The 54,722-nt window shown below is 64.6% G+C and carries 59 protein-coding genes (1 of these 59 running past the window's edge); 22 read left to right on the top strand and 37 right to left on the bottom strand.

The features are described from left to right. The 4 genes from GJ668_RS05855 to ndk form a co-directional block, all read right to left on the bottom strand. Positions 1-823: the 5' portion of a RodZ domain-containing protein gene (locus GJ668_RS05855; protein WP_155449214.1), read on the bottom strand. Its footprint begins 227 nt before the window's first position; 823 of the gene's 1,050 nt are visible here — the first part of the coding sequence; its start codon is at positions 821-823; its stop codon lies beyond the left edge, outside the window. A 112-nt stretch (positions 824-935) separates the two neighbouring features. Continuing rightward, positions 936-1,718 (bottom strand): type IV pilus biogenesis/stability protein PilW, encoded by a 783-nt coding sequence (pilW, locus tag GJ668_RS05850; protein ID WP_155449213.1) that lies wholly within the window; start codon positions 1,716-1,718, stop codon positions 936-938. Beyond that, on the bottom strand, positions 1,715-2,812 hold the full coding sequence (rlmN, locus tag GJ668_RS05845; RefSeq protein ID WP_155449212.1) for a dual-specificity RNA methyltransferase RlmN: 1,098 nt from the start codon (positions 2,810-2,812) through the stop codon (positions 1,715-1,717). The genes pilW and rlmN overlap by 4 nt, the downstream gene beginning before the upstream one ends. A 20-nt stretch (positions 2,813-2,832) precedes the next feature. After that, positions 2,833-3,261 (bottom strand): nucleoside-diphosphate kinase, encoded by a 429-nt coding sequence (ndk, locus tag GJ668_RS05840; RefSeq protein ID WP_155449211.1) that lies wholly within the window; start codon positions 3,259-3,261, stop codon positions 2,833-2,835. A gap of 425 nt (positions 3,262-3,686) precedes the next feature. On the opposite strand from ndk, the gene prfB reads away from it, so the two are divergent. Beyond that, positions 3,687-4,785 (top strand): peptide chain release factor 2 gene (prfB, locus tag GJ668_RS05835; protein WP_155449210.1). Its coding sequence is split into 2 segments (ribosomal slippage): positions 3,687-3,761 and positions 3,763-4,785, totalling 1,098 coding nucleotides; the frame shifts between segments, so codons are not numbered across the junction. A gap of 31 nt (positions 4,786-4,816) precedes the next feature. After that, positions 4,817-6,334 carry a lysine--tRNA ligase gene (lysS, locus tag GJ668_RS05830; protein WP_155449209.1) on the top strand — a complete coding sequence of 506 codons (1,518 nt, stop codon included), beginning with the start codon at positions 4,817-4,819 and terminating at the stop codon, positions 6,332-6,334. Here the strand turns inward: lysS and GJ668_RS05825 are convergent. From GJ668_RS05825 to ygfZ, 3 genes are all read right to left on the bottom strand, one after another. Continuing rightward, positions 6,331-6,600 carry a Txe/YoeB family addiction module toxin gene (locus tag GJ668_RS05825; RefSeq protein WP_155449208.1) on the bottom strand — a complete coding sequence of 90 codons (270 nt, stop codon included), beginning with the start codon at positions 6,598-6,600 and terminating at the stop codon, positions 6,331-6,333. The genes lysS and GJ668_RS05825 overlap by 4 nt on opposite strands. Then, positions 6,597-6,848 carry a type II toxin-antitoxin system Phd/YefM family antitoxin gene (locus GJ668_RS05820; RefSeq protein ID WP_155449207.1) on the bottom strand — a complete coding sequence of 84 codons (252 nt, stop codon included), beginning with the start codon at positions 6,846-6,848 and terminating at the stop codon, positions 6,597-6,599. The genes GJ668_RS05825 and GJ668_RS05820 overlap by 4 nt, the downstream gene beginning before the upstream one ends. Positions 6,849-6,989: 141 nt before the next feature. Then, positions 6,990-8,015, bottom strand: a complete 1,026-nt coding sequence (gene ygfZ / locus GJ668_RS05815; RefSeq protein ID WP_155449206.1) for a CAF17-like 4Fe-4S cluster assembly/insertion protein YgfZ — start codon at positions 8,013-8,015, stop codon at positions 6,990-6,992. Positions 8,016-8,090: 75 nt separating this feature from the next. Here ygfZ and GJ668_RS05810 point away from each other — a divergent pair, with 75 nt between their 5' ends. Continuing rightward, the gene (locus GJ668_RS05810) at positions 8,091-9,917 is read left to right on the top strand and encodes a ribonuclease catalytic domain-containing protein (protein WP_155449205.1); all 1,827 of its coding nucleotides are present in this window, start codon (positions 8,091-8,093) and stop codon (positions 9,915-9,917) included. 6 nt (positions 9,918-9,923) lie between these two features. Here the strand turns inward: GJ668_RS05810 and mepK are convergent, their stop codons facing one another. Next, entirely contained in the window at positions 9,924-10,466 is a 543-nt protein-coding gene (mepK, locus tag GJ668_RS05805; RefSeq protein ID WP_155449204.1) for a peptidoglycan L,D-endopeptidase MepK, read from the bottom strand. A 345-nt stretch (positions 10,467-10,811) separates the two neighbouring features. Between mepK and GJ668_RS05800 the strand changes: the two genes are divergently transcribed. Beyond that, on the top strand, positions 10,812-11,477 hold the full coding sequence (locus GJ668_RS05800) for a lytic transglycosylase domain-containing protein (RefSeq protein WP_246194647.1): 666 nt from the start codon (positions 10,812-10,814) through the stop codon (positions 11,475-11,477). Between the two features lie 15 nt (positions 11,478-11,492). Here GJ668_RS05800 and GJ668_RS05795 read toward each other — a convergent pair whose 3' ends face one another. Beyond that, entirely contained in the window at positions 11,493-11,711 is a 219-nt protein-coding gene (locus GJ668_RS05795) for a hypothetical protein (protein ID WP_155449202.1), read from the bottom strand. 42 nt (positions 11,712-11,753) lie between these two features. Further along, positions 11,754-12,608: a pentapeptide repeat-containing protein gene (locus GJ668_RS05790; protein WP_155449201.1), complete on the bottom strand. Its 855-nt coding sequence runs from the start codon at positions 12,606-12,608 to the stop codon at positions 11,754-11,756. A 51-nt stretch (positions 12,609-12,659) separates the two neighbouring features. Here GJ668_RS05790 and holA point away from each other — a divergent pair, with 51 nt between their 5' ends. Beyond that, entirely contained in the window at positions 12,660-13,670 is a 1,011-nt protein-coding gene (gene holA / locus GJ668_RS05785) for a DNA polymerase III subunit delta (RefSeq protein WP_155449200.1), read from the top strand. 64 nt (positions 13,671-13,734) lie between these two features. Here the strand turns inward: holA and GJ668_RS05780 are convergent, their stop codons facing one another. Next, on the bottom strand, positions 13,735-14,010 hold the full coding sequence (locus GJ668_RS05780; protein WP_155449199.1) for a hypothetical protein: 276 nt from the start codon (positions 14,008-14,010) through the stop codon (positions 13,735-13,737). A gap of 232 nt (positions 14,011-14,242) precedes the next feature. Here GJ668_RS05780 and GJ668_RS05775 point away from each other — a divergent pair, with 232 nt between their 5' ends. The 12 genes from GJ668_RS05775 (at position 14,243) to GJ668_RS05720 (ending at position 24,867) form a co-directional block, all read left to right on the top strand. After that, positions 14,243-15,817, top strand: coding sequence for a sigma 54-interacting transcriptional regulator (locus GJ668_RS05775; protein WP_155449198.1), 1,575 nt, complete (start codon positions 14,243-14,245; stop codon positions 15,815-15,817). Between the two features lie 191 nt (positions 15,818-16,008). Then, a complete protein-coding gene (locus tag GJ668_RS05770) occupies positions 16,009-17,808 on the top strand; it encodes a DUF1538 domain-containing protein (protein WP_155449197.1) in 1,800 nt (599 codons plus the stop codon). Further along, positions 17,805-18,179 carry a P-II family nitrogen regulator gene (locus tag GJ668_RS05765; RefSeq protein ID WP_155449196.1) on the top strand — a complete coding sequence of 125 codons (375 nt, stop codon included), beginning with the start codon at positions 17,805-17,807 and terminating at the stop codon, positions 18,177-18,179. The genes GJ668_RS05770 and GJ668_RS05765 overlap by 4 nt, the downstream gene beginning before the upstream one ends. A 17-nt stretch (positions 18,180-18,196) precedes the next feature. Beyond that, positions 18,197-18,574 carry a hypothetical protein gene (locus GJ668_RS05760; RefSeq protein ID WP_343032181.1) on the top strand — a complete coding sequence of 126 codons (378 nt, stop codon included), beginning with the start codon at positions 18,197-18,199 and terminating at the stop codon, positions 18,572-18,574. 7 nt (positions 18,575-18,581) lie between these two features. After that, positions 18,582-20,252, top strand: coding sequence for a SulP family inorganic anion transporter (locus GJ668_RS05755; protein ID WP_155449194.1), 1,671 nt, complete (start codon positions 18,582-18,584; stop codon positions 20,250-20,252). Between the two features lie 40 nt (positions 20,253-20,292). After that, positions 20,293-20,700, top strand: coding sequence for an antibiotic biosynthesis monooxygenase (locus GJ668_RS05750; RefSeq protein WP_155449193.1), 408 nt, complete (start codon positions 20,293-20,295; stop codon positions 20,698-20,700). Then, entirely contained in the window at positions 20,697-21,542 is an 846-nt protein-coding gene (gene ppk2, locus GJ668_RS05745; RefSeq protein ID WP_155449192.1) for a polyphosphate kinase 2, read from the top strand. The genes GJ668_RS05750 and ppk2 overlap by 4 nt, the downstream gene beginning before the upstream one ends. Positions 21,543-21,547: 5 nt before the next feature. After that, positions 21,548-22,036 (top strand): hypothetical protein, encoded by a 489-nt coding sequence (locus tag GJ668_RS05740; protein WP_155449191.1) that lies wholly within the window; start codon positions 21,548-21,550, stop codon positions 22,034-22,036. Between the two features lie 3 nt (positions 22,037-22,039). After that, the gene (locus tag GJ668_RS05735) at positions 22,040-23,269 is read left to right on the top strand and encodes an HlyD family secretion protein (RefSeq protein ID WP_155449190.1); all 1,230 of its coding nucleotides are present in this window, start codon (positions 22,040-22,042) and stop codon (positions 23,267-23,269) included. Between the two features lie 70 nt (positions 23,270-23,339). After that, positions 23,340-24,134, top strand: a complete 795-nt coding sequence (locus GJ668_RS05730) for a DUF2092 domain-containing protein (protein ID WP_155449189.1) — start codon at positions 23,340-23,342, stop codon at positions 24,132-24,134. Positions 24,135-24,149: 15 nt separating this feature from the next. Continuing rightward, positions 24,150-24,629, top strand: coding sequence for a hypothetical protein (locus GJ668_RS20520; protein WP_186342911.1), 480 nt, complete (start codon positions 24,150-24,152; stop codon positions 24,627-24,629). A 55-nt stretch (positions 24,630-24,684) separates the two neighbouring features. Beyond that, the gene (locus GJ668_RS05720; protein ID WP_155449188.1) at positions 24,685-24,867 is read left to right on the top strand and encodes a hypothetical protein; all 183 of its coding nucleotides are present in this window, start codon (positions 24,685-24,687) and stop codon (positions 24,865-24,867) included. Positions 24,868-24,920: 53 nt separating this feature from the next. On the opposite strand, the gene GJ668_RS05715 is transcribed toward GJ668_RS05720, so the two are convergent. The 9 genes from GJ668_RS05715 to ilvD all read right to left on the bottom strand — a co-directional run bounded on the left by GJ668_RS05715 (position 24,921) and on the right by ilvD (position 33,533). Beyond that, the gene (locus GJ668_RS05715; RefSeq protein ID WP_155449187.1) at positions 24,921-25,925 is read right to left on the bottom strand and encodes a hypothetical protein; all 1,005 of its coding nucleotides are present in this window, start codon (positions 25,923-25,925) and stop codon (positions 24,921-24,923) included. Between the two features lie 55 nt (positions 25,926-25,980). Next, positions 25,981-27,342, bottom strand: a complete 1,362-nt coding sequence (locus GJ668_RS05710) for a DegQ family serine endoprotease (protein WP_155449186.1) — start codon at positions 27,340-27,342, stop codon at positions 25,981-25,983. An 86-nt stretch (positions 27,343-27,428) separates the two neighbouring features. Then, entirely contained in the window at positions 27,429-28,913 is a 1,485-nt protein-coding gene (locus GJ668_RS05705; protein WP_155449185.1) for an FAD-linked oxidase C-terminal domain-containing protein, read from the bottom strand. A 93-nt stretch (positions 28,914-29,006) separates the two neighbouring features. Further along, positions 29,007-29,294 (bottom strand): type II toxin-antitoxin system RelE/ParE family toxin, encoded by a 288-nt coding sequence (locus GJ668_RS05700; RefSeq protein WP_155449184.1) that lies wholly within the window; start codon positions 29,292-29,294, stop codon positions 29,007-29,009. Beyond that, positions 29,279-29,551 carry a hypothetical protein gene (locus tag GJ668_RS05695; protein WP_155449183.1) on the bottom strand — a complete coding sequence of 91 codons (273 nt, stop codon included), beginning with the start codon at positions 29,549-29,551 and terminating at the stop codon, positions 29,279-29,281. The genes GJ668_RS05700 and GJ668_RS05695 overlap by 16 nt, the downstream gene beginning before the upstream one ends. A 56-nt stretch (positions 29,552-29,607) precedes the next feature. Then, entirely contained in the window at positions 29,608-29,868 is a 261-nt protein-coding gene (moaD, locus tag GJ668_RS05690) for a molybdopterin converting factor subunit 1 (RefSeq protein ID WP_155449182.1), read from the bottom strand. Between the two features lie 13 nt (positions 29,869-29,881). Next, complete coding sequence (locus GJ668_RS05685) at positions 29,882-31,135, bottom strand: molybdopterin molybdotransferase MoeA (RefSeq protein WP_425482475.1); 1,254 nt, start codon at positions 31,133-31,135, stop codon at positions 29,882-29,884. Beyond that, complete coding sequence (gene moaB / locus GJ668_RS05680; protein ID WP_155449180.1) at positions 31,135-31,665, bottom strand: molybdenum cofactor biosynthesis protein B; 531 nt, start codon at positions 31,663-31,665, stop codon at positions 31,135-31,137. The genes GJ668_RS05685 and moaB overlap by 1 nt, the downstream gene beginning before the upstream one ends. 20 nt (positions 31,666-31,685) lie before the next feature. Then, entirely contained in the window at positions 31,686-33,533 is a 1,848-nt protein-coding gene (ilvD, locus tag GJ668_RS05675) for a dihydroxy-acid dehydratase (RefSeq protein ID WP_155449179.1), read from the bottom strand. A 177-nt stretch (positions 33,534-33,710) separates the two neighbouring features. Between ilvD and GJ668_RS05670 the strand changes: the two genes are divergently transcribed. Beyond that, positions 33,711-34,337: a hypothetical protein gene (locus GJ668_RS05670; protein WP_155449178.1), complete on the top strand. Its 627-nt coding sequence runs from the start codon at positions 33,711-33,713 to the stop codon at positions 34,335-34,337. A 30-nt stretch (positions 34,338-34,367) separates the two neighbouring features. Next, a complete protein-coding gene (locus GJ668_RS05665; RefSeq protein WP_155449177.1) occupies positions 34,368-34,931 on the top strand; it encodes an NUDIX hydrolase in 564 nt (187 codons plus the stop codon). 61 nt (positions 34,932-34,992) lie between these two features. Here GJ668_RS05665 and argF read toward each other — a convergent pair whose 3' ends face one another. The 3 genes from argF to GJ668_RS05650 form a co-directional block, all read right to left on the bottom strand. Then, on the bottom strand, positions 34,993-35,913 hold the full coding sequence (gene argF / locus GJ668_RS05660) for an ornithine carbamoyltransferase (protein WP_155449176.1): 921 nt from the start codon (positions 35,911-35,913) through the stop codon (positions 34,993-34,995). 26 nt (positions 35,914-35,939) lie between these two features. Next, a complete protein-coding gene (locus GJ668_RS05655; protein ID WP_155449175.1) occupies positions 35,940-37,118 on the bottom strand; it encodes an aspartate aminotransferase family protein in 1,179 nt (392 codons plus the stop codon). A gap of 149 nt (positions 37,119-37,267) precedes the next feature. Next, entirely contained in the window at positions 37,268-37,849 is a 582-nt protein-coding gene (locus GJ668_RS05650) for a superoxide dismutase (protein WP_155449174.1), read from the bottom strand. Between the two features lie 160 nt (positions 37,850-38,009). Here GJ668_RS05650 and GJ668_RS05645 point away from each other — a divergent pair, with 160 nt between their 5' ends. Together GJ668_RS05645 and grxD are read left to right on the top strand one after the other, a co-directional pair. Next, positions 38,010-39,785, top strand: coding sequence for an N-acetylglutaminylglutamine amidotransferase (locus tag GJ668_RS05645; protein WP_155449173.1), 1,776 nt, complete (start codon positions 38,010-38,012; stop codon positions 39,783-39,785). Between the two features lie 96 nt (positions 39,786-39,881). Then, a complete protein-coding gene (gene grxD / locus GJ668_RS05640; protein WP_155449259.1) occupies positions 39,882-40,211 on the top strand; it encodes a Grx4 family monothiol glutaredoxin in 330 nt (109 codons plus the stop codon). 4 nt (positions 40,212-40,215) lie between these two features. On the opposite strand, the gene rnt is transcribed toward grxD, so the two are convergent. Beyond that, positions 40,216-40,896, bottom strand: a complete 681-nt coding sequence (gene rnt, locus GJ668_RS05635) for a ribonuclease T (RefSeq protein WP_155449258.1) — start codon at positions 40,894-40,896, stop codon at positions 40,216-40,218. 118 nt (positions 40,897-41,014) lie between these two features. Here rnt and GJ668_RS05630 point away from each other — a divergent pair, with 118 nt between their 5' ends. Then, the gene (locus GJ668_RS05630; protein ID WP_246194646.1) at positions 41,015-41,767 is read left to right on the top strand and encodes an MlaA family lipoprotein; all 753 of its coding nucleotides are present in this window, start codon (positions 41,015-41,017) and stop codon (positions 41,765-41,767) included. Between the two features lie 25 nt (positions 41,768-41,792). Here GJ668_RS05630 and pyrC read toward each other — a convergent pair whose 3' ends face one another. From pyrC to GJ668_RS05565, 13 genes are all read right to left on the bottom strand, one after another. Beyond that, on the bottom strand, positions 41,793-42,839 hold the full coding sequence (gene pyrC / locus GJ668_RS05625; protein WP_155449172.1) for a dihydroorotase: 1,047 nt from the start codon (positions 42,837-42,839) through the stop codon (positions 41,793-41,795). 3 nt (positions 42,840-42,842) lie between these two features. Beyond that, a complete protein-coding gene (pckA, locus tag GJ668_RS05620) occupies positions 42,843-44,444 on the bottom strand; it encodes a phosphoenolpyruvate carboxykinase (ATP) (protein ID WP_155449171.1) in 1,602 nt (533 codons plus the stop codon). Between the two features lie 84 nt (positions 44,445-44,528). Next, a complete protein-coding gene (locus GJ668_RS05615) occupies positions 44,529-45,320 on the bottom strand; it encodes an ABC transporter permease subunit (RefSeq protein ID WP_155449170.1) in 792 nt (263 codons plus the stop codon). Then, positions 45,317-46,249 (bottom strand): ABC transporter permease subunit, encoded by a 933-nt coding sequence (locus GJ668_RS05610; protein WP_155449169.1) that lies wholly within the window; start codon positions 46,247-46,249, stop codon positions 45,317-45,319. The genes GJ668_RS05615 and GJ668_RS05610 overlap by 4 nt, the downstream gene beginning before the upstream one ends. Continuing rightward, entirely contained in the window at positions 46,249-47,385 is a 1,137-nt protein-coding gene (locus GJ668_RS05605; protein WP_186342910.1) for a polyamine ABC transporter ATP-binding protein, read from the bottom strand. The genes GJ668_RS05610 and GJ668_RS05605 overlap by 1 nt, the downstream gene beginning before the upstream one ends. Before the next feature lie 17 nt (positions 47,386-47,402). Next, positions 47,403-48,509 (bottom strand): polyamine ABC transporter substrate-binding protein, encoded by a 1,107-nt coding sequence (locus GJ668_RS05600; protein ID WP_155449168.1) that lies wholly within the window; start codon positions 48,507-48,509, stop codon positions 47,403-47,405. 108 nt (positions 48,510-48,617) lie between these two features. After that, positions 48,618-49,415 (bottom strand): MotA/TolQ/ExbB proton channel family protein, encoded by a 798-nt coding sequence (locus GJ668_RS05595; RefSeq protein WP_155449167.1) that lies wholly within the window; start codon positions 49,413-49,415, stop codon positions 48,618-48,620. After that, positions 49,412-49,810: an FHA domain-containing protein gene (locus GJ668_RS05590; RefSeq protein WP_155449166.1), complete on the bottom strand. Its 399-nt coding sequence runs from the start codon at positions 49,808-49,810 to the stop codon at positions 49,412-49,414. The genes GJ668_RS05595 and GJ668_RS05590 overlap by 4 nt, the downstream gene beginning before the upstream one ends. Before the next feature lie 6 nt (positions 49,811-49,816). Further along, on the bottom strand, positions 49,817-50,668 hold the full coding sequence (locus GJ668_RS05585) for a PP2C family protein-serine/threonine phosphatase (protein ID WP_155449165.1): 852 nt from the start codon (positions 50,666-50,668) through the stop codon (positions 49,817-49,819). Beyond that, positions 50,665-52,284, bottom strand: coding sequence for a VWA domain-containing protein (locus GJ668_RS05580; protein WP_155449164.1), 1,620 nt, complete (start codon positions 52,282-52,284; stop codon positions 50,665-50,667). The genes GJ668_RS05585 and GJ668_RS05580 overlap by 4 nt, the downstream gene beginning before the upstream one ends. Then, positions 52,265-52,879: an FHA domain-containing protein gene (locus tag GJ668_RS05575; RefSeq protein WP_155449163.1), complete on the bottom strand. Its 615-nt coding sequence runs from the start codon at positions 52,877-52,879 to the stop codon at positions 52,265-52,267. The genes GJ668_RS05580 and GJ668_RS05575 overlap by 20 nt, the downstream gene beginning before the upstream one ends. Before the next feature lie 39 nt (positions 52,880-52,918). Next, entirely contained in the window at positions 52,919-53,572 is a 654-nt protein-coding gene (locus GJ668_RS05570; protein ID WP_155449162.1) for a YfaP family protein, read from the bottom strand. Further along, complete coding sequence (locus tag GJ668_RS05565) at positions 53,569-54,312, bottom strand: PP2C family protein-serine/threonine phosphatase (protein WP_155449161.1); 744 nt, start codon at positions 54,310-54,312, stop codon at positions 53,569-53,571. Before GJ668_RS05565 ends, GJ668_RS05570 begins: the two co-directional genes overlap by 4 nt. Between the last annotated feature and the right edge of the window lie 410 nt (positions 54,313-54,722).

Below are 54,722 nucleotides of genomic sequence, written 5' to 3'. Positions count from 1 at the left end.
TGAATTCGAGCACGACCTCGGTAGAGGTTGTCTGGGGCGCCGGTTCGTCTGCGGCGGCCGTTTCGGTTGGGCTGTCCGCGCCGTCTTCCTCATCTGACGCAACCGGGGGTTCTTCGGCCGGCGTTTCGGGTGTATCTGGGGTGCTGACGAGCGTGTTGGCGGCGACCAGGGTTTCCGCCGGTACTGTGGTTTCGGAGGTCGTGGGCGTGCCGGGACTCGTCGACGGCTCGGCGCGTCTGAGCGGGATACTCTCAGGAGGCGCGGAGAGCGTCGATTTAGTCTCGGGTTGTGGCACGGCTGTGGTCTTGGCCGTGGATGAATCCGGGGTCAGGCTCGCTGAATCCTCGACCTTGGGGAATAGGGCAAGCGCGCCCGACTCCAGTTCGGAACTGCTCTGACCTCGCAGCCAGAACGTGACGACGCCCGCCGCCAGGCCAATCAGCAGCACGCCAGCCACCCAGCCCCAGCGCCCGAGTCCGGAAGAATCCGCCGCATCATTCGCATAACTCGATGCTTCGCCCAGACTGATCTCGCGGGTTGGAACGGCGGCCCGATACGCGGCGACGATGGGCGTCGGATCCGCCCCGAGGAGTCGGGCATAATTCTTGATATACCCCACGACGAACACGGGGGCCGGCAGACGCTCGTATTGATCGCCCTCGATAGCCTCCACGACATGACGCTGAAGATGGAGTTGAGCCGCGACCCGATCGATATCGAGCTTGCGAGACTCGCGCAGCGCGCGCAGTCGGCGGCCTGAGGTGTCGTGTGGCTCCAGCGTTTTGGGATCGTCTGAAGGCATGGTATTGATCGATGAGCTCATGGCGTGATCAGTGGTCGAGTGTCAGTAGGCGATGTCACGTAATTGGGCGATTCGCAACGTCATCCAGTGGCTTTGAGCGCCAATGGGCGAGGGCCCTGGTCAAGGTCATATCCTAGGGGGCGCGGCTCGTTGCCGTATCAGGGAAGTTCTTTTTCAACGCGTTCTGATAGAACGCGGCACGCTTGCGGTTGCCGAGCGCACGCTCGGCCTGGATACCGACCTGAAGGGCGGTACGTGAGGCCGCCGGTGTGCGAACCGTATCCGGCTTGAAATAACGGTCGATCAAATCCTTGGCGCTTTGGGCATCGCCACGCTGCATAGCCAGTTCGGCCAGACTGGCCAGGGGCGCGCCGAAGGTCGCGTTCGACTGAATGGCCGCGCGGTAGTGGAGCTCGGCCTTGGCTGTATCGCCCCCCTCGATGGCGCAGTTGCCCGCATTGGTCAGGGCGATCCAGGGCGTCGAATACACCGGATTTCCAGCGGCCTTGAGGAACTGAGCATCGGCCTCGGCATAACGGCGCTGATTGCATAGAAAAGAGCCGTAGGCATTGAGGACGTCGGGATTGTTCGGAGCGAGCTTCACAGCACGCTCATAGTGCCTGCTCGCCTCATCGGTCTGCTGCAACTGTTCGAGCAGAAAGGCCAGCCAAACATGCGCGGGCGCATAGGTTTTATCGGTCTCGACCGCCTGCTGGGCACGGCGCAGCGCGACCTCGGTCTGCCCTAGCCGGTAGTACTCCTTGGCGAGTTCGACATAGAGTTCAGCCGGACTGTCCTGTTGGCTCAGACCCAGTTCCTCGTCGCCGGTCTTCGTCGACTTGCCGCCGCAGGCGAGCAGTGACAGACAGAGACTCAGCACGAGAGACAGGCGTACCGCCAACCCCGGTATCTTCATCGCACGCTCACCCGGCTGTGGGTTTCGATCCGCACGCGCCCGAGCCGTCCGGTGCGATCCTCGACCCGTCCGACCAGTTGACCACAGGCCGCCGCGATCTCATCGCCACGGGTCTTGCGCGTCATGGTGAAGATCCCGGAGCGGGCCAGACGCTCGCGGAAGGCTTCGACCCGTTCCGGCGGCGAGGTACCGAAGTCGCTGCCGGTGAAGGGATTGAAGGGGATCAGATTGACCTTGGAGGGTATGCCTTCGAGCAGTCGGATGAGCTGCTTGGCCTGGGCCAGGCTGTCGTTGATGCCATCGAGCATCACGTATTCCCAGGTGATCTTGCGCCGTTTGTCGCCGGCGACATAGTGCTTGCAGGCCGGCATCAGCTCGGCGAGTGGATACTTGCGGTTGATCGGCACCAGTTCGTCGCGCAGTGCATCGGTCGGCGCGTGCAGCGAGACGGCCAGCGAGACATCGCTGACTTCGCGCAGCCGATAGATGTTGGGCACGATGCCCGAGGTGCTCAGGGTCACGCGGTGCTTGGCCAGCATGTAGGCCAGATCATCCTGCATGATATCCATGGCCGTGACGGCAGCCTCGAAATTGGCCAGCGGCTCACCCATGCCCATCATGACCACATTGGTCGGCGAGGCGTCGAGCTGGCGCGCGGCATGCCAGACCTGGCCGATGATCTCGGAGACGTTCAGATTGCGGTTGAACCCCTGGCGCGCGGTGGCGCAGAAGGCGCATTCGAGCGCACAGCCGACTTGCGACGACACGCAGATGGTGCTGCGCTTGCCTTCAGGGATGAACACGGTCTCGACCCGCTGCCCGTCGGTCAGCTCCATCACCCACTTGATGGTGCCATCGGCGGATGGATGGGTCTGGAGGATGCGGGGCAGCCGGATCTCGGCGGTATCGAGCAGGGCGGTGCGCAGCGTCTTGGGCAGATCCGTCATGGCGTCGAAGTCGACGACGCCATGCTTGTGCAGCCACTTGAAGAGATTACGGCCATGAAACGCCTTGAACCCCAGCGCGATCACCAGCGACTCGCAGCCGGCGAGGTCGAGGTCGAGCGGATTGGGCTTGGTTGAAATGGCGCTCATGGCGGTCCTGATCGTCTCGATCAGCGGGTGCGGGGGCAGACGCCCTCAGGGAAGAAGAACGCGATCTCGACGGCAGCGTTCTCGGGCGAGTCCGAGCCGTGCGCGGCGTTCTCGGTGAAGGAGTCGGCGAAATCGGCGCGGATGGTACCGGGCGCAGCCTGGGCCGGGTTGGTGGCGCCCATGATGTCACGATTCTTGGTCACAGCGTCCTCGCCTTCCAGCACCTGGACCATGACCGGGCCGGAGCTCATGAAGTCGACCAGTTCATCGAAGAAGGGCTTGCCCTGATGCACGGCATAGAAGGCGCTGGCCTGCTCGCGGCTCATGTGCAGCATACGCGCCGCGACGATCTTGAGGTCGGCGGCCTCGAAGCGACTCAGGATGGCGCCAATGGCGTCCTTAGCGACGGCGTTCGGTTTGATAATGGACAGGGTACGCTCAATAGCCATGCGGGCTCCTAACAAATGGGGCGTTGGTATGGATGGATTCGGAAATTCGACGCGGATTGGAACGCTGTCGGGAGGCGGCTGGTCCGGTCCGAACGCGGACTGTCCGACGGATTCCAGCGACGTTTGTGTCAGGTCGATTCCTAAGTCTAATGGTAGCGGCGTGGTCGGGCAATGGCACGATGGCTTGGATCACGGCCCGAGTCATATAAAGTCACCCTGGTTCGCGCACGCCAACCCCGGTTGAGGCCCGCTGTCAGCGCGTTCAGCGCACACAATAAGATGCGATTTTATCCGGGCTTCACAGGCGATAGGCGCTCAGAGGTCCGTCGCCTTGCCGGGCGCGCTGGCTCCACGATTTGGCGACACTGGAAACCCACTGTTACAACGGGTTATGATTCCGAACTTTTATCCGGCCGGGACTGCTCATGCTCGACATCAATCCGATCGCCAATCATATCGCCGACCTGAAGGGACGTGTCGAGTCCCTCAGGGGGTATCTTTGACTATGCCGAACGCAAAGATCGGCTGACTGAAGTCCTGCGCGAACTCGAAGATCCGACCATCTGGAACGATCCGAGCCGCGCCCAGGCGCTCGGACGCGAGCGCGCCAGTCTGGAAGCCGTGGTGCTCACGGTCGACGAAATGACCGCCGCGCTCGCCGATGCCGATGATCTGCTGGCACTCGCGGCCGAAGAGTCCGACGAGGCGACTCTTGAATCGCTCGTCGTCGATCTCAAAAGCCACGAGGGGCGCGTGTCCGAGCTGGAGTTCCGGCGCATGTTCTCCGGCGAAATGGACGCCTGCAACGCCTTTGTCGACATCCAGGCCGGTTCGGGCGGCACCGAGGCGCAGGACTGGGCCGAGATGCTGCTGCGCATGTATCTGCGCTGGGGCGAGCGTCGTGGCTTCAAGACCGAGCTGATGGAAGTCTCGCCGGGCGAGGTCGCGGGCATCAAGTCGGCGACCATCAAGTTCGAGGGCGACCATGCCTTCGGCTGGCTGCGCACCGAGATCGGCGTGCACCGTCTGGTGCGCAAGTCGCCCTTCGACTCGGGCAACCGCCGTCATACGTCCTTCTCGTCGGTGTTCGTCTCGCCCGAGGTCGACGACTCGGTCGAGATCGAGATCAATCCAGCCGATCTGCGCATCGATGTCTATCGCGCCAGCGGCGCCGGTGGTCAGCACGTCAACCGGACCGAATCGGCGGTGCGCATCACCCACAACCCGACCAATATCGTGGTCCAGTGCCAGAACGACCGTTCGCAGCACAAAAACAAGGATCAGGCGATGAAGCAGCTCAAATCCAAGCTCTATGAGCTGGAGATGCAGAAGCGCCGCGCCAGCCAGCAAGCACTGGAAGAAACCAAGTCCGACATCGGCTGGGGCAGTCAGATCCGGTCCTATGTGCTGGATCAGTCGCGCATCAAGGATCTGCGCACCGGCGTGGAGATCGCCAACACCCAGGGCGTGCTGGATGGCAATCTCGACCCCTTCATCGAAGCCAGCTTGAAGAGCGGGCTGTAAACCACTGGATCAACTGGAGCCTATCAAGCCGATGAGCGACGAGTCATCAACCGCCACCGAGGCGCTCGACGAGAACAAACTGATCGCCCAGCGGCGCGAAAAGCTGGCACGTCTGCGCGAGCGCGGCAACGCCTTCCCGAACGACTTTCGGCGTGACGCCCTGGCGGGCGAGCTGCTGGCCGAGTACGAGGCGCTCGACGCGGCTGAGCTGGAAGCGCGCGCGGTGCGCGTCAAGCTGGCCGGACGGCTGATGACGCGGCGCATCATGGGCAAGGCGAGCTTTGCCCATATCCAGGACATGTCAGCGCGCGTGCAGATCTTCGTCCAGCGCGATCAGGTCGGCGAGGAGACCTATGATCACTTCAAGCGCGAGCTGGATCTGGGTGACATCGTCGGTGTCGAGGGACAGGTGTTCAAGACCAAGACCGGCGAGCTGTCGATCCGCTGCGACAGTCTGCGACTGCTGACCAAGGCACTGCGTCCGCTGCCCGAGAAGTTCCACGGTCTGACCGATATGGAGAGCCGCTATCGGCAGCGCTATCTCGATCTGATCATGAACACGGCCACGCGCGAGACCTTCCGCGTGCGCACCGCGATCGTGCAGTTCATCCGCGACTATCTCAACGGGCGGGGCTATCTGGAGGTCGAGACGCCGATGATGCAGGTGATTCCGGGCGGCGCGGTGGCGCGGCCCTTCATCACCCATCACAACGCGCTCGACATGCAACTCTTTTTGCGCATCGCGCCTGAGTTGTTCCTCAAGCGGCTGGTGGTCGGCGGTTTCGAGAAGGTCTACGAGATCAACCGTAACTTCCGAAACGAAGGACTCTCGACCCGGCACAACCCCGAGTTCACCATGCTGGAGTTCTACGAGGCCTATGCCGACTATCACGATCTGATGGATCTGACCGAGGACATGCTGCGCCGTCTGACCACCGAGGTGCTGGGCACCACCCAGATCCAGTATCAGGGCGCGAGCTACGACTTTGGCCAACCCTTCGCGCGGCTGAGCGTGCGCGAGGCGATTCTTCAGTTCAATCCCGACCTGAGCGACGCGGATCTCGACGACCTGGATCGCGCGCGGTCAGTGGTCGAGCGTCACGGTATCACGCCCAAGCCGGGCTGGGGTCTGGGCAAGCTGCACATCGAACTGTTCGAGCACACGGTCGAGAGTCGGTTGATGGACCCGACCTTCATCACCCGTTATCCGACCGAAGTCTCACCGCTGGCGCGGCGCAATGATGACGATCCCTTCGTCACCGACCGCTTCGAGTTCTTCGTCGGCGGGCGCGAAATCGCCAACGGCTTCTCGGAGCTGAACGACGCCGAGGATCAGGCCGAGCGCTTCCGCGCTCAGGTGGCCGAAAAGGAGGCCGGCGATCAGGAGGCCATGTACTATGACGCCGACTATGTCCGCGCCCTGGAGCATGGCCTGCCGCCGACCGCGGGCGAGGGCATCGGCATCGACCGGCTGGTGATGCTCTTCACCGATTCGCCCTCGATCCGCGACGTGCTGCTGTTCCCGCACATGCGCCCGGAGTCGATTTAAGTGTTGCGGTCGGTGTAGTGGTAGCGCAGTTGAGCGATCAGGATGGCCTCGTCGACGACTGTGTAGATGATTCGGTGCTCAGCATTGATGCGCCGTGACCAATAGCCGGACAGCCCGTGCTTCAAGGCTTCCGGTTTGCCGAGACCTTCGAAGGGTGTGCGCTGAATGTCTTTGATCAGGGCGTTGATGCGCTTGAGCATGGCTTTGTCGGTCTGCTGCCAATAGAGATACTCGTCCCAAGCGTGGCTGGAGAAAGTCAGCTTCATTCAAGGAGGTCTCGCTCGATTCCCTGTCCTGATTCCAGTTGGGCGATGGAGTCGAGCAGCCGGCGCGCATTGGCCGGCGAGCGCAGCAGATAGGCTGTTTCCTCCATGGACTGGTAGTCTTCGAGCGAGATCATAACCACGGGGGATTCGCTTTTGCGCGTAATAATGACGGGCGTGTGGTCGTTGCAGACCCGCTCCATGGTTTTGGACAGGTTGGCGCGCGCGGCGGTATAGCTGATGGCGTCCATGTAAAGGCTCCGAGACATGTCGGTACAGAAAAGCGTACCAGAATGAGAGGCAGCCATCACAGATAACGTCAACGCACGCCTGTTTTCTGTGCGCACGTTCACAACTCAGTGTGATGGTCGCCTGTCGGTCCTGCCGCGTGGCTAGGCCGGAAACCCATAGGGCGGTTCGCGCAGACTCAGCACAGGTCCATCCGCGCCCAGCCGGATCTCGCCCGCGTCGACGGCGGCGATCTCGGTGACGGCCAGCAGGGCGTGACGCGCATCACCGAGCGGGCAGGCGTCGACTACCCAGCCATCGGTCTGTTGCGAGGCGCTGGACGCATTGAAGAGTTCCTCGCCCGGTTGGGGCGGCGTGTCGCGCTCGACCTCGGCCAGATACATCCGCCGCTTGAGCTTGCCGAGAAACTGCATCCGGGCGACGACTTCCTGGCCGGTATAACAGCCCTTATTGAAGCTCACACCGTCGATGAGTTGCAGATTGAGCATCTGCGGTACGAAGGTCTCGACCGTCCGGTCATAGACGTTCGGCAGACCGGCCTGAATGTCGAGCCGGGTCCAGTCAGCGGCATTGGCGGGCGCGGCCTGGGGCGCGAGTGCTTCCCAGAGCGCGCGCAGCGGCGCGAAGGGGCCGAGGATTTCGAAACGGGGCGTGGCACCCGGAATCCGGATCACGGCGATCTCGTCGGACTGAGCCAGGCCGTTGTCCAGTTCAGGCGCCGGCAGACCCTGAGCGGCGAGCAGATCCGGGGCCGTCTCGCCCGCCAGCCCAAGGCGCACCAGCTCGTCACTGGCGTCGCTCAGCGTGACCTTGGCGCGCAAGATAAAACGGCTCAAGTGCTGGAGACTGGCCGCCACGCGCTCCAGCGGCGCCTGGAGATAGACGGTCTCGCCCAGACGCATGGCGCGGAACAGCGTCAGGATGCGCCCCTTTTGATTGCAATGCGCGCTGAGCTGGGTGTGACTGGCCGACAGCTCGCGGATGTCGTTGCTGAGCTGTCCCTGCAGAAAGCTGACCGTGTCCGCGCCGCGCACGGCGATCAGCCCCAGATGCGAGAGATCGAACAGCCGGCAGGCCGTGGGTGTCGTCGGCTCTGTAAACTGGAGGCGCCCCTCAGCGTCGCTGTAGGCCGCGCCAGCCGTCAGGAAGTCTCGCCATTGATTCGTCATAATACATAGACCTCGAAAATAGACATCTAAGCCGCGTCCAGTATGCCATGCGGTTTCATGGGAGATAACAGCGCTTTGCCGACACATCAAGTGACACCGCCCCTCGATAGCCTGGTGCTCTACAAGACCAAACCGGCGCGTGTGATCGCGCTCGGCGAGAAGATCGAGATCGAGCTGGAGGGTGGTCAGACCAAGCGCGTCCGGCCCAAGGACATCGAGCTGCTGCATCCGGGACCGCTGCGTCGGCTGTCCGAACTGGTGCCGCTCGCAGGCGAGCTGAACGCGGCCTGGGAGCTGCTGGAAGGCGGCGAGACCACGCTGCGCGAGCTGGCCGAGCTGGCCTTCGACGACTATACGCCGGTAAGCGCCTGGGCTGTCTGGCAGCAGGTCGCCGAGGGGCTGGCGTTCGTCGGCACGCCCGACGCGATTCAGGTCCGCTCGCGCGAGGTGGTTGAGCGCGAACAGGCCGAGCGCGCCGCCAAGGAGGCCGCTGAGCGCGACTGGCGCGAATTTCTGGCGCGTCTGGCCGCCGCGCGTCCGGCGCCCGAGGATGTCCCGAGGCTCGGCGAAGTGGAGCGTCTGGCACTCGGTCAGTCCGAGCACAGCCGCATTCTGGAGGCGCTCGGCCATCCGCAGACTCCGGAGAGCGCCCATCGCGCCCTGATCCAGGTCGGACACTGGCCCGAGCGTCACAACCCGCATCCGCTCCGCTGCGGCGCGCCGATGGCCGACATCGCGCTGCCGGTCCCGGAGCTCAACGAAGAGACGCGGCTCGATCTTACCCATCTGCCGGCCTATGCCATCGACGACGAAGGCAATCAAGACCCTGACGACGCTCTGACCCTGGACGGCGACCGTCTCTGGGTCCATGTCGCTGATGTCGGTGCGCTGGTGCAGCCGGACAGCGAGTTGGAGCGCGAGGCGCGCGCGCGCGGCTCGAACCTTTATCTGCCCGAGGGTGTGGTCAACATGCTCCCCGGTCTGGTGACCGAGCGTCTGGGTCTGGGGTTGCAAGAGGTCTCACCCGCGCTCTCGTTCGCCATGCGCTGTAGCGCCGATGGCGAGATCCAGGATATCGAGATCCATCGCACCTGGGTGCGTGTCACGCGTCTCAGCTATGAGTTCGTCGAGCAGCGGCTGAACGAGCAACCCTTCGTCGCCCTGCGCGCCTTCACCGACCGCTTCCGTACCCGGCGCTTCGCCCAGGGTGCCAGCCGTCTGGCCCTGCCCGAGGTCAGCGTGCGCGTCGAGGACGGCCGGGTCAGCATCCGCCCGCTGCCACGACTCATGAGTCGTGAGCTGGTGACCGATGCCATGCTGATGGCCGGCGAGGCGGCGGCGCGCTTCTGTCTGGAGCACGAGATTCCCATTCCCTTCGCCGTCCAGCCGCCGCCCGATTCGACTGAGGAAAGCACGGATCTGGCCAGCATGTATGCCCGTCGGCGCGGATTCAAACCTACACGCTTGGTGCTGGAACCCGACCGGCATGCCAGTCTGGGGCTGGAGCACTACACGCGCGCGACCAGTCCGCTACGGCGCTATTCTGATCTCCTGGTCCATCAGCAGCTCCGCGCCTGGCTCGACGGTGCACCGCCGCTCGATCGCGCGAGTGTGCTGGAACGCATCGGCGAGGCCGAGCAGTCGGCCATCGCCGTGCGCCGGGGTGAACGGCTCTCGAACCAGCACTGGAAGCTGGTCTATCTCAAGGAGAATCCGGGTTGGAAGGGTCAGGGCGTGGTGGTGGCGCTCGAAGAGCGCCGTGCTGTGATCCTGGTGCCGGAACTGGCGCTGGAAACGCGCCTGCGGGTGCGCGATGCCGTGACGCTCAATCAGCCGCTCAAAATCGCCGTCAACGAGGTCGATCTAGCGGATCTCAGCGCCAGTTTCCGTCTGCTCGGTTGAATCGAATCAAGCGCCCCAGGAGCGGACCGCCCCCGTGTCGAGATGGACGAAATCGGAGCGTCGGTAATAACCCACGCCGCCACGTCCGAGTGACACGGCGGCATCACGCAGCCGACGGGTCGAGAGATCGGGGAAGCGCACATCGATGGCCTGGCCGCGCAGATGCAGGCTGCGCTTGGCGACGCCGCTGGACGCTTTTCTGAGTCGGGCGTTGGTTGCCGGCGAGCGGTAGGCGCTGATGACATCAAAGCGGGCGTCGCTGTCACCGAGCCGCAGCTTCAGATCGTAGAGGATGTCGAAGAGTTGCGGGTCCATGTTCGTGACGTCGCCGGTGCGGAAGTCACGGAAGAAATAGTTCAGTCGCTGCAGGGCGGATCGCTGGTAGCTGTCGCCGATGCGATAGGTGATGTCGACCAGCTCATCGGTATGCAGATGTCGGAACGACAGGACGCGCGGACGTTCAGTCGAGCGGCGTGAGAAAAAAGATGAGGCCGCGGTAGGAGCGGCCGCCGCGGACAGGGCCATCCCTAGGAAGTAACGTCGGTTCATGTTCCCCCCGGTACATTGGTGACGTTAGTCATTTGGAGGCTCGATTATAGTGCGCTCGGCGGTCGAGGCAAATGAAAATTTGTCCGATCTCAATTTCGGTCCATTTTTTATACTTGACACTAAAAAGAAATCATAACTATCGAGATTCAAAGCAAACCCTAATCAGCCGCGAGCACACTATGATTGCACGTCAAGCGACTTTGAGATCAGGCGGTTGGCACTTGTCATGACGTGCCTGGATGGAGTAATGCACGCTGATTTCGGGGCGCGAATGGACTATGCTATACCTGATTTTCGAATCTCGAAGGGGGGTGAGGGATGCGCGAAACGCTGAGGACGGCCTTGATGCTCAGTGCCGTTGCGCTCGTGTCCTGGGGAACGGCCCGGGCCGATATCTACAAGTACGTCGATGCGGCGGGTAACGTTTACTTCACCGATGCGCCGCTACAGGGCAGCCGCTACACGCTTGAATGGCATCGCGAGTCGCGCAAGATCGCGCGTGAGGTCAAGCCACGGGTGGAGTCGAGCATTGCCGCGCGCGGGCGTGTCATCACCAGCAAGCCCGCCCCGAAGCTCAGTCAATCGCAATCGCAGCGGCGCGAGCGCTATCATTCTCTTGTTCTGGCCAACGCGCGCCGTTACGGACTCTCGCCGAGTCTGCTCCATGCCGTCATCCGCGCTGAGTCGGCTTACAATTCCACGGCCGTCTCGCGTGCCGGTGCCCAGGGGCTGATGCAGCTCATGCCGGGCACCGCCGCGCGCTATGGCGTCAGGGACAGCTTCGACCCGGCCGAGAACATTCGCGGCGGTTCAGCCTATCTGCGCGATCTGCTCGACATGTTCGATCAGGACGTGAAGCTCGCGCTCGCCGGCTACAACGCCGGCGAGGGCGCGGTGATCAAGCATGGCCGCCAGATCCCGCCCTATGCTGAGACTCAGGACTATGTGCGCAAGGTCTTGCGCTTCTATGCCGCCGAGCGGCCGAACAGCTTCATCATGTCGGCTCGCTAGCACTTCCAGGCCGCCTCAATCTTCGCCGATGACGCGCGTTTCACGCGGGGTCGAGAGCAGACGCTCGGCCTCACCCTGCTGGCGCGCAAAGATCAGGCGATATTCCACACCGGTCTCGCGCGGTTCACTCTGACGACGCTCGCGCACCAGTTCGCGCGCGCGCTGATATTGATCGACCGTGTCGAGATGCTCCAGTTGGCGGGGTGGGGAGATCTTGTAGACGAAGTACGGCATGTCTCTGATTCCTGGTTCGATCGCAAATGCGGCGATCGGTGTTTAGCGAAGATTCTGCTTGTAGCTGGGAACCTGGGCGTTGCGCGCCTTGGAGATGTTGGCGAACTCCAGGGTGACGCTGGCCAACTCGACGCCCGAGAAATCGGCGTTGGTCAGATCAGCGCGATGGAGGATGGACCCGCCGAGGCTGGCATTGGTCAGGTCGACGTTGGTGAGATTGGCATGCCGGAAATTGGTATCCTGAGCCAGGATGCCGCGCAGCCGGGCGCCATTGAGATTCGCCCCTTCCAGATTGGCCAGATTGATCACGGCAAATCCATCGGCGGTGGCGCTGGTCAGATCGGCCTGGCTCAGATTGGCGCGTACCAGATTGGCGTCGTTGAGATGACAGTCGCGCAGATCCGCGTCCGAGAGATCGGCTTCGCGCAGATTGGCCCGGATGAAGAGGGCGCTCGTGGCTTTGACCGAACGCAGATCACTGCCGTGAAAATCGGTTCCGCGCAGATCGGCATGGCTCAGATCCGCGCCCTGGAGGTTGGCGTAGCGGATCTCGACGCCGCGCAGATCGGCCTGGGCGAGCCGGGCGCCGGCGAGGTTGGCGTGATTGAGCATCGCCGAGCGTGCCGGATGTTCGGAGCCGAGCCGGGCGCGGGTAAGATCGGCGTCGCTCAGATCGGCCTGTTTCAGGTGGGCGCCGATCAGGATGGCATCGACCAGACGCGCACCGGCCAGACAGGCACCATCGAGGTCGCTCGATGTCAGATTGGCGCCGCTCAGATCCAGCCCGCGCAGATCCGCGCCGCTCAGTTGCATGTCGCGCAGATCCGCGCCGACGAGCGAATCAGCGGCGATGGTTTCCAGGGTCGCCCCGGTTTCGCGATGTTTGATCTCGACCATGTTCCTGTGTTCTCCACGGGGTGACGGGTTTTGGTTGGCTGAAAATATATCATGGCTATTCGTTTCAACGAGCTTGAGAGCAAGCTCAAGGCCGGACTCGCTCCGGTCTATCTACTGTGCGGCGATGAGCCCTATCAGTTCGGTGAGGCCGCGCGCCTGGTGCGCGAGGCCGCACGCCGTGCCGGATTTGACGAGCGCGAAATCCTCGACGCCGAAGGTCAGTTCCAGTGGAGTGCGCTGGCGGCGACGGCTGATTCGATGTCGCTGTTCTCGTCGCGCCGGCTCATCGAACTGCGCGTGACCAATGGCAAGATCGGCAAGGACGGCAGCGAGGCGATCCGCGCCTATTGCGAGCGTCCCTGTCCGGACAATCGGCTGCTGATCCTGGCCCCTGGCATGGAGCGCAAGGAATTGCAGGCGGCCTGGGCCAAGCGCGTCGAGTCGATCGGGGCCGTGATCCAGGTCTGGCCGCTGAAGGAACGCGAGCTGGAAGCCTGGCTGGCGCAGCGGCTCCAGTCGGTCGGTTTTCAACCGGGTGCGGGTGTAGCGGCGCTGCTGGCCGAGCGTTCCGAGGGCAATCTGCTGGCGGCGGTGCAGGAGGTCGAGAAACTGCGTCTGCTGCACGATCCAGGCCCGCTCGCACTCGACGACCTGCTCGGCAATCTGGCCGACAGCGCCCGGTTCGACCTCTTCGCCCTGACCGATGCGGCGCTGAACGGCGATCGGGCGCGGGTGCAGCGTGTGCTCTCGGTGCTCAGGGCCGAGGGCACGGCCGATGTGCTGGTGCTCTGGGTGCTGGCGCGCGAGCTGCGGATGCTGGCCGAGGCGGCGGGCGCTGTCGCGCGCCGGACCTCGCCTGACGCGATCTATGCCAAGCATCGCGTGCCACGGATGCGGCAGGAGACACTTGGGCGTGCTCTACGGCGGCTGTCATCGGGGCGTTTGCGCGAACTCCTGTCGCAATGCGCCGGCGTCGATCGTGCCATCAAGGGCATCGAGCCGGGCGACTCCTGGCATCGGCTCGCGCTCATCGCCGACGGGCTGAGTGGCGGGCAGGTCTGATGGCTGTGTCGAGTGAGCCACAGGCTCCGGTGCCACCTGGCAAGACGGTGGCACCGGAGACCGATCAACGCTGCTCGTTCTCCAGCGCCTTCTGGGTGATCTCCTGATAGAGCGCGATGGCGCGCATATAGAGCGGCTGGAGATCGGGCCGCTTGTCGACGAAGCGTTTGATGTCCTCAGCGTCGTCCATCACCTGCTTGAGATGAGCGATGTCGCTGTCGTCGAGACAGTCGCCACGCTCGACCTTGGCTTTGATGTCGAGTGCTCGTGGCAGGCGGAATTTCTCGAAACGGTCGATAATGGCGACGATGACGCCATCTTGCGATGAAACCTGGCTCATGCGTGGCTCCGGATGGTTGAAGGCGAGTGGATCGGTTTATTCTAGAGGCTGTCCAGCGCGACGCGCATCCGCTGATCATGCCGGACATGATTCCCAAAGCAAGAAACCGGCCGTTCTAAAGACTCGCCGAGTCGCTGGAAGAACCGAGGCATCGCCCATGGCTTGAGTTGCACCGACGATTGGCGCTCGGTCACGAACGCTGCCAACCATCCTCCGAAATAGTGGGTTTTACATGGACAGGCGTCAGGCATCGACCAAGGTCTCGCTCGCCGAGCGCCTGGCTTTCGAGCGTTTGCTGGGTGATCTATCGGCCCTGTTCGCCAACATCCCGCCCGAGCGGGTCATCACTGAAATCGAAGCGGCCTTGGCGCGCTTGGTGGATTTTCTTGGATTTGATCGCAGTTCATTCGGCGAATTCAGAGACGAAGCGTCCCCGGTCGAGGTGCTCTGCTCGGTGGCGCGCAATGGGATCGAACCCAGTCCACTGGGCGCGGGACCGCCGTTGCCCTGGTATTTCGGCGCGCTGCGTGCCGGCCAGCTGCTCGTGCTGCCCGATCTCCCGACGGATCTGCCGCCTGAGGCCCAGAGCGAGAGCGAATACAGCCGTCAGACCGGATTGCGCTCGAACTTGAGTATCCCGCTGCGGGTCGGTGGGCGTGTCATGGGCGTGATCGCCTTCTCCGCCTTCCATCACACCCGTGACTGGCCGGAGGATCTGATCGTGCGGCTCAAGATCGTTGGCGAGGTGTTTGCCCAGGCGCTGGCGCGTAGCCGTCGCGAGACCGAGCTGGCCGCCGCGCTCGCCGAGATCACGCGCCTCAAGGAGCGGCTGGAAGCGGAGAACAGCTATCTGCGCCAATCCGGATGCGCCCGTCCCGCCCTGGCGCTGGCGAGCCGTTCACCCCGCTTCAATCAGATCCTCGACGAGATCGCTCAGGTGGCCCCAACCAGTGCCACTGTCCTGCTGCTCGGCGAGACGGGCACCGGCAAGGAGGTGCTGGCCGATGCCATCCATGGTCTGAGCAGCCGCCGTGAACGCCCCCTGATCAAGGTCAACTGCGCGGCCCTGCCCATCTCGTTGATCGAGACCGAACTCTTCGGGCGCGAGAAAGGCGCCTATACCGGTGCGCTAGCGCGTCAGCCCGGACGCTTCGAGCTGGCCGATGGCGGTACGCTCTTTCTCGATGAGATCGGTGAACTGCCGCCGGAGCTTCAGACCAAGCTCTTGCGCGTCCTCCAGGACGGAAGCTTCGAGCGCGTCGGCGGTACCCGGACGATCCGGGTCGACGTGCGTCTGATCGCAGCGACCAACCGCCATCTGGCAGACGCCGTTCAGGCGGGCGATTTCCGCGAGGATCTGTTCTATCGCCTGAACGTCTTCCCGATCGCCTTGCCGCCCCTGCGCGAGCGACGCGAGGACATCCCCTGGCTGGCCTGGGAGTTCATCAAACAGTTCAGCGAGTCGATGGGCAAGCCGATCGACCACGTCGCCGAGGACTCAATGCAGGCGCTGCTTGACCATCACTGGCCGGGCAACGTGCGCGAACTGCGCAACCTGATCGAGCGCGCCATGATCCTGGCGCGTGGCCCCACCTTGCATGTGGCGCTCGATCACGCGCTGGCGGCGACTACGCGCCTGACCATGACCGACACACTCGCCGACAACGAGCGCGCTCATATCCTCCAGATCCTGGAGCAGACACGCTGGCGCATCCGTGGAGCGGGCGGCGCGGCGGTGCGACTCGGTCTCAAACCGACGACGCTCGAATCGCGCATGAAGCGGCTGGGACTGAGCCGATCTGGTTGAGGTGGATCGGTGTTTCGTGTGAATTCCGAAATATCGGAGTTTCGATATCCAGTCTGTAGTTCGGAGTCGATTGCGATCTCCTTCAAGGCGCTGATTCAACAGCCGATCTGTCACCCGACCTGAATCGCCGTGTAGTTGGCGAGTTTTTTGCTGATTTCTGCGGAGAATTTCGATATCGCCGGGGAAGGTTCATGCGTCTGACGAAGACCCAGGTTCGCTATGCCGATTATCTCCGCGCCATTGGGGCGGGGCGGCGCGAGTTGAGTTTCAACGCCATCGTCCCATCCGAGGGTCAAGATGCACTTGGCCGTCCGCTGCCCAAGCCCGCGACCCGAACCATCCGGCTGCATCCGGACGAGATCCGGCGTCTGCTCCAGCCCTATGTCTCGGTCCGCTTCCTGGATCAGCTCAAGGCCGTCGTGCCCCTGGCGCTCTATCTGGCGCTCTTCCAGATCCTGATCCTGCGCCAACTGATCGCCGACTCCTGGCTGATCAGCGGTGGTCTGTTCGCGGTGATCCTGGGACTGATGTGCTTCATGGAAGGCTTGAAACTGGGCCTGATGCCCTTCGGCGAGCTGATCGGCCACCGTCTGCCGCGTAAGTCACCGCTACCCTTGGTGCTGTTGATCACCCTGCTGCTCGGCATCGGCGTGACCTTCGCCGAGCCGGCGATCGGCGCGCTCCAGGCCGCCGGGCAGAACGTCTCGCCCGAGCACGCGCCCTATCTCTGGGCGCTGCTCAACACCTGGTCGGGCGCGCTGGTGCTGGTCATCGGCGCCAGCGTCGGACTCGCCGCCGTGCTGGGTACCCTGCGCTTTCTCTATGGCTGGAGCCTCAAGCCCCTGATCTATGCCACGCTGGTCCCGGTGATCGGGCTGACGCTCTATGGCGCGAATGATCCGGAGCTGGCCAAGGTGCTGGGGCTGGCCTGGGATGCCGGAGCCGTGACCACCGGGCCGGTCACGGTGCCCCTGGTGCTGGCGCTCGGCATCGGCATCGCGGCCGCCGCCGGACGAGGCGACTCGGGTCTGTCCGGCTTCGGTATCGTGACCCTGGCCTCGCTCTTTCCCATCATCGGCGTGCTGTTGCTGGTCCTCTACATCGCCGGCACCGTCACGCCGGCGGAGATCCTCGCCACCGCGACCGCAGCGGCAGGCGCCTCGACCGGAGAGCTGGCCTGGTATGCCCGCAGCCCCTGGCTGGAGGTACTGCTGGGCATCCGCGCCATCCTGCCGCTGGTGCTGTTTCTGTTCGTCATCCTTAAGCTGGTGCTCAAGGACGAGCTACCGCATCCGCGCGAGATCTGGCTCGGCATCGCGCTGACGGTGATCGGCATGTGCCTGTTCAACCTGGGTCTGACCTATGGTCTGACGGCCCTGGGCGGGAGTGCTGGCTCCCTGGTCCCGGCAGCCTTCATGGAGATTCCGGGGGCGGAGGGTTCGCCGCTCTATCGCTATGGGGTCGGGCTGACGTTGGCGGTGGTCTTCGCCTGGGTGCTCGGCTTCGGGGCGACGGTCGCCGAGCCGGCCCTCAACGCCTTGGGCGTGACCGCCGAACAACTGACCAACGGTTTCTTCAAGAAGCGCACCCTGATCCTGGCGGTCTCGATCGGGGTCGCTTGCGGGATCGCTCTGGGTCTGACCAAGCTGGTCTTCGATCTGCCGCTGGTGTGGCTGATCGTCCCGCCCTATTTGCTCGCGGCCATCCTGACCCTGGTGTCCTCAGAAGAGTTCGTGAACGTCGCCTGGGACAGCGCCGGCGTCACCACAGGGCCGATCACTGTACCCCTGGTGCTCGCTATGGGGCTGGGGCTGGGCAATGCGACACAGGCCGTCGAGGGCTTCGGCATCCTCTGTCTGGCCTCCATTGGTCCGATCATCAGTGTCCTGCTGACCGGACTCTGGGCACGTCTGCAACTTGGACTGCAAGCGCGCGCCGCCCAACGCGCGCCGATCACTGATCCAGCACTGGAGATCCAGTCACAGCTATGAACGACGACAAGATCATCGATTTGACCGACGTAGCACTCATCACTTGCATCGTCGAGGCCGGACGCGGCGATGCCGTCATCCAGGCCGCCCAGGCGCTGGGGACAGTCGGTGCACTCGTCTACCATGCCCGCGGGATCGGGCCGCGCGAGCGCCTGGGTCTGCTCGGCATCGCGATCGAGGCTGAGAAGGACGTGGTCAGTCTCCTGGTTGCGAGCGACTATCAGGATGTAGTCTTCGAGGCGGTCTACCGGGCCGCCGACCTCGGTCGCCCTGGGGCCGGTCTGGCCTATATCACGCCCATCGAGCGGCTGGCGACCTATATCCCGCGCGAGGTGCTGGAGCGGGTGTCGGGTCCGGAGTCAGCGCCATGAGCGCCGCCGAACCGTCGGTGTCGACTCCGGTCCCCGGAGGCCCGGCCAAGCTCATCTCCTGCATCCTCCCCGATGACGGCCGTGATCGGCGCTTGCTCGCCTGGCTGCGTGACCAGCCGGGCGTGACCCGGGCGAATTCGGTCTACTGCCGCGGTCACTCGGTGCTCCAGGAGACGAGCGCACGTCATGGCCGGCTCCCCGAGCCGACACTGGTGCGACTGCTCAGCCTCGTGGTGGAGACCGCCGAGGCAAACGGGCTCTTCGAGCGCCTCTACGTACAGGCCGACATCGGTCGACCGGGCGGCGGTGCGCTCATGATGACGCCGCTCAGTTTCGCCACCCCCTTCCTGCTTCCCGAGGGTGTCCCCGACGAGCCCGACGAGCTGACGGAGTGACTCCGATATGGCTGTGATCCCGATGCGCGACTGGCTTGGCGACTACCCGCGCGGCTGGCTGCGCCTGGATCTGGTGGCGGGTCTGACCACCGCCGCCGTGGTCATTCCCAAGGCGATGGCCTATGCCACCATCGCCGGATTGCCGGTGGAGGTCGGACTCTACACCGCCTTCGTGCCCCTGGTGATCTACGCCATCCTCGGCACCTCGCGACCGCTCAGCGTCACCACCACCACCACGCTCGCGATCCTCACCGGCACCCAGCTCGCGCTGGTGGTGCCGAACGGCGATCCGGCGGCGCTGCTGACGGCCTCGGCGACGCTCGCGATTCTGGTCGGGGCCATGCTGATCCTGGCGGCGGTCCTGCGGCTCGGGGTCGTCGCCAGCTTCATTTCAGAACCGGTGCTGACCGGATTCAAGGCCGGCATCGGACTGGTCATCATCCTCGATCAGGTGCCCAAGCTGCTCGGGATCCATATCGAGAAGACCGGCTTCCTGCGTGACATCCTCGCGCTCATCGCGCAGCTGCCCGAGACCTCGCTCGCGACCCTGGCCGTCGGTGGCGCTATGCTGGCCATCCTGCTCGGGATTGAGCGTCTGGCCCCGCGCGTTCCGGCGCCGCTGGTCGCGGTCGCGCTCGGCATTGCTGTCTCTGGCCTGCTCGCCTTGCAGGATCAGGGCGTGGCCATCGTCGGCCACATCCCCCAGGGGCTGCCGGCCCTGAGCCTGCCCGATCTGGAGCTGATCGCGCAGCTCTGGCCCGGCGCGCTCGGCATCGCGCTGATGAGCTTCACCGAATCCATCGCCGCCGCGCGCGCCTTTGCAGGGCGGGGCGAGCCCCAGCCGCCGCCGAACCGCGAGCTTGTGGCGACCGGACTCGCCAATGTCGTCGGCGGTCTGTTCGGCGCCATGCCGGGCGGCGGCGGCACCTCGCAGACGGCCGTGAACCGGCGCGCCGGCGCCCGCACCCAGATCGCCGGTCTGGTGACAGCGGCGGCGGCCGTTGCGACCCTGCTCCTGCTGGCCCCACTGATGGGCCTGATGCCGCAGGCGACCCTGGCGGCCGTGGTCATCATCTATTCGATCGGGCTGATCCAGCCGGTCGAGCTCTTCGATATCCTCAAGATCCGGCGCATGGAGTTCCTCTGGGCGCTGGTCGCTTTTGCCGGCGTGGTGGTGCTCGGGACGCTCAAGGGCATCCTGGTGGCCATCATCGTCTCCCTGGTGTCGCTGGCCTATCAGGCCGCGCATCCCCGGCTCTATGTGCTGGGGCGCAAGCCGGGCACGGACATCTTCCGGCCGAGAACGGACGAGCATCCGGAGGACGAGACCGTCTCCGGATTGCTGCTGGTGCGGCCGGAGGGGCGGCTGTTCTTCGCCAATGCGCAGCGGATCGGCGAGCAGCTCTGGCCGCTGATCGAGGCCGCCGAACCGTGCGTGCTGGTGATGGACTTCAGCGCCGTGATCGACATCGAATACTCGGCGCTCAAGATGCTCGTCGAGGGCGAAGAGCGGCTGCGCGCGCGCGGTATCGAACTCTGGCTGGTGGCGCTCAACCCCGAGGTGCTCAGCATGGTTCAGCGCTCCTCACTCGGCGAGACGCTGGGTCGCGAGCGGTTGCTGTTCAATCTCCCGCTGGCCGTCGAGCGGTTTCGCGCTCGGGTCACGGCGTCTGATTGATGCATCCGCCATGCACAGTCTGCGACCTTGAGAGATTCCAATGCCGCAGCAAAACGAAAACGAATTTCCGGTTCCCTGTGGCCTTGCACGAGAGTTCCGAATGATCGTCTTTTCGATGAGCATCTTCGTTCCGTCGTCGCAACACGCCGATCTGGCGCGCACACTGGGCGCCCTGCTCGAACCCGTCCGGGTGGCACCGGGCTGTCTGCGCTGCCAGCTCTATACCGACTTCGATGACCCCAATGGGTTCATGCTGGTGGAGGAATGGGACTCGCAGGCCATGCTGGACCGGCATCTGCGATCCAATGCCTGCAAGACGCTGCTCGCGGCGATCGAGCTCTCCACCCGACCGCCCGTGATCCGCTTCGATGATGTGGCGCGGCGCGCCGGAATCGAGGTCATGGAACGCGCGCGCCATCCGACCAACATTCAGGAGATCCGCCGATGAAGAAGAACAAGACCGCCAAACCGTCCGACGCCGTCGAAGAGGCGGCCATCCAGGAACCCGAGACGCTCAAGAAGCTCAAGACCAAGACCTACGACAAAGAACTGGCCAAGCTCCATGTCGAGCTGGTCAAGCTCCAGGAGTGGGTGCGTCACGCGGGACTCAAGGTCTGCATCGTCTTCGAGGGTCGTGATGGCGCGGGCAAGGGCGGCACCATCAAGGCTATCACCGAGCGGGTCAGTCCGCGCGTCTTCCGCGTGGTGGCGCTGCCGGCGCCAACCGAGCGCGAGAAGACCCAGATCTATATCCAGCGCTACATGCGCCATTTCCCGGCGGCCGGGGAGATCGTCATCTTCGACCGCAGCTGGTACAACCGCGCTGGGGTCGAGCGGGTCATGGGTTTCTGCACCGAGGAGCAGACCGAGCGCTTTCTGAGTCTGGCGCCGATGTTCGAGCGGGCGATGGTCGACTCGGGCCTCATCCTGATCAAATACTGGCTGGAGGTCAGCCCCGAAGAACAGACCCGACGGCTGGAGGCACGCATCGAGGACGGGCGCAAGCTCTGGAAGCTCTCGCCGATGGATCTGCAATCCTACAGCCGCTGGTACGACTATTCGCGGGCGCGCGACGCCATGTTCGCCGCGACCGATACCGAGTTCGCGCCCTGGTTCGTGGCGCGCTCCGACGACAAGAAGCGCGCGCGGCTCAACATCATCCGGCATCTGTTGAGCCGGATCCCTTACGAGGAACTGCCGCGCGAGCGCATCGTCCTGCCCAAGCGTCAGAAACCGCACGGGTATCGCGAGCCTGACTATCCGTTCAAGTTCATCCCTGAAACGGCCTGATCGATATGACGGACTCTTTACACCTTCTGCATCCAGAAGCGATCCATCATCTGCCCCCCTTCGTCACGGCACCGGGGGAGACGGATGTGCTGTTCGTGGTCATGGGTATTTTCGTACTACTGGCCGTCATCGGCATCGGCCTGTTCTATTTCAAGCTCCATGCGCTACCGGAGCAGTTGGCGCATCGCGGCCAGAAGATCCAGTTCCAGCTCGTCGCCGTGCTGGGTCTGCTGGCGCTCTTCACCCACAACCACGCCTTCTGGATCGCCGGACTGCTGCTGGCCCTGGTGCCGCTGCCCGATTTCACCACGCCGCTCGGCTCGATCGCGCGCTCGCTGGAGCGGTTGGCCGATGGGGTGTCGCCGGCGTCCGCGCCGCCGCCTGAACCCAGCACGCCCCATCGAGCCGCCGCGACGCCGGCGCACGCCGGCACGTCCGCTCGGGAGGCGCCGCCAAGCGCTGCCGACCATTCAGCCGAGCCGAAGGAGGATTGAGCCATGCTGGAACTCTTTCTGTGCTCGATGCTGACGATCTTTCCCGATTTCCTCTTTCGCCGCTTCGTCCAGGGCAAGCGGCTCGGACATGAGATCAATCTGTTCTCGGTCTGGTTCGAGCTGCGCTGGGGGATCACGCTGTGCCTGATTCTGACCCTGAGCCTGATCACGACCATCTTCTATTTCCATCCCTCGACTAAGGCCGCGACCTCGGTGTTCCGCACCGTGACCGTGCTGCCGGAACGCAGCGGACGGGTGGCCGAGACCTATGTCGACATCAATCAGCGGGTGAAGGCCGGTCAGCCGCTGTTCCGGCTCGACAGCACTGAACAGGAAGCCGCCGTCGAAACCGCGCGGCGCAAGATCGCCGAGATCGAGGCGGCAATGATCGTCGCCCAGTCGCAACTGGCGGAAGCCGACGGGCGCATCGTCCAGGCGCGCGGCGGACTCCAGCAGGCTCTCGATGAGTTCAGGGCACGCGCCGAGGTACAGAAGCGCAGTCCTGGGTCGGTCGCCGAACGCGATGTCGAGCGGGTGCGGGTACAGGTCGAGACCCAGCAGGGTGCGCTCGATGCCGCCCTGGCGAGCCGCCAGTCGGTAGTCGCGGAGATCGAATTCAAGCTCCCGGCGCAGAAGGCCAGCGCCGAGGCCGCGCTGCGCGAAGCGCAGATCGAACTCGACAAGAGCCTGGTCGTAGCCGGAACCGATGGCCTCGTGCAGCAGTTTGCGCTGCGTCCGGGCGACGTGGTCAATCCCATGCTGCGGCCTGCCGGCATCCTGGTGCCGGAACGCAAAGTCACGGGCCTGATGGCCGGTTTCGGCCAGATCGAGGCGTCGGTGCTCAAAGTTGGTATGATCGGCGAGGTCACCTGTGTCGCCAAGCCCTGGCAGATCGTTCCGATGGTTGTGACTGAGGTCCAGGACGTCATCGCTACCGGTCAGGTCCGGCCCACCGACCAACTGCTCGAAGTCCAGCAAATCGCGCGTCCCGGTACCCTCACGGTCATCATGGAGCCGCTCTATAAAGGCCAGCTCGACGACCTGCCACAGGGCGGTATCTGTATTGCCAACGCCTATACCAACAACCACGAAGCACTCGCGGATCCGGATATCGGCACGCTGCGCTGGCTTGGTCTACACGCCATCGACGCCGTCGGTATCGTGCATGCCATGATCCTGCGTATCCAGGCACTGCTGCTGCCGATCAAGACGCTGGTGCTGAGTGGGCATTGAGAGAGCACGGTTGGCGGCCGGCCTGCCGGTTGCCAGATGTCAATATGAAACAATCAGGAGAGACAATGGTATGAAATCCATCGATCCACGTCCGGTCCTGCTCTTGCTGGCCGGTCTGACGCTCTCGGGCGCTGCGCTGGCCGAGAAGCCACAGGAGGCCGCCGCGGCGAATGAGGACTCGACACCCCTGATCGATCCCGCCGCCATGCAGGCGCTGGAACGCATGGGCGCCTATCTGCGCGGGCTGCAATCCTTCAGCGTGAAGGCCGAGGATACGCTCGACGAGGTGCTGGAGTCGGGCCAGAAGATCCAGCTCACCAAGACGGTTGAGATCCAGGCGCGCCGTCCCGATCGACTGCGTGCTGACGTCGAGACCGATCGCAAGGCGCGCGAACTCTATTACGACGGTCGGAATTTCACCCTCGTGGCCCCGGAGAGCCGCTACTACACCACCATCGCCGCTCCGGCCACGATCCGCGAGACGCTCGAATATCTTCAGGCCAAGTATGACGTCGAGTTTCCGCTCGCCGATCTCTTCCTCTGGGGCGAGTCGGGTGATAACTCAGGCGCGATCCAGGAGGCGATGCGGGTCGGCGCCAGCCGCATCGCCGGCCAGTTGGCCGATCACTATGCGTTCCGCCAGACCGATGTCGACTGGCAAATCTGGATCGCCCAAGGCGAGGCGCCCCTGCCGCTGCGCTATGTGATCACGAGCAAGGATGTCGAGGGCGAGCCGCAGTTCACGGCCAATCTGAGCTGGGACACCGCAGCCAAGCCGGACGAGGCCGTGTTCAGTTTCACGCCCACCAAGGACGACCATCCCATCGCCATCCTCGCGACGGATGACGCCCCGGCCACACCCTAACCCGAGAGCCTGCCCATGCAATCGCATATCCAACGATTCGTCCCGATCGCCGTGATCGCCTCTCTGGCGACCGGCCTGAGCCTGATCAGCCTGGAGACCGAGGCGCGCGGCGGTGTTCATGCCTCTGCGCGGGTCTCAGTTCATGGTGGCGGTGGCGGCGCACGTCCGCGTCCGCCGGCCGGTCGCCCTCCTGCTGGTGGCGGCGGCATGGCTCGTCCTCCCGCCGGCGGTCCGCCTCCTGGCGGTGGGCGCCCACCCGCTCCCGGCTATCGTCCGCCGCCACCTCCGGGTAACGCTTGGGCGCATCCGGTCGCCGCCGGGGTCGCGATCGCTACCACCGCCGCTGTGGTCGGCTCCATCATCTATTCGCTGCCGCCGTCCTGCAGCACGGTCTCAGTCAACGGACTCACCTATCAGCAATGCGGCTCGACCTGGTATCGACCGCAATATGTCGGGACCAGTGTCCAATATGTGGTCGTAACCTCACCCTATTGATTCGTCCCTGTACTCTTACACGCAGGGCGGCATCGCCTTCGATGCGGCCCTGCCGGTGACGAATCCGCAACTCGAGACCTCCAACCTGCTGCTGGCCTATGCGCGCGTGCTCGACCTCTGGGGCCGATCGGGCAAGTTCGATGTCATCCTGCCCTATAGCGGGCTGTCTGGTTCGGCGGACTACGCAGGTCAAGCGATGGAGCGTGTCGTCGATGGTTTCGCCGACCCATGGCCGTGATCTTCGTGGGGGCCACTATAGTATCCGCGAGGGACGCCGGATGCCCAGCCGGCTCATTGCAGATAACGCGAAGCCGCGCTCACCAGATCCTCGCGCTCGGGCAAATCCGCTGGCACGATGGTCAGCGGCAAAGCGACCACACGCCGCCCCTGGGCATTGCGCAGTTCCAGGAACTCGATGCGGCGCGCCGACGGATCATCGGGTGCGCGCTGGATGTTCATGGGATCCAGAACGAACGCAATCGGCTCGGCCCAAAGCTGGGCCGGTGCATCCGCCAGCAATTCGCCGACGATGCCCAGATGCGCCTGCAAGACATCCTGATTCGCTCCCAGCGCCCCCAGTTGCGCCGTGATGGCGTCCAGTTCCGCCACAAGCGCCGCCGGATCCTGCGCACCCTCTGCGGCCGGCTCGAAGCTCCAGCCACCGCGCTCCAGCGCTTTGAGCTTGCGGCGCAGCAGGTCGCGCTGCCGGGCCAGGTCAACCCGCTCGATCTTGGTCGCGGCGATGCGGTTCAGGGCCAGGGTCAGGAGATGATCGAAGGCGCGGCGTTTCCACAGACGCCGGCTCTCGGACTCGCTCGTCGTCGGGTCGAGCAGCCGGTGGGCTGTGAAATTGACCGTGACCTGCGGCACGTCGCGCCGGACCTGATCGCCCACCAGATCCAGTCCCAGGATATTGCGTTCCACGGGCTCGCTCATCAGCAGCGCTGTGACCTGCCCGGCGCCCGTGCCCTCTGAACCGGTCAGGAAACGCGTCAAGGCCGGATCGCGCGCGAGGATCTCCAGCATGTCGCCCGCCGAGGAAAAGACCGTCGACAGGCGCGGCTCGGTTCCATGCTGGCGAGCGCGCGCCGGCAGCGGCGCCTGGATGGCGTCGACCAGCGCGATCACATGATCGATCGCCGTGATGACCGGCGCGCGTAACCGCTTGCGATAACCCGGCAGCAGCCGCAAGCGCGAATCCGTGCCATCGATCGCACGCTCGATAGCCATCTCGATGAGTGAATCCGGATAGTGCTGGCGTGTCTCGCGGCCAAAGATCGATTGAAAGAGCTTCATGTTTCACATCTCCAGTCGATCGTCATCTGGTGGCCAATCGGTGAGACCGAGACTCTCAGCGTCGCGAGAGCAGAAGCAGATCATCGCCGCGCTGGATGCGCAGACTATACAGCCCCTTGGAGGCACGCAGAACTTTGACGATGTCGCGCGGATCGCCGAGATGTTGGCCATTGATCTGGATCAGACGATCGCCCTCACGCAACCCGGCGAGCCAGGCTGGACTCTCGGGATCGACGGTCCCCACGGGGATGGCCGGGACACCAGAGGCCGTGTCCAGTTCGCCGAACAGGGCACCGGCGAGCGCCGGCGACAGGCGCTCGCCTGGAATGTAATGGCGATAGGGATCGTCGACGCGCCCGGTCAGTCGACGTGGTTTGCCGTCGCGCAGGATATCGAGTCTGACCGACTCGCCGACCCGTAGCAGTCCAAACTGATTGCGCAGATCCGAGGAACCCCGCACCGGCTTGTCGTTGAGCTTGAGGATGACATCGCCGGCACGCAGACCCGCTTCGTCAGCCGCCGAGCCCTTGTTCACGGTCGTGATCAGCGCGCCATCGCGATGATTCATCCCCAGGGCACCGGCCAGTTCATCGGTCAGATCCTGCACCGCGACTCCAAACAGACCGCGCCGCACCGCGCCGAACTCGACGAGCTGTTCCAGGATGGCGCGTGCCATGTTGGCCGGAATCGCAAAGCCGATGCCGATGTTGCCGCCGCCGGGGGCGAGGATGGCCGTATTCATGCCGACCAGCTCGCCGTTCAGGTTCACCAGCGGGCCACCCGAGTTGCCGGGATTGATCGAGGCATCGGTCTGGATGAAGTTCTCATAGCCCTCGATGCCCAGCCCCGTGCGGCCCAGACCGCTGACGATGCCGGAGGTCACGGTCTGGCGCAGTCCGAACGGATTGCCGATGGCGACCACGAAGTCGCCGACGCGCAGCCGGTCGGAGTCGGCGAAGGGCAGGGCGCTCAACTCCTGGGCCGGGATGCGCAGCACGGCGACATCGGTCTCAGGATCGCTGCCGATCAGGGTCGCCTCCAGGGTGCGTCCGTCGTGGAGCGTTACCCGGATCGTCTCGGCTTTGGCGATGACGTGATGATTGGAGAGCACCAGTCCGCGCTTGGCGTCGACGATGATGCCCGAGCCGAGACTGCTGTTCTCGCGCTGCCGTTGCCGGCTGGGGATGTCGAAGAAGTGCCGAAAAAAGGGATCACGCAGCAGCGGATGCTCGGCCGTCTCGATGCGGGTGACGGTCGAGATGTTGACCACGGCGGGCAGGGCGCGCTCCAACATGGGCGCGAGTGTCGGCAGCGGCTGGCCGTCGACGCTCGGCGGCAGCGCGGCCCGCGCGGCGAGCGTGATACACAGGAGTAAGGGGAAGAGCACGCCGTAACGCAAGAGTCTGCTGGATGACATGGATCGATCAGAATATTTGCGATTGAATCATCGAAAAAATAACGAGTTGCGCCGATTGGCGCAACCCCTGATCGAGCCGCTGTCGCTCAGCCGTGTGAACAGCCCGGCGTCGACAACTGTCGATACTCCGAACAGCGTCTGGGAGTCGGCACGCCCTTGCCCGGATTGAGCAGGCTGAGCGGGTCGAAGGCGTCTTTGACGGCATGGAACTGGCGCAATTCCTCAGGCGTGAACTGGACGCACATCTGATTGATCTTCTCGATGCCCACGCCATGCTCGCCGGTGATGGTGCCGCCGACCTCGACGCATAGCTCCAGCAGACGTCCGCCCAGTTCTTCGGTGCGTTCCAGCTCGCCGGGTTGGTTGGCATCGAACAGGATCAGTGGATGCAGGTTGCCGTCACCGGCATGGAAGACATTGGCTACGCGCAGTCCGTATTCCTGCGACAGCTCGGCGGTGCGTCGTAGCACCTCGGGCAGGGCGCGACGCGGGATGGTGCCGTCCATGCAGTAGTAGTCCGGCGAGATGCGACCGACGGCGGGAAAGGCCGCTTTACGCCCCTGCCAGAAGCGTAGCCGCTCGGCTTCATTCTGCGATGTCCGCACCTCGGTGGCGCCGCTGTCGAGCAGCAGTGCGCGCACCTGCATGACCTGTTCGGAGACTTCCTGGTTGGTGCCGTCGAGTTCGCACAGCAGGATCGCCGCCGCGTCGGTCGGATAACCGGCGTGGACGAAGTCCTCGGCGGCCTGGATCGCCGGACCGTCCATCATCTCCAGCCCGGCCGGGATGATGCCGGCGGCGATGATGTCGCCGACCGCCCGTCCGGCGCGTTCTACATCGTCGAAGGCCGCCAGCAGTGCCTGGGCGCGTTCCGGGATCGGCAGGAGCTTGACCCGCACCTCGACCGTCACGCCCAGCATCCCCTCCGAGCCGACGAAGAGCGCGAGCAGGTCATAGCCGGCTGAGTCGAGCGCCGCCGAGCCGAGTTCGATCAGCTCGCCGTCCATCGTGACAAAGGTGGCGGCGAGCACATTGTGGACCGTGAGTCCGTACTTGAGACAGTGCACCCCGCCTGAATTTTCGGCCACATTGCCGCCGATGGTGCAGGCGATCTGGCTCGATGGGTCCGGGGCATAGTAAAGCCCATGCGGACGCGCCGCCTCGCTGATGGCCAGATTGCGCACGCCGGGCTGGACGCGTGCGGTGCGTCCGACCGGGTCGAGTTCCAGGATCTGGTTGAAGCGCGCCAGACTGAGCAGGAGTCCGTCGGGAAGGGGTAGGGCGCCGCCCGAGAGTCCGGTCCCGGCGCCGCGCGCCACCACCGGGATTCGGCGTTCATGACAGAGTCGCAGGATGCGCTGGACTTCCGCGACTGTGCGCGGCAGCACCACCAGCAGCGGCAGTTGGCGATAGGCCGAGAGACCGTCGCACTCGTAGGGGCGAACCTCCTCCTCGCGTTCCAGAACCGCCTCGTCGGGCAGAAAGGTCCGAAGCTCGGCGACCAGCGCCGCACGCCTGGTCCTGAGATCCGGGTCGTCGAAGGCTACTCGGGTGGGTTGGATCAGGCTCATCGGGTCGCCTCCGCCGGCGTGGTTGGCGCTAAAGATGTTATCGGTGTCCTGGCCGCGAACAGTCCTACTGATTGGCGCCTGATCGAAGCGTCTTCAAGCCTCGACCGCGCACGTCCCGATCACGACCCCGAGGATATGCACATCATCGCCTTGTGGCTCATAGAGCACACGCAATCCCTGAACGCCGTACTCGCGCATCCCCTCGCCTTGACCCAGCACACGTCGCTGATCGACCGTTGGTCGGATGAGCCGCCGTTCGGCCCCCTGAAAGACCTGCTCGACCAGCCGCCGCGCCTGGATGGCCGAGTCGCGGGCAAGGAAGGCGGCGATGGCCTCAATGTCATCGAGCGCCGCGCGCGACCAGATCAGCTCTCCAGCCATCGATCCAGCCGTTGCTTGGCTTCGTTGTTGAGATAACCGCGTCCCTGGGCGATGTCCTCGCGTCCGCGCTCGGCCTTCTCCATCACATAGAGGTGATACTGGATGTCTTCCAGGGTGCAGTCGTCGGGCAATTGGCGCAGCAGCTCGGTCACGGCCTGCTTGGCGCTGCGCGTGGTTGGAGTCCGCGTCGTCGTTACAGAGGCGGGCGGAGGCGTGGGAGCGCGAACACCAAGGCGAACGTCGTCGGGAATGTCCATACCTAAAAAAACCCCAGGATCTCGAATCGTGAAGCGCGTGAGTCAGCCCAACCGTTTCAGCCGCCCGTGACCGGCGGGAAGAAGGCGACTTCCTGTCCATCCTGGATCGGCGTCTCGGGTCGTGCCAGTTCCTGGTCGACCGCCGCCAGCACGGTTTCCTGGGCGCCGAGCGCCTCGGCCCAAACGCCGCCCCGCGCCGTCAGAGACTGGCGCAAGTCCGCGATGGTTACGCCGTGTACATCTGCGTCCCATTCGAGGCGTTCCTCGCTGGTAGCGAGTTGCTCGCGCAGACGGGCGAAATAGCGTATCCGGATCATCGTGCCCCCCGAATCAGTGCAGCAGTTCGCTGAATGGCAGGAACTCGACCGGATCGCCACGCTCGACGACCCGCCCCGGCTGGAGCTGGACCAGGCCATCGGCCCAGGCGACCGAGGACAGCACCGCCGATGAGCGGCTGGGATAGACCGCGACCTCCAGTTCACCATCGGCTCCGCGTTCCAGGCGCGCACGCTGGAATTCGAGCCGCTTATCCGGGCGCGGCCAGTCGAAACCGGCGCGGATCTGAAGTGGGCGCACATCCAGCGCATCCGCCATCCCCTGCAGCCGCCGGATCAGCGGTCGCGCGAACAGCACGGCAGTGACGAGCAGCGAGACCGGATTGCCGGGACAGCCGAGGAAGGCGGTGCCCTCAATCAAGCCGAAGGCCAGCGGCTTGCCGGGCCGGATCTTGACCTGATGCAGTTCGAGCCGACCGAGTCGCTCGACAGCGGGCTTAATGTGATCCTCCTCGCCGACCGAGACCCCGCCGCTGGCGATAATCAGATCCGCCTCGCGTGCGCCACGGGCCATCGCCGCGACGGTCGATTCGAGGTCATCGGCGACGATCCCGAGATCCACCACTTCACAGCCCCAGGCCTGCAACAGCCCCATGAGCATGAAACGGTTGGAATTATAGATCTGACCGGGTCCAAGCGGCTGACCGGGCAACACCAGCTCGTCGCCACTGGAGAGCATCGCCACGCGCAGTCGCCGACGCACGACGAGCCGTGCCACGCCGACCGAGGCCGCCAGCCCCAGATGCGCCGGCGTCAACCGCGTACCGGCGGCGATGACCTCGGCACCGGCGCGGATGTCCTCGCCTGCGCGGCGAACGTTGGCGCCGGCCTTGATGTCGAGCGGAATCTGCACCTGTCCGTCGGACGCTTCGCAGACCTCCTGCACGACCACGGTATCAGCGCCCTCGGGCACGGGCGCGCCGGTGAAGATTCGTGCCGCCGTGCCGGGCGCAAGCGGCTCACCGACTGCACCGGCCGGGATGCGCTGAGCGACCGGCAGCCGACCGTCATGTGCGGCCAGATCGGCGTGCCGGATGGCGTACCCGTCCATGGCGCTGTTGTCCCAGCCGGGCACGTCGATGGTGCTCATGACCGGCTCGGCCAGCACGCGCCCGAGGGCGGCTTCGAGCGCCAGGGTCTCGGTGCCGTCGATGGGTGAGACGCGCGCCGTCAGAAAGGCGACGGCCTCGTCTCTGGTCAGAGTCTTCCCACCGGCGGGTGCCGGTGCGCAGTCGTTGGGTTGAGCCATCATCGTTCGAGCAGACGCGGAATGAGTTGAGCGAAATTGCAGGGCCGGGTGCGGATGTCGAGTTGCGGCTGGAGGATGCGATCCCAGGCCGTGCGACAGGCGCCGGTCGAGCCGGGCAGACAGAAGACGAAAGTGCCGTTGGCCAGCCCGCCGAGCGCGCGCGACTGGAGCGTCGAGGCGCCGATCTCCTCGAACGAGATCTGCCGGAACAGCTCGCCGAAGCCCTCGACCTGCTTGTCGAGCAGGGGCGCGATGGCCTCGGGCGTGCTGTCACGTCCGGTCACGCCGGTTCCGCCCGTGCTCAGGATCACCTCGATCTCGGGATCGGCAATCCAGCGTGAGAAGACCGCGCGCAACTGGTAGACATCGTCGCGGACGATCTCGCGCGCGACGACTGCGTGTCCAGCCGCCTCGGCCCGTTCGCGCAACAACCGGCCGGAGGTATCGCCGGCTTCATCGCGACTGTCTGAGACGGTCAGGATTGCCAGTCGCAGCGGCCGGAATGGCTGCTCGGTGAAATGCGCGCTCATAGTGAATCCCTCGATGGTGATCAGCGCAGTTGGCTGATGTCGCGCACCGCGCCATTGGCCGCGCTGGTAGTCATGGCCGCATAGGCTTTGAGCGCGCTCGACACCACGCGCTGACGCGACACCGGCTGCCAGGCGTTCGGCCCCTTGGCGTCCATCGCCTGACGGCGCGTGGCGAGCTGATCCTCGCTGACCGCGAGCTGGATGCGCCGATTGGGAATGTCGATCTCGATGCGGTCGCCGTCCTCGACCAGGCCGATGACGCCGCCCTCAGCCGCTTCGGGCGAGACGTGGCCGATGGACAGCCCCGAGGTGCCGCCCGAGAAGCGCCCGTCGGTGATGAGCGCGCAGACCTTGCCCAGTCCCTTGGACTTGAGATAGCTGGTCGGGTAGAGCATCTCCTGCATCCCCGGACCGCCCTTGGGGCCTTCATAGCGAATGACGACGATGTCGCCGGGCTGGATGCGGTCGGTCAGGATCGCGGAGACCGCGTCTTCCTGGCTCTCGAAGATCCGCGCCGGGCCGCTGAAGCTCAGGATCTCGGCATCGACGCCGGCGGTCTTGACGATACAGCCGTCCTCGGCCAGATTGCCGAATAGCACCGCCAGCCCTCCGTCCTGGCTGTAGGCATGTTCGCGATCGCGGATACAGCCGGCGGCGCGATCCAGGTCCAGCTCGGGCCACTGGGCGTCCTGACTGAACGCGACCTGAGTCGGGATACCACCGGGCGCGGCGCGGAAGCGTTCGTGGGCGTCGCTGTCCTGACTGCGACCGATGTCCCAGCGCGCCAGCGCGTCACCCAGGGTCGGACTATGCACGGTATAGGTGTCGGTGTGGAGCAGTCCGGCGCGCTCCAGCTCGCCGAGGATGGAGAGCACGCCGCCGGCGCGGTGCACGTCCTCCATGTGGTACTTCTGCGTAGCCGGGGCGACCTTGCACAGATTCGGCACCTTGCGGCTCAGACGGTCGATGTCGGTCATGGTGAAATCGACCTCGGCCTCGCGCGCGGCGGCCAGCAGATGCAGCACAGTATTGGTCGAGCCGCCCATGGCAATGTCGAGACTCATGGCATTCTCGAAGGCGGCGAAGTTGGCGATCGAACGCGGCAGCACGCGCGCATCGTCTTCTGCGTAGTAGCGGCGCGTCAGCTCCACGATCAGCCGCCCGGCTTCGAGGAACAGCTCGCGGCGCTTGGCATGGGTGGCCAGCAGCGAGCCGTTGCCGGGCAGACTCAGACCCAGCGCCTCGGTCAGACAGTTCATCGAATTGGCGGTGAACATGCCCGAGCAGGAGCCGCAGGTCGGACAGGCCGAGCGCTCGATCTGGGCGACGTCGGCGTCGCTCTCGTTGGGATTGGCGGCGGCGATCATGGCATCGACCAGATCCAGATGGACCTCGCCCTCGGCGCGCTGCACCTTGCCCGCTTCCATCGGTCCGCCCGAAACGAACACGGCTGGGATGTTCAGCCGCAGCGCCGCCATCAGCATGCCGGGCGTGATCTTGTCGCAGTTGGAGATGCAGACCAGGGCATCGGCGCAATGGGCATTGACCATGTATTCGACCGAGTCGGCGATGATCTCGCGTGAGGGCAGCGAGTAGAGCATGCCGTTGTGACCCATGGCGATGCCGTCGTCGATGGCGATGGTGTTGAACTCCTTGGCCACGCCGCCGGCGGCCTCGATCTCGCGTGCGACCAGTTGGCCCAGATCCTTCAGATGCACATGGCCGGGGACGAATTGGGTGAAGGAGTTGACGACGGCGATGATGGGTTTGTCGAAATCGGCGTCGGTCATGCCGGTGGCGCGCCACAGGGCGCGCGCGCCGGCCATGTTGCGGCCATGGGTGCTGGTTCTGGAGCGATACTGGGGCATGAGCTGAGTTGACCTCGGGACTGATCGAAGTCGCTCAGTATATCGCTGCTGACCGCAATCCTTGAACACTTTGGGGGCGTGATCATCGCGAGGGCTTGACAATTTTTGAGTCGGCCAAGGTAATATCCCGTTCGAGGCGTGCAACACGCCCCACCAGGAGCCGAGCCAGTCCGCATCATGACCCCAAAGATCTCGCTGCGCACCTATACCTTCATCGACTCGCTGCAACCGCAGCTGGCCGCCTATATCGCCACGGTATCCCAGGGCTTTCTGCCGGTTCCCGGTGATGCCTGCCTGTGGCTCGAAGTCTCGCCCGGCATGGCCGTGCATCGCCTCACCGACACGGCCCTGAAAGCCACTCGGGTGCACCTGGCCCAGCAAGTGGTGGAGCGCGCCTACGGCTCCATGGTCATCCACCAACGCGACCAGAGCGATGTCATCGAAGCCGGCCGCCTCATCCTCAACAGCATGCAGGCCCAGCAGGGCGACCGCCAACCCTGCCGAGTGCAGTGGTCGGAGATCATCCGCGGCATGACGCCGGACCACACAGTTCTGATCAACCGCCAGGAGCGACGCGGCTCCATGATCCTGCCGGGCCAGAGTATGTTCATCCTGGAAACCGAGCCGGCCGGCTATATCACCTATGCGGCTAACCAGGCCGAGAAGGCGGCCCGCATCACGCTGATCGATGTCAAAGCCATCGGCGCCTTTGGTCGCCTGACCCTGGCCGGCAGCGAGACCGATATCGACGAAGCGGCCGCCGCCGCCATCGCGGCCGTAGCGAGTCCGCGTGGCACGCATTAGGCGCGCGGAGAGCTGGAGGGATAGAAAGCCATGCACCGCAATGAGTTGCTGAGCCTGCTGGCGGCTTATGAGACCCAGGTCATGACCGAGGCCGGCTACCTCGAGCGCATGAAAAGCTTCGTGCACGCCCACGAGGACTGCTTTCACTCGGAACTGCTGCCCGGCCATGTCACCGGCTCTGCCTGGGTGGTGAACCCAGACCGTGACCGCGTGCTGATGCTGCATCACAAGAAGCACTCGCAGTGGTTCCAGCCGGGTGGACACGCTGACTGCGATGCCGACATCCGCCGCGTCGCCCTGCGCGAGACCCACGAAGAGACCGGCATCGCACCCGAGCAGATCCGCTTGCTCAGCGAGGGTATTTTCGACATCGACATCCACACTATACCGGCCAGCCAACATGGCCCGCGCCATATCCACTACGATGTGCGTTTTCTGATCGAGATCGACGACCAGCTGCCTATCCCCGGCAACGATGAGTCCCACGATGTCATCTGGGTTCCGCTACATCTGGTGCCGCGCTACAACAACAACCTCTCCACCCATCGCATGGTGGAAAAGACCCGCCACCTGAAGAATCCGCATCGTCAGTAGGCGGGTGCGAGTAGCGCCGCGTCACAACAGGATCGCGAGCGCGTGTGGCCGATCAGCGATCTCAGTGCGCGATCAGGAATTCCAGCAGCGCCTTTTGGGCATGGAGCCGGTTCTCGGCCTCGTCCCAGACTACTGAGCGCGGGCCGTCGATGACCGAGGCCGCAACTTCTTCGCCGCGATGGGCGGGCAGGCAATGCATGAAGATGGCGTCGGCACTGGCCTGATCCATGATGGCGTCCGTGACCTGATAGCTGGCAAAGGCGGCTTTGCGCCGCTCCTGCTCTTCTTCCTGGCCCATGCTGGCCCAGACGTCGGTAGCAATCAGATGCGCGCCCTCGGCGGCCTCGCGCGGATCGCGCAGCAGGGAGCAGCGCCCGCCGCAAGCGTCCAGCAGATCAGCATCCGGTTCGAAGCCCTCGGGGCAGGCGACACGCAGTTCAAAATCGAACAATTGCGCCGCTTCCATAAAGGAGTGGCACATGTTGTTGCCATCGCCGATCCAGACCACACGCTTGCCCTGGATGTCGCCGCGATGCTCATGGAAGGTCTGGAGATCGGCCAGCATCTGGCACGGATGACAGCGATCAGTGAGACCGTTGATCACAGGCACGCGCGAATGCGCGGCGAACACTTCCACCGTCGCCTGCTCGAAGGTGCGGATCATGACCGCATCGACCATGCGCGAGATGACGCGCGCGCTGTCCTCGATCGGCTCACCGCGCCCGAGCTGGGTGTCGCGCGGTGAGAGAAAGAGCGCATGTCCGCCGAGCTGCGTCATGCCGGCCTCGAAGGAGACGCGGGTGCGGGTCGAGGATTTTTCGAAGATCATCGCCAGCGTCCGGCCCGCCAGTGGCTTGACGTCCTGACCGGCCGCGCGCTGCTGCTTGAGTTCGGTCGCGCGCGCGATCAGGGCGCGGGCCTCGTCGCGGCTCAGATCGAGCAATGTGAGAAAGTGCCGGCAGTCTGTCTGTTGATTGGCCATCGGGGAGGTCTCTCGCGGGGTCGTCTTCAGGCGTCGCCCAAAAAGCCTTGGATGAGTCCGGTGAGCGTGCCGACCAGTGCGTCGACCTGATCGCGATCGATGATCAGCGGCGGCAGCAGCCGGATCACCCGCTCGGCGGTGACATTGATCAGGAGTCCGGCTTCGAGCGCCTGGCCGACGAGTTCGCCACAGGGACGGTCGAGTTCGATGCCGACCATGAGGCCACAGCCACGGATCTCGACCACGCCACGGGTCTCGCTCAGCGCCGTGCGCAGTGACTCCTGCAGATAGGCGCCCTGAGTTTCGGCGTTCTCGATCAGGCCGTCGGCGATGAGCGTCTCCAGCACCGCGCGGCCGGCACGACAGGCGAGCGGATTGCCGCCGAAGGTCGAACCGTGCGAGCCGGGCGAGAACACCTCAGCCGCCGCGCCGCGTGCCAGACAGGCGCCGATCGGCACGCCATTGCCCAGCCCCTTGGCGAGCGTGACCACGTCGGGCTGGATGCCCGCGTGCTCGAAGGCGAACAGGCGCCCGGTGCGGCCGATGCCGGTCTGGATCTCGTCGAGCATCAGCAGCCAGTCTGAGCGATCACAGATCTCCCGCAGGCGGGCTAGATAGTCCGCGCTTGGGACGCGGATACCGCCTTCGCCCTGGATCGGCTCGATCAGGATGGCGACGATGTTGGGCCGGTTGACGGCGGCGGTCTCGATCGCGTCCAGGTCGTCATAGGGCACGCGCACGAAGCCCTGCACCAGCGGCTCGAAACCGGCCTGAACCTTGCGGTTGCCGGTGGCCGAGAGCGTGGCCAGGGTGCGGCCGTGGAAGCTGTTCTCGGCGACCAGGATCGCCGGGTTCTCGATGCCGCGCCGATGGGCATGGAGCCGCGCCAGCTTGATTGCCGCCTCATTGGCTTCCGCGCCCGAGTTGGCGAAGAAGACGCGATCCATCCCGGCCTGCTCGGTCAGAAGCGCGCCCAGGCGTTCCTGCTCGACGATGCCGTAGAGGTTAGAGGTATGGACCAGCCGACCGGCCTGCTCGCACAGTGCATCGCGCACAGCCGGATGCGCATGGCCGAGTCCGCAGACAGCGATCCCGGAGAGCGCATCCAGATAGCGCGTGCCGTTGTTGTCCCAGAGCCAGACGCCTTCACCCCGTTCAAAGGTCACGGGCAGGCGATTATAGGTGGCCATCAAGGGTTCGCTCATGGCGCAAAGACCCCGATCAAGCGTTCAGGATGAAAATAAAAAAGGCGGTTACCCCGCACGGGAAACCGCCTCTGTGTATAAGGCGAAGTGAGCGAATATAACGCGATATTTACACCCTTGACAAGGATGGATGCGCGGATTCGCTTGATTTAGCCCGCATAATTGGCACTGACGAAGTCCCAGTTGACCTTGTCCCAGAGGCTTTCGAGGTACTTGGGACGGGCGTTGCGGTAGTCGATGTAGTAGGCGTGTTCCCAAACGTCGACGGTCAGGAGCGCGGTCTTGCCCGAGGTCATGGGCGTGCCGGCGTTGGAGGTGTTGAAGATCTCGATCGAGCCGTCGGCATTCTTGACCAGCCAGGTCCAGCCCGAACCGAAGTTGGTGGCGGCCGATTGCGCGAACTGCGTCTTGAACGCGTCGAACGAGCCGAACTTGGCATCGATCGCCGCTGCCAGCGCGCCGCTCGGGGCGCCGCCGCCATTGGGGCTGAGACAGTTCCAGTAGAAGGTATGGTTCCAGACCTGCGCGGCGTTGTTGAAGAGACCACCGGAGGACTTCAGGATGATGTCCTCCAGACTCATGTCGGCGAACTCGGTGTCCTTGATCAGGTTGTTGAGATTGGTGACATAGGTCTGATGATGCTTGCCGTAGTGGTAGTCGATGGTCTCGGCCGAGATCACCGGCTCCAGGGCATTCTTCTCATAGGGGAGGGCGGGTAGTTCGTGCGTCATGGCTGTGAAGTCTCCTGCGTTTCAGCGTGGGATCCAGGATAATTTTCGAATGCATCGTCACCATGCGGTCGGCTTACCGTTTTTGCAACCATCGCCCGCTAGCGATTACGCTATCCTCTTGGCGATAGACATCTGATCGCTTTGCAGGAGAAGACCTTAAATGTGCGGTATCTGTGGCGAGCTTCGGCTCGATGGCGCGCCGGCCAATCTGGACGCGATCGAGCGCATGATGGCCGAACTGACGCGGCGCGGCCCGGATCATGGTGGCCGTTACAGCGACGGGGCACTGGCCTTCGGGCATCGGCGGCTGGCCATCATCGATCTGTCTGCGCGCTCCAATCAGCCGCTGGTCGATGCTGAGTTGGGGCTGGCGCTGGTCTTCAACGGCACCATCTACAACTACCGTGCGCTGCGGCGCGAGCTGGAGTCCAAGGGCTATCGCTTCTTCTCTGAAGGTGACAGCGAGGTCATCCTCAAGGCCTGGCATGCCTGGGGGACCGAATGCGTCGAGCGACTGCACGGCATGTTCGCCTTTGCGATCTGGGACGCCAACCGGCGCTCGCTGTTCCTGGCGCGCGACCGCTTCGGCATCAAACCGCTCTACTGGTCGGAGCAGGGGCGCATTCTGCGCTTCGCCTCCAATCCGCAAGCGCTGCTGGCCGCCGGTGGCGTTGATGCGCGGATCGATCCAGTCGCGCTGCACAATCTCTTTACGCTCCATGCCGTGGTTCCGGCGCCACGCACCATCCTCCAGGGCATACGCAAGCTGGCGCCCGGACACTGGCGACTGATCGAAGCCGATGGCCGCCAGACCGAGCAGGCCTATTGGCGTCTCACGGCTCAGCGTCCCACGTCGCCGTTATCCGAAAATGAATGGCTGGAGGCCATCCACGCCGCCCTGCGTCACGCGGTCAAGATCCGTAGCGAGGTCGCCGACGTGCCGGTTGGGGTGCTGCTCTCGGGCGGGCTGGACTCCAGTCTGCTGGTCGCCCTGCTCGCCGAGGCCGGAGTCGCGGATCTGCGCACCTTCTCGGTCGGTTTCGAGGACACGCCCGAGGAGGCCGGCAGCGAGTTCGAATACTCGGATCTGGTCGTCGAGCACTATGGCACGCGCCACCATAAATTCCTGGTGCCCAACGACCAGGTGCTGACCCGACTGCCTGAGGCGATCGACGCCATGGCCGAGCCGATGTTCGGTCAGGATGCGGTGGCCTTCTATCTACTCGCCGAGCAGGTCTCGCGCGAGATCAAGGTCGTCCAGTCGGGGCAGGGCGCCGATGAGGTGTTCGGCGGCTATTTCTGGTATCCGCGCATGGCCGCCGAGACCGTCGGCTCGCCGCTGGAACGCTTCGCCAAACACTATTTCGACCGCGATCACGACGAATATTTACGGATGATCAGCGCGGCCCATGCCGGCGAGGACCATACTTCAGTGCTGATCGCCGAGCGTCTGGCCGAGCCGGACGCCGACACCTTCATGGATGCCGTGCTGCGGCTGGATGTGACCACGCTCATCGTCGACGATCCCGTCAAGCGTGTCGACAACATGACCATGGCCTGGGGTTTGGAGGCGCGCGTGCCCTTCCTCGATCACCAGCTCGTCGAACTGGCCGCGCGCTGTCCGCCCGAACTCAAGCTGCGCGAAGGCGGCAAGTATCCGCTCAAGGCGCTTGCCCGTGGTCTGCTGCCGGAGGCCGTGATCGACCGACCCAAGGGCTATTTCCCCATGCCGGCGCTCAAATATGTGCGCGGTCCCTTCCTCGACATGATGCGCGATGTCCTGACCTCGCGCGCCAGCCGCGAGCGCGGTCTGTATCGCCAGGACTATCTCGATCAGCTCCTGGCCGCGCCCGACATGCACCACACCCGCATCCAGGGCAACAAGCTCTGGCATCTGGCGTTGCTTGAACTCTGGCTCCAGCGTCATGTCGATTGAATGGTTGCATCACGCCTCAAAGGAAGTTTGAAAATGCGCCTGCCCGGCCCGATTCTGAGCGTGGAGCATCATTTACAGACTATGAGGAATCCCGTGATGGATGTCTTGGAACGTATCGGCGAGCAGGTCAAGAACAACCCGGTCGTGATCTACATGAAGGGCACGCCGCAATTTCCGCAGTGCGGTTTCTCCATGCGCGCGGCGCAAGCCTTGCAGCAGTGCGAATTGCCCTTTGCCTATGTCAACGTCCTGCAAGACCCCGAAATCTTCGAACACCTGCCGCGCTTTGCCGACTGGCCAACCTTCCCGCAGATCTACATCGACGGTGAACTGGTGGGCGGCTGCGACATCACGCTCGAACTGCATGCCAGCGGCGAGCTGAAGACCTTGATGGAGCAGGCCGTCGCCAAATCCGGAGCCGACTGAGCGATCAATCCGAGTCCTTGGTGACCCCGGCCAGCACCTCGGAATTACGCTCCCAGTAACGCTCTGGGTCGAGTTCACGCCAGCGATTGACGACCGCGCAGAACAGGCGCGCGGTCTGCTCGGCGTCATAAACGGCCGAATGCGCCTCACTGTGCAGCCAGCGCAGCCCAGCCGCCTTGGATGCCTTGGCGAGCACGGTCTGGCCGAACATCAAGCCACCGAGCGTCACAGTATCGAAGACGCTGAAAGCATGGAACGGATTGCGCTTGTAGCCGGTACGCTCGACGGCGGCCTTGATGAATCCCAGATCGAAGTGCGCATTGTGCCCGACCAGGATGGCGCGATTGCAGCCGGTCGATTTCACCGCCTTGCGGATCGGCGTGAGGATGCGTTCGAGCGCGTCCTGCTCCGAGACGGCGTCGCGGAAGGGGTGGTGTGGGTCGATGCCATTGAAGGCCAGGGCGCGCGGGTCAAGCTCCGAATCGACGAAGGGCAGCACATGGCAGGCCAGCGTTGAGGCCGGCTCCAGCAAACCGTCTGGGCGCTGGCGGATGATGACGGCCGCGATCTCCAGCAAGGCGTGACGCTGGGCATCGAAGCCGGCGGTCTCGACGTCCACCACGACGGGTAGAAAGCCGCGAAAGCGCCGTGCGATGCCGGAAGGGATGGTGTCCTGTTCTCTCATCGCCACAGCATAAGTATGTCCAGCCTAAATGCCAATGCCCTTGACTGCTTCGTCTCTCCGATGCAGGTTCGCGCTGTGGTAGGATTTGGTCAATTCATTGATGAGGTCGCCGAGCATAATGGCTATGGACATGGGGTGCTGTGGGTTACGCGCGTTGAGTTGCCTGGTGGTGCCGGCGCTCTTGCTCGGATGTGCTTCCAAACCTGATCGTGAGGTCGATCCGCGCGATCCATTGGAGCCCTATAACCGGGCCGTCTTCCGCTTCAACATGGATTTTGACAAGGCGTTCGTGCAGCCGATCGCCAAAGGCTATCAAAAGGTGACACCCGAGTCGGTCGATCGCGGTATCACCAACTTCTTCGACAACATCGCCGACGTGACCTCGGCGGTGAACAACGTCTTGCAGTTCAAGATGTCGCGCGCCGGCAGCGATGTCGGGCGACTCTTCATCAACTCGACCGTCGGTGTGCTGGGCTTCATCGACGTGGCCACCAATGTCGGTCTGCCGAGCTACAAGGAGGACTTCGGTCAGACGCTTGGTTATTGGGGTCTGGAGCAGGGCGCCTATCTGGTCATGCCGCTTCTGGGGCCGAGCAGCATGCGCGATGCCCTCGGCATGGGGGGTGACATCGTTACCGATCCGCTGATCAGTCTCAGGGAGCATGAGGTGCGCTGGGTGCTGCTCGGGGCGCAGGTGATCGACCAGCGCGCCGATCTTCTCACCACGACCCAGATCATCGAGGACGCGTCAATCGATCCCTACAGCTTCGTGCGCGATGCCTATCTCCAGCGCCGTCAGAATCTGGCCTACGACGGCCATCCGCCGACCGATGAATCACAACCCGATTTCTGGGACGAGGTCGAATTCTGAGCCGCGTCGTTCGCAACTCCAGCGTTCAACGGCGCTCGATGCGCCAGCCGATGGTTTCGGCCGCGCGCATCGGAACCACCTGACTGTCGCCGAAGGCATAGCTCTCAGGCACGGTCCAGGGCTCGCGGATCAGCCTGATCCGCGCCTGATTCCGGGGCAGGCCGTAGAAATCCGGGCCATGCAGACTGGCGAAGCCTTCCAGCCGCTCCAGCGCACCGGCCTGATCGAAGACCTCGGCATAGAGTTCCAGCGCGGCATGGGCACTGAAGAGACCCGCGCAGCCACAACGGCCTTCCTTGCTGCCGACCGCATGGGGTGCGCTGTCGGTCCCTAGGAAAAAGCGCGGATGGCCGCTGGTTGCGGCCTCGACTAGCGCCAGCCGATGGCGCTCGCGCTTGAGCACCGGCAGACAATAGAAGTGCGGCCGAATCCCGCCGACCAGGATAGCATTGCGGTTGTAGAGCAGATGATGCGGCGTGATGGTCGCAGCCAGGGTCTCGGGGCCGGAACGCACGAAGCTCACCGCCTCGGCGGTCGTCACATGCTCCAGCACGATTCTGAGCCCTGGAACCTGGTCGATGAGCGGGCGTAGCACCCGCTCGATAAAAACCGGCTCGCGATCGAAGATATCAATCGCCTCGTCCGTCACCTCGCCATGCACCAGCAGCGGCATCCCGGCCTCACGCATGGCCTCCAGCACCGGCTTGAGCCGGGGGATGTCGGTCACGCCGCTCTCGGAGTTGGTGGTCGCGCCGGCCGGATAGAGCTTGCAGGCCGCCACCAGACCACTGTCCTTAGCGCGCGTGATCTCCTCCGGCGTGGTGCGGTCGGTGAGATAGAGCGTCATCAGCGGCTCGAAATCGCGGCTGGCGGGGAGGGCGGCGAGAATGCGCTCACGATAGGCGAGCGCCTGCTCGGTCGTCACTACCGGCGGCTTGAGATTCGGCATGACGATGGCACGCGCGAACTGACGCGCGCTCAAACCCACCACATCGGCCATAGCCGCACCATCGCGCAGATGCAGATGCCAGTCATCCGGGCGGATGATCTCGATCGAGGCGTACTGTGCCATGACTCAGGCGACCTGGGGTCCGGCAGCGGCGATGCGCGGGTCGACCTGATCGGCGAACTTGGCGAAGTTCGACGCGAACATACCGGCGAGCTTGCGCGCCTGGGCATCGTAGTCGGCACCATTCGACCAGGTGCTGCGCGGATCCAGGATTTTGCTCGGAACGTCCGGGCAGGATTCAGGGATCTGGAGACCGAAGATCGGATCGACCCGGGTCGGCACGCCATCGAGCCGACCGTCGAGCACGGCGTTGACCATGGCGCGGGTGTGCGGAATCTTGATCCGCTCGCCGACCCCATACGGACCGCCACTCCAGCCGGTATTGATCAGCCACACCTGGGTGCCGTGCTCGGCGAGTCGCTGGCCGAGCAGGGCGGCATACCGCTGCGGATGCAGGGGCATGAAGGGCGCGCCATAGCAGGCGCTGAACACCGGCGAGGGTTCAGTGACACCCTTCTCGGTGCCTGCGACCCGTGCCGTGTAGCCTGAGATGAAGTGATACATGGCCTGCTCGGGCGTCAGGCGCGAGACCGGCGGCAGCACGCCGAAGGCGTCGCAGGTCAGAAACAGCACCACGCTGGGATGTCCGCCGACGCCGGTCTCACTGGCATTGGGGATGGCGCTGATGTGATAGGCCCCGCGCGTGTTCTCGGTCAGCGACTCATCGTCGAGATCCAGCCTCCGGTCCTCGGCGCGCACGGTCACGTTCTCCAGCACAGTGCCAAAGCGCTGGGTGGTCGCGTAGATTTCCGGCTCGGCGCTCGGTGAGAGCCGGATCATCTTGGCATAGCAGCCGCCTTCGAAGTTGAAGACACCGTTCGGACTCCAGCCATGTTCGTCGTCGCCGATCAGGGTGCGCGCGGCATCGGCCGAGAGCGTGGTCTTGCCGGTGCCGCTCAGGCCGAAGAAGAGCGCGGCGCGCCCGTTCGGCCCGATGTTGGCCGAGCAGTGCATCGGCAGCACGTCGCGGAAGGGCATCAGATAGTTCATCACCGTGAACAGCGATTTTTTGATCTCGCCGGCATAGCTGCTGCCGCCGATCAGCACCAGCTTCTTGGCGAAGTTGACCAGGATGAAGGTCTCGGTGCGCGTCTTGTCGAGCGACGGGATGGCGTGGAAACGCGGCACGGCGATGACAGTGAACTCCGGCACCAGGGTGTCGAGCTCGTCCGGACTCGGCTGGATGAACAGATTACGCGCAAAGAGACTGTGCCAGGCGTACTCGGAAATGATGCGCACCGGCATCCGATAGTCTGGATCGGCGCCGACATAGCAGTCCTGGACATAGATCTCCTTCATCTGCAGATAGGAGGCCAGACGATGATGGAGCAGCTCAAAATGCGCCTCATCGATCGGCTGGTTGATCTCGCCCCACCAGATATGCTCGCGGCTGCTCGGCTCATCGACGACGAACTTGTCGTTGGCCGAGCGTCCGGTGTGATGACCGGTACGCACCACCAGCGGTCCCATGTGCGAGAGGACTCCCTCGTGCGCCCGGATGGCCTGCTCGTAGAGCGCCGGGGTCGGCAGGTTCCAGTGGATGGTGTCGAGATTGTAGAGGCCGTGATTGTCGAGCGAATGCTCGGTGGGTCGACCAGAGACGCGCATGGGAGGCTCCTTCGGGATGCCGGCTTCGGATGTTCGAACGATCATGTCAAAGCCTAGCATATTCAAGCGGTCGCGCGAGGTGTCTCAACGTCGCCGCAGCGAGACCCCGGCAATCACCACCGCCAGCGCGACCAGGGCGACCACCAGGCTCGCCAGTGCATTGATCTGGGGCGAGACGCCCATGCGCACGCTCGAATAGATCACCATCGGCAGCGTGGTCGCGCCGGGGCCGGAGACGAAGCTGGCGATGACCAGATCATCCAGCGAGAGCGTGAAGGCCAGGAGCCACCCGGAGAGCAGCGCCGGGGCGATCAGCGGCAATGTGATGCGCAGATAGACCGTCAGCGGACGCGCGCCCAGGTCCATCGCGGCCTCTTCCAGCGAGCTGTCCATGCGCGCCAGACGCGAGCGCACCACCACCGCGACATAGGCCATGCTGAACGTGATGTGGGCGATGGTGATGGTGCTGAAGCCACGTCCGTCCGGCCAGCCGATGGTCTGTTGCAGCGCCACGAACAGCAGCAGCATCGACAGACCGATGATGACGTCCGGCATCACCAGCGGCGCGGTCAGCAGCAGTTCCAGCCCGGTGCGTCCGCGAAAACGTCCGTGACGCACCAGGGCATTGGCAGCCAGCGTGCCCAGCACCACGGCGATGGTGGCATTGAGCGCGGCGATGCGCACACTCAGCCAGGCGGCATCGAGCAACTGCCGGTTGTGCAGCAGCTCGCCGTACCACTTGAACGAAAAGCCCGACCACACGGTCACCAGCCGCGATTCGTTGAACGAATAGAGGATGAGCAGCAGAATCGGCACATAGAGAAAGGCATAGCCGAAGGCCAGCACGCTCAGCAGCGGCCAGGAACGTCGTCTCATGTCCGTCCGTCCTCGTCGTCCTGTTGCAGCCGCTGCATGAGCACGAAGGGCACCACCAGCACCGCGAGCAGCACGATCGCCAGCGCCGAGGCCAGCGGCCAGTCCTTGTTGGCGAAGAATTCGGTCCACATCAGTTTGCCGATCATCAGGCTGCCCGGACTGCCGAGCAGATCGGGGATCACGAACTCGCCGACCACCGGGATGAACACCAGCATGCTGCCGGCGACGATGCCCGGCAGCGACAGCGGCAGGGTCACGCGCGTGAAGGCGCGCCAGGGTCGGCAGCCCAGATCCGCAGCCGCCTCCAGGAGCGTCGGATCGAGCCGGGTCAGGTTGGCATAGAGCGGCAGGATCATGAACGGCAGATAGGAATAGATCACGCCGATATAGACGGCCGTCTGGGTGTGCAGGATCTTCAGCGGCGTGTCGATGACCCCGAGCCAGAGCAGAAAGTTGTTGAGCAGCCCATTGGCGTTCAGGATGCCGATCCAGGCATAGACCCGGATCAGAAACGAGGTCCAGAACGGCAGGATGATGAGCATCAGCAGCAGAATACGCCGCCGTTCAGGCGCGGTGGCGATGGCATAGGCCATGGGATAGCCGAGCAGCAGACAGCCGAGCGTGCCGACCAGTGCGACCCAGAGCGAGTTGAGCAGGGCCGCCAGATAGATGTCGTCCTCGCGAATCAACTGGAAGTTGCCCAGGTTGAGGCGGATTTGCAGGATGCCCTGTTCGGCCCATTCCCAGAGCGCGGTGTAGGGCGGCTGGGCCAGCAGTGGCTCGGCCAGACTGATGCGCAGCACGATGGCGAAGGGCAGGAGAAAGAACAGCCCCAGCCACAGATAGGGCAGGCCGATGTTGATCAGCCGGCTCAGACGGTGCTCACCGCTCGGCCGGAGCCGCTTCGACCGCTTCGAGAGCCGGGTCATCACTCGGTCAGCACCACGCCGCTGGTCGGCGACCACTCGACCCAGACCTCCTGCTCCCAGGTCAGCGCCTGCTCGGTGCGCGGCTGGATGTTGGTCAATGTCATCTCGACCAGGGTGCCGCCGCCGGTGCGGATCCGATAGATCGACACGTCACCGAGATAGGCGATGTCCTCGACCACGCCCTGGAGCCGGTTGACGCCGTCATCGCTCGGGGTTTGGCACAGACGCAGCTTCTCGGGCCGGATCGCCACCACCACCGGCGTGCCGATCGGATGCGGTTGGAGACTGCGCATCTGCATCAGACCACCGAACTGGGCCTCGATCAGGACATCGTCACCCTGGATCTCGACGATCTTGCCTTCGAACAGATTCACCGAGCCGATGAACTCGGCGACGAAGCGGCCGTTGGGGAACTCGTAGATGGCCGTCGGGGTGTCGACCTGCATGATCTGGCCGGCATCCATGACCGCGATGCGGCTCGACATGGTCATGGCCTCTTCCTGATCGTGGGTGACGGTGACGAAGGTGATGCCGAGCCGCTCCTGGAGGTTGACCAGCTCGAACTGGGTGTTCTCGCGCAGACGCTTGTCGAGCGCGCCGAGCGGTTCGTCGAGCAGCAATAGCTTGGGGTGCTTGGCGAGACTGCGGGCGAGCGCCACGCGCTGGCGCTGACCGCCCGAGAGCTGATCGGGCCGGCGTTTGCGTAGCTCCGTGATCCGGAGCAGATCGAGCATCTCGCCGACACGCTCGGCGCGCTCGCGGCGCGGCAGCCGGTCCTGCTTGAGTCCGAACTCGATGTTCTGCTCCACCGTCATGTGCGGAAAGAGCGCGTAGGACTGGAACATCATGTTCACCGGCCGCGAGTAGGGCGGCACGTCCGTGACATCCACGCCGTCGATATAGATACGCCCGCTGGTCGGATACTCCAGACCGGCCAGCAGGCGCAGCAGGGTCGACTTGCCGCAGCCTGAACTGCCCAGGAGCGAGAAGAACTCGCCCTGAAAGATGTTCAGGCTGACATCATCGACCGCATAGACGTCACCGAACTGCTTGGTGACGCGCTCGATGCGCACATAGGGCGCGGCCTTGGGATCCTGCCAGGGTTCCAGCGGACGGCGATCGGAGGGACTGGGCACGAGGCGACGCGATTCGTTCAGCGGTTGGACTTCAAGCGTGTCCACAACCGATTGAGGTGGCGCATCTCACGCTCACTGCGCTCATCGGGCGTGAATAGCCGCGCGCGGACCTCGGACGGCGGATAGATGCCGGGGTCATCGCGCAACTCGGCCTCGATCAGGGGCGTGGCCGCCTGATTGGGGTTGGCGTAATAGACGTAGTCCGAAACGTCGGCGATCACGCTCGGGTCGAGCAGATAGGCGATCAGGGCCTGGGCGGACTCTGGATTGGGTGCGTCCTTGGGGATGGCCATGACATCGGTCCAGAGCACCGCGCCCTCGCGCGGGATACGATAGACGACCGCCACGCCCTTGTCGGCTTCTTTGGCCCGCTCGCGCGCCTGGAGCACGTCGCCCGAGTAGCCGTGGGCCACGCAGGTGGCGCCATTGGCCAGATCGCTGATGTATTGTGACGAATGGAAATAGCGAATATGCGGACGCGCGGCCTTGATCAGCTCGGCCGCGGCCTCCAGATCCTCGGGAGCCTGGCTGTTGGGATCCTTGCCCAGATAGGCCAGCGCGGCGGCGAACACCTCGGTGGGGTCGTCGAGCAGGCTGATGCCGCAGCCGGCGAGCTTCGACGCCTGTTCAGGATCGAAGATCAGCGCCCAGGTATCGAGCGGCGCGTCCTCGCCGAGCGCGGCGCGGACCTTGTCAGGATTGACGCCGAGTCCGGTGGTGCCCCACAGATAGGGCACCAGATGGGCGTTGCCCGGATCGACTCTGGCCAGACTGGCCATGATGGCCGGATCGAGCTGGTCCAGACCGGGGAGCTTGGACCTGTCGAGCGGCTGGTAGATTCCGGCCTTGATGTGTCGTGCTGCAAAGGGATGCGCGGTCGGGAAGACCAGATCATAGCCGCTCGCGCCGGCCAGCAGCTTGGCCTCCAGCACCTCGTTGGAGTCGTAGAGGTCGAGCACGGGGCGGATGCCGGTGCGTTCCTGGAAACCGGACAGGGTGTCTTCGGCGAAGTAGTCGTTCCAGTTATAGATGTGGACCCGATCCTCGGCCTGGGCGATGGTACCGAGGGCCAGCAGGAACAGTGACAGCAGTAGACGCGGGGTCTTCTTGATTTGACCGGCCAATGACGGACTCCTCTGGGCGAGCAGTGTTCGATCATGGTGACGCCCCTAGCAGGGCGCCGGAACAACCAATAATGCTAACGCATGGAGCTAGCGAGCGGTATAGAGAATTCAAGGCCCGGCATACAGCCGATTGATGAGATTGACCAGCGTGTAGTGCCCGGCCCGGTTGACCGCCAGTTCCTCCTGCGCCTGGACCAGATGGAGCAGCAGCACCAGGACGGCGCTCTCGGCGAGTGCCACCAGGGTGGTGTAGAAGCTCACGCCGAGCGCGCGGGCGATCTCGCCGAGCGGCTGGCTGGCGGCGCTGGGGTCGATCAGCGACATGGCCAGCGCGATGCCGATCACGGTGCCGATGAAGCCGACGGTCGGAATCACCCATACCAGATAGCGCAACAGGGCGTAGTGCAGGTCGACGCGATGGGCGAGCAGTTCCAGGCTGCTGTTGAGTACGCTCACGGTCTGATCGACCGAGCGGCTCGCCTGGAATTGCAGGATGCAGAGGTCGATGAGTCCGGGCAGAAAGCCGTGTTCGCCGTCGTGACGTGCGGCGACGCGGGCGCGGATTGGCGGCAGGTCGTGGGACTGGAGCACGACTTCATAGGCGTGCGGCAGCAGTCCTTCGTCGATGATGGCGTGTTCGCGCGCGGCACTGCGCCAGCGGCAGAAGATTTCGCCGAGTCCCAGGAACAGGATCAGATGGGTGAGATTCTGTACCGTGAACGGATAGACGAAGGGATAGCCTGGCGGCGGTGCGGCCTGATGGTCGAGCAGTAGCGCGGCGGCGGTGCTTCCGGCGGGCAGCGTCAGACTGAGCAGAGCAATGAAGAGTGCGCCGAGCAGGACCGACAGCGGGAGGATCAGCGCGCGTGACGGGCGTTCCCAAAGGGTTTCGTGTAGACCGCTCATTGGCCGCACTCCTGACAGCGGGCGCCCTCGTGTTTGATACAGCCGCACTGACAGCGCACGAGCCGTCGGCCCGACAGCGGCGGTGCGGGCGGTTTTTGCGGGGTTCGGGGCGCGGCTCCCAGACCTCGGGCCTCCAGCAGCGCCGAGACCGCCAGGGTCACGGCGCCGAAGCGGACGCGATCGGCAGGCGCGACCACGGCTTGATGAATGCGGCGTGCGCTTCCGTCCGCTTCGATGACGAAAGTGCCGTTGGTGCTTCGGCAGTCGGTCAGCAGCAGGCGTCCGTCTTCCAGAACGCTCAATTCGGCATGATGGGCGCTGACCGAATCGTCGCCGAGCGGGATGTCGCGGGCGGCGTCGCGTCCGATGGTGATTTTGTGGTCCGGTCGATCCATTCGGCGTTATCTCCTGCGTCCGATCAGGCGCCGGAGCCAGGATTGGCGCTTGGGCGAGTCGGTCGCGTCCGGTGCCGGTTCGCAGGCCAGGATGGCGACCGTGGCGTTGTCCTGATGGTCGAGCGCACACTCACGCAGACGAGCGATCAGGTTTTCGGCGGCTTGCTGCGGGTCGCCGGGCAGGACGGCTCTGAGTTCTTCGGGCGACAGCACGCCATCGACCCCATCGCTACAGAGCAGCAGCCGGTCGCCCGGCTCCAGCGGCAGCGGGCGCAGGCTGGTGTCGATCTCGGGGATCTCGGACAGGCTGAGAAAGCTCGTCAGGGCATCGCGGTCGGGATGCGCGGCGATGGCGTCCGGGGTCAGTTCGCCGGTGATGACGCGCGGCCAGAGTTGATGCTCCAGGTTGTGCGGGTCGTTGCAGGCTGTCAGCGAGCCGTCGGCGGCGCGGTAGAGATAGAGACGGCTGTCGCCGACGCCGATCCAGTGCAGTCGTCCTTCGCGCACGGCGGCGGCGATCAGGGTGGTGCCGACTTCGCCTTCGCCGTCGGTGTTGCGGGCCAGGGCGTTGACGGCTTGGTTGGCGGCGTCGAGCGCCTGGGTCAGGGTTGCGGTGAGTGGCGTCGTCGTGGATGGACCGGCCTGGGTGAAATGGTCGAGAAAGGTCCGCACGGCGATACGGCTGGCTTCGCCGCCCCGTTGCAGACCGCCCATGCCATCAGCCAGAACCACCAGCACATCCCCGGTCTGGCGACCGCCGCGCGCCTCGCAGCCGAGAAAGCCGAAGGCGTCCTGCTGCTCGGCGCGTTGGCCGATCCATTGGGCGTTGCCCGGATGCAGGCTCAGGTTCGCGCTCATAACCCTTGGACTCCAGTGAGCCGCAGTTCGGTCTGACCGAAGCGCAGGACATCGCCTTCGCGCACCGGATGCGGCGCGGACAGCGGCACACCGTTGAGCCAGGAACCATTGGTCGAGCCGAGATCCTCCAGGATCAGCGTCCGGCCGCTCAGGCTTACGCGCGCATGACGGGCTGAGACCTCATCGTCTTCGGGGATGGCGAGGCTGGTTCCGGCTGCACCGCCGGGCGCGCGTCCGAACAGGGCGGCTGGGGATAGCACCAATCGCACCGACTGGCCCCGGCGCGGGCCGTTCATGAAGGCGACCTGGATCGCGGGGCCGCTCGGGGGCTGGGGCTTCGCCGGGGACTTGGGGATCGGGGGCGGGTCGAGGACGAGTGCCGACAGGGGTTCGGGTGACGGTTCGGCGGCGGAGGTCGGGTCGAGACGCTGGGCGGCGCGCGATTTGGCGCGGGCACGCCATAGCAGCACCAGCAGGAGCGCCAGCGTCAATCCGGCAGCGGTTGCATAGGGCCACCAGCGCGCCAACCCGTCGAGCGGAATATCGGCAGGCGTCTCGACCGGCGCTGTGGGCGGTTCGGGCGGCGTGTCCGGGACGATTTCGGTGTCCGGTTCGGATATTTCCGCCGGCGGTGTCGTCGGCTCGGGTTCGGGTGCGGACACGGGATAGAGCCGTACATCCATGCCGTCGTCGAGCGTCAGGCCCGCCGGAGTGGTCAGACCGATCCGCAGTCGCTGGCGTCGTCCGTCCGCGATGCAGTCGGCGCATTGCAGGCTGATGCGCGTGACAGCGTGCAGGCGCTCGCGCATGGCGGCATAGGCCGCGCCCGGATCGTTGCCGGCGGTCGCGTCGATGAGGAAACCGCCGGTGCGTCGGGCCAGACGGCCGAGATTGGCCAAACCGGCTTCGCGTTGCGCCCGGTCGCGGGTCTGGCCGAAACCGATGGCCAGAATGGGCACCGATCCCTCGTCGAGCCGTGCCAGCACCTCGTCGGCGCTCATGCCGCCGGGCGCGTCGTCGAGTCCGTCGCTCAGGATCAGGATGGCGCGGCGTCGGGGCAGTCCTTCGGCGCGCTGTCGGCCCAGGGTCAGGGCGGTTGCCAGCGCCTGATGCAGGGCGGTGCGGTCGTCGGTCGGGGCCAGTTGGTCGATGGCAGCGTTCAGGGCGGCGCGATCGGCGGTCGGCGGCACGCGCGTTTGCACCTGGGCGCCGAAGGTGATGAGCGCGGCCTGATCGTGCTCGCCGAGTGCGTCGATCCAGGTGCGCAGTGCCTGGCGGAGGCGGGCAAAGCGCGCGGCGTCGAGTGAGCGTGAGACATCGACCAGCAGCAGGGTCAGGACGCCCTCGCCGGTGGCGGCGAAGGGGGCGGCTTCGTCGACGGTGGCTGTATGTGCGCCGATCGTTGCTTGTAATCGTGTGGGGTCGAGTTCGGTCAGGGGCGCGCCGGATTCGTCGCGCACGGCGATATAGGCGGTGATCTCGGTGCCGGTGGCGACGGCCTGGGTGATGACCAGTTCGGCGGGTGAGGCGGCCTGGATCGCCGTCGCCGACAGGATCGACAGCACCAGCCACAGCCGCCGGAACCGGGAGCGGGATTCAGGATTTCGGTGCGGCATCTTGGGTCTTCTCCTCGACCGGCCAGACGAAACGCTCGCCGCAGAAGGGGATGAACAGTAGTGTGGTCTCGCCGAGTTCGACCCGGTCATAGGGGGCCAGCTCGACCGGGGCGATCACTTCTTCGTCGTTGAGATAGGCCAGTCCGCGACTGTCGCCGGGGGCGAGCCGGAAGGTGTGGCGTTTGGGGTTGTAGCTGATGACGGCGTGATTGGCGCGGCTGATGCTCGGGTCGCCGGTGATGGCGACGTCCATGCTCGGGTCGCGGCCGATGAAGTTGCGTTCGGTGTGCAGCCGGTAGTCGCGTCCGCGCTCCGGTCCTTCGATGCAGACCAGCCAGCCGACGACCGGGTCGACGCCGCCCATGCGTTTGGCCCAAACGTGGCGGGTGACGCCGGGGTCGCGTCCGACTCCGGGCGTGGGTGGGGTGTTGGCGGCGCGGGTGTGGCCGTCATCCGGGGTTGGACGGGCGCGGTTGGTATCGGCTGGGGTCAGGGGGCGGGTCGGGTTGATCTCCAGTCCAACCCCGCAGAAGGGACAGCTCGAATGTTCCTCATCGTTGTAGAAATGGCCGTTCCCGCAGGACACCATGCTCATCGTTTACTCCTTGTCGTTGGGGCGGATTGGGGTTGGCGGTCAGTCGAGCAGTGTCACCGCTCCGGACTCGGCGACGCGAAGGGTGGCGATGCGTTCGCGCTGCTTGAGTCGGTGGAGTCGGATCTCTTTGAACTGTGCGCTGCCGTCGCGATGGAAGACGCGCCCTTGGACGATGGTCGGTTTGCGCGCGTCCTTGATGTCGAACAGGTTGACTTCGATTCGATAGTCGCCGGGCGGGGCGTCGCGGATCTCCCAGACTTCGTTGGCCGGGCCGAGGATGGCGTCCTCGCTCAGTTCGCCCGGACGTCCGGGGATGCGTTTGTGTTCGTTCCACCAGAATTCGGCGCCGCTCGGGTCGATGACGTGCAGGTCGATGTCGTCGCGGGTGTCCCAGCGCACATAGAGTACGAGGAAGGTGCGCGCCAGTTGGCGGGCCAGTCCTTCGGCGCGGGCCTGTTGGCGGGCGGCCTCCTGTTGGGCTTGGTCGGCTTGGGTCTGGGCATCGCGCTGGGCGGTTTCGGCGGCGGCGAGTGCCTGGGTCAGGGCTTGGATTTCGGCCTGGTGGTCGATGGTGGTCTTGTCGTAGTAGGGCAGCAGGATGACGACGAGGATCAGGAAGGCGGCCATCGCGCCGGCGATGACGTCGAGCATGGAGAGGTTGAAGACGCTGATCTCGCGACTGCGGCGTCTCATGCGGGGGCATTCTCGGTGTCGATGAAGACGGCGATGGCGGTGTAGTTGTCCTGATCGGGGCGTACCTGACGGACGAGGTTCAGTTCGAGTCGGGCCAGCCATTGGGTCGGGTCGGGGGATTTGGCCAGGGCGATCTCCATTTCGGATTCGGTCACGGACTCCCAGAAGCCGTCGGTGCAGAGTAGAAAGGCGTCGCCGGACTGGAGTGTGAGCGGGGCGTCGGCGAGGGTTGGGCGTGGGGGTTTTTCTTCGCCGAGGGTGCGCAGCAGGCGGTTGCGGTCTTCATGGAAGCGGATCGCTTCGGGGGTGAGTTCGCCGGCGCGGACCAGGGCTTGGGGGACGCTGTGATCGGCGGTCTGAATCAGGAGGCGTCCGTCGCGGAAGGCGTAGAGTCGGCTGTCGCCCAAGTGGAGCCAGAGGGCGTGTTCGCCGTCGCTCATCAGGGCGACCAGGGTGGTGCGCATTCCTGATAAGGAGGGGTCTTTACTTTGGCGGGCGCGGAGTGATTCGGCGGCGGCGGTGACGGCGTGTTCCAGGGGTTCGGGGGTTAGTGGCGTGTCGGGTGGGAGGGCGGTCAGCAGGGCATCGACGGCGAGCCTGGAGGCGACCTCGCCGCCGCCGTGTCCGCCCAGGCCGTCAGCGACTATCCAGAGGCCGTCGCGCCAGTCGCAGGCGTCTTCATTGTCGGCGCGGGTGCCGGGGCGGCTGAGGGTGGCGGTTTGGAAGGTGAATGGGGTCATGGGTAGCCGGTGATGTTGCGCAGAATACTCTGCCTTCCGAATCAAATGCGATGCTGGTGCGTGAAAGCCGCAGAGCGAGCCATATTTTTCGCATTCAACGTCGCAACAGTTCATCAAGCGCGGCTTGTGCCTTAGCATGGCCCTGTCCGGCGGCTTTGCGATACCACTGCACAGCTTGAGAGTAATCCTGAGCAACGCCTAGTACCGCGCACTGTGAATTTTCGGGATAATCGCTCATCATTCTCCCACAGCCTGATTGTGAGTCGCTTCCCATGGCCCGTCCTGCCCCGTTGATTGAGCTACCCCCTGAACCACGCACCGTCCTGGAAGGTTTGGCGCGAAGCCGTGAAACCGCCCACAGCCTGGTGCAGCGGGCGCAGATCGTGCTGCGCGCTGCCGACGGTGAGCGT

The organism is Allochromatium palmeri (assembly GCF_009720725.1).
In the GTDB taxonomy this organism is placed as follows: Bacteria; Pseudomonadota; Gammaproteobacteria; order Chromatiales; family Chromatiaceae; genus Thermochromatium; species Thermochromatium palmeri.
This window is presented reverse-complemented; position numbering and strand designations above follow the sequence as displayed.

What these genes read in the sequence shown, in the direction of transcription:
- pilW (WP_155449213.1), bottom strand. Translation starts at nt 1,718, where the DNA reads ATGAAGATACCGGGGTTGGCGGTACGCCTGTCTCTCGTGCTGAGTCTC.
- GJ668_RS05800 (WP_246194647.1), top strand. Translation starts at nt 10,812, where the DNA reads ATGCTCAGTGCCGTTGCGCTCGTGTCCTGGGGAACGGCCCGGGCCGAT.
- GJ668_RS05585 (WP_155449165.1), bottom strand. Translation starts at nt 50,668, where the DNA reads ATGAGCGCGAACCTGAGCCTGCATCCGGGCAACGCCCAATGGATCGGC.
- GJ668_RS05630 (WP_246194646.1), top strand. Translation starts at nt 41,015, where the DNA reads ATGGCTATGGACATGGGGTGCTGTGGGTTACGCGCGTTGAGTTGCCTG.
- GJ668_RS05820 (WP_155449207.1), bottom strand. Translation starts at nt 6,848, where the DNA reads ATGGACGCCATCAGCTATACCGCCGCGCGCGCCAACCTGTCCAAAACC.
- moaD (WP_155449182.1), bottom strand. Translation starts at nt 29,868, where the DNA reads ATGATCCGGATACGCTATTTCGCCCGTCTGCGCGAGCAACTCGCTACC.
- GJ668_RS05790 (WP_155449201.1), bottom strand. Translation starts at nt 12,608, where the DNA reads ATGGTCGAGATCAAACATCGCGAAACCGGGGCGACCCTGGAAACCATC.
- GJ668_RS05655 (WP_155449175.1), bottom strand. Translation starts at nt 37,118, where the DNA reads ATGAGCGAACCCTTGATGGCCACCTATAATCGCCTGCCCGTGACCTTT.
- GJ668_RS05730 (WP_155449189.1), top strand. Translation starts at nt 23,340, where the DNA reads ATGAAATCCATCGATCCACGTCCGGTCCTGCTCTTGCTGGCCGGTCTG.
- moaB (WP_155449180.1), bottom strand. Translation starts at nt 31,665, where the DNA reads ATGAGCGCGCATTTCACCGAGCAGCCATTCCGGCCGCTGCGACTGGCA.
- GJ668_RS05580 (WP_155449164.1), bottom strand. Translation starts at nt 52,284, where the DNA reads ATGCCGCACCGAAATCCTGAATCCCGCTCCCGGTTCCGGCGGCTGTGG.
- GJ668_RS05755 (WP_155449194.1), top strand. Translation starts at nt 18,582, where the DNA reads ATGGCTGTGATCCCGATGCGCGACTGGCTTGGCGACTACCCGCGCGGC.
- GJ668_RS05670 (WP_155449178.1), top strand. Translation starts at nt 33,711, where the DNA reads ATGACCCCAAAGATCTCGCTGCGCACCTATACCTTCATCGACTCGCTG.
- rlmN (WP_155449212.1), bottom strand. Translation starts at nt 2,812, where the DNA reads ATGAGCGCCATTTCAACCAAGCCCAATCCGCTCGACCTCGACCTCGCC.
- GJ668_RS05650 (WP_155449174.1), bottom strand. Translation starts at nt 37,849, where the DNA reads ATGACGCACGAACTACCCGCCCTCCCCTATGAGAAGAATGCCCTGGAG.
- GJ668_RS05705 (WP_155449185.1), bottom strand. Translation starts at nt 28,913, where the DNA reads ATGAGCCTGATCCAACCCACCCGAGTAGCCTTCGACGACCCGGATCTC.
- GJ668_RS20520 (WP_186342911.1), top strand. Translation starts at nt 24,150, where the DNA reads ATGCAATCGCATATCCAACGATTCGTCCCGATCGCCGTGATCGCCTCT.
- GJ668_RS05575 (WP_155449163.1), bottom strand. Translation starts at nt 52,879, where the DNA reads ATGAGCATGGTGTCCTGCGGGAACGGCCATTTCTACAACGATGAGGAA.
- GJ668_RS05645 (WP_155449173.1), top strand. Translation starts at nt 38,010, where the DNA reads ATGTGCGGTATCTGTGGCGAGCTTCGGCTCGATGGCGCGCCGGCCAAT.
- GJ668_RS05665 (WP_155449177.1), top strand. Translation starts at nt 34,368, where the DNA reads ATGCACCGCAATGAGTTGCTGAGCCTGCTGGCGGCTTATGAGACCCAG.
- GJ668_RS05595 (WP_155449167.1), bottom strand. Translation starts at nt 49,415, where the DNA reads ATGAGCGGTCTACACGAAACCCTTTGGGAACGCCCGTCACGCGCGCTG.
- ilvD (WP_155449179.1), bottom strand. Translation starts at nt 33,533, where the DNA reads ATGCCCCAGTATCGCTCCAGAACCAGCACCCATGGCCGCAACATGGCC.
- holA (WP_155449200.1), top strand. Translation starts at nt 12,660, where the DNA reads ATGGCTATTCGTTTCAACGAGCTTGAGAGCAAGCTCAAGGCCGGACTC.
- GJ668_RS05775 (WP_155449198.1), top strand. Translation starts at nt 14,243, where the DNA reads ATGGACAGGCGTCAGGCATCGACCAAGGTCTCGCTCGCCGAGCGCCTG.
- pyrC (WP_155449172.1), bottom strand. Translation starts at nt 42,839, where the DNA reads ATGGCACAGTACGCCTCGATCGAGATCATCCGCCCGGATGACTGGCAT.
- GJ668_RS05795 (WP_155449202.1), bottom strand. Translation starts at nt 11,711, where the DNA reads ATGCCGTACTTCGTCTACAAGATCTCCCCACCCCGCCAACTGGAGCAT.
- ygfZ (WP_155449206.1), bottom strand. Translation starts at nt 8,015, where the DNA reads ATGACGAATCAATGGCGAGACTTCCTGACGGCTGGCGCGGCCTACAGC.
- pckA (WP_155449171.1), bottom strand. Translation starts at nt 44,444, where the DNA reads ATGCGCGTCTCTGGTCGACCCACCGAGCATTCGCTCGACAATCACGGC.
- GJ668_RS05825 (WP_155449208.1), bottom strand. Translation starts at nt 6,600, where the DNA reads ATGAAGCTGACTTTCTCCAGCCACGCTTGGGACGAGTATCTCTATTGG.
- GJ668_RS05770 (WP_155449197.1), top strand. Translation starts at nt 16,009, where the DNA reads ATGCGTCTGACGAAGACCCAGGTTCGCTATGCCGATTATCTCCGCGCC.
- lysS (WP_155449209.1), top strand. Translation starts at nt 4,817, where the DNA reads ATGAGCGACGAGTCATCAACCGCCACCGAGGCGCTCGACGAGAACAAA.
- GJ668_RS05590 (WP_155449166.1), bottom strand. Translation starts at nt 49,810, where the DNA reads ATGGATCGACCGGACCACAAAATCACCATCGGACGCGACGCCGCCCGC.
- GJ668_RS05740 (WP_155449191.1), top strand. Translation starts at nt 21,548, where the DNA reads ATGACGGACTCTTTACACCTTCTGCATCCAGAAGCGATCCATCATCTG.
- GJ668_RS05695 (WP_155449183.1), bottom strand. Translation starts at nt 29,551, where the DNA reads ATGGACATTCCCGACGACGTTCGCCTTGGTGTTCGCGCTCCCACGCCT.
- GJ668_RS05710 (WP_155449186.1), bottom strand. Translation starts at nt 27,342, where the DNA reads ATGTCATCCAGCAGACTCTTGCGTTACGGCGTGCTCTTCCCCTTACTC.
- GJ668_RS05610 (WP_155449169.1), bottom strand. Translation starts at nt 46,249, where the DNA reads ATGACCCGGCTCTCGAAGCGGTCGAAGCGGCTCCGGCCGAGCGGTGAG.
- GJ668_RS05750 (WP_155449193.1), top strand. Translation starts at nt 20,293, where the DNA reads ATGCCGCAGCAAAACGAAAACGAATTTCCGGTTCCCTGTGGCCTTGCA.
- GJ668_RS05735 (WP_155449190.1), top strand. Translation starts at nt 22,040, where the DNA reads ATGCTGGAACTCTTTCTGTGCTCGATGCTGACGATCTTTCCCGATTTC.
- rnt (WP_155449258.1), bottom strand. Translation starts at nt 40,896, where the DNA reads ATGAGAGAACAGGACACCATCCCTTCCGGCATCGCACGGCGCTTTCGC.
- ppk2 (WP_155449192.1), top strand. Translation starts at nt 20,697, where the DNA reads ATGAAGAAGAACAAGACCGCCAAACCGTCCGACGCCGTCGAAGAGGCG.
- argF (WP_155449176.1), bottom strand. Translation starts at nt 35,913, where the DNA reads ATGGCCAATCAACAGACAGACTGCCGGCACTTTCTCACATTGCTCGAT.
- ndk (WP_155449211.1), bottom strand. Translation starts at nt 3,261, where the DNA reads ATGGCTATTGAGCGTACCCTGTCCATTATCAAACCGAACGCCGTCGCT.
- GJ668_RS05615 (WP_155449170.1), bottom strand. Translation starts at nt 45,320, where the DNA reads ATGAGACGACGTTCCTGGCCGCTGCTGAGCGTGCTGGCCTTCGGCTAT.
- GJ668_RS05765 (WP_155449196.1), top strand. Translation starts at nt 17,805, where the DNA reads ATGAACGACGACAAGATCATCGATTTGACCGACGTAGCACTCATCACT.
- GJ668_RS05570 (WP_155449162.1), bottom strand. Translation starts at nt 53,572, where the DNA reads ATGAGACGCCGCAGTCGCGAGATCAGCGTCTTCAACCTCTCCATGCTC.
- GJ668_RS05715 (WP_155449187.1), bottom strand. Translation starts at nt 25,925, where the DNA reads ATGAAGCTCTTTCAATCGATCTTTGGCCGCGAGACACGCCAGCACTAT.
- GJ668_RS05700 (WP_155449184.1), bottom strand. Translation starts at nt 29,294, where the DNA reads ATGGCTGGAGAGCTGATCTGGTCGCGCGCGGCGCTCGATGACATTGAG.
- GJ668_RS05685 (WP_425482475.1), bottom strand. Translation starts at nt 31,135, where the DNA reads ATGGCTCAACCCAACGACTGCGCACCGGCACCCGCCGGTGGGAAGACT.
- GJ668_RS05565 (WP_155449161.1), bottom strand. Translation starts at nt 54,312, where the DNA reads ATGACCCCATTCACCTTCCAAACCGCCACCCTCAGCCGCCCCGGCACC.
- mepK (WP_155449204.1), bottom strand. Translation starts at nt 10,466, where the DNA reads ATGAACCGACGTTACTTCCTAGGGATGGCCCTGTCCGCGGCGGCCGCT.
- GJ668_RS05780 (WP_155449199.1), bottom strand. Translation starts at nt 14,010, where the DNA reads ATGAGCCAGGTTTCATCGCAAGATGGCGTCATCGTCGCCATTATCGAC.
- grxD (WP_155449259.1), top strand. Translation starts at nt 39,882, where the DNA reads ATGGATGTCTTGGAACGTATCGGCGAGCAGGTCAAGAACAACCCGGTC.